Origin of the sequence: Micromonospora sp. NPDC001898, assembly GCF_042891255.1 — a bacterium.
Lineage (GTDB): Bacteria > Actinomycetota > Actinomycetes > Mycobacteriales > Micromonosporaceae > Micromonospora.
Map to the genome: position 1 here is coordinate 502957 of NZ_JBIATC010000003.1, position 54249 is coordinate 557205.

General features: G+C 72.4%; 60 protein-coding genes, 1 pseudogene and 1 CRISPR repeat array (2 of these 62 cut by a window edge). Of the genes and pseudogenes, 23 read left to right on the plus strand and 38 right to left on the minus strand.

Translation table 11 applies throughout. From position 1 onward, the window contains the following. Positions 1–84 carry the 5' portion of a PLP-dependent aminotransferase family protein gene (locus ACFYZF_RS10065; protein WP_387017824.1) on the minus strand. The gene continues 1329 nt to the left of window position 1, outside the view, so only the first 84 of its 1413 coding nucleotides appear in the window; its start codon is at positions 82–84; its stop codon lies off the left edge, out of view. Between ACFYZF_RS10065 and ACFYZF_RS10070 the strand changes: the two genes are divergently transcribed. Beyond that, a complete protein-coding gene (locus tag ACFYZF_RS10070) occupies positions 83–1015 on the plus strand; it encodes a DMT family transporter (protein WP_387017827.1) in 933 nt (310 codons plus the stop codon). The genes ACFYZF_RS10065 and ACFYZF_RS10070 overlap by 2 nt on opposite strands. A gap of 76 nt (positions 1016–1091) precedes the next feature. Here the strand turns inward: ACFYZF_RS10070 and ACFYZF_RS10075 are convergent, their stop codons facing one another. Then, the gene (locus ACFYZF_RS10075) at positions 1092–1817 is read right to left on the minus strand and encodes a TetR/AcrR family transcriptional regulator (RefSeq protein WP_387017829.1); all 726 of its coding nucleotides are present in this window, start codon (positions 1815–1817) and stop codon (positions 1092–1094) included. A gap of 28 nt (positions 1818–1845) precedes the next feature. On the opposite strand from ACFYZF_RS10075, the gene ACFYZF_RS10080 reads away from it, so the two are divergent. Beyond that, positions 1846–2970 (plus strand): FAD-dependent oxidoreductase, encoded by a 1125-nt coding sequence (locus tag ACFYZF_RS10080; RefSeq protein WP_387017831.1) that lies wholly within the window; start codon positions 1846–1848, stop codon positions 2968–2970. Positions 2971–3140: 170 nt separating this feature from the next. On the opposite strand, the gene ACFYZF_RS10085 is transcribed toward ACFYZF_RS10080, so the two are convergent. Together ACFYZF_RS10085 and ACFYZF_RS10090 are read right to left on the minus strand one after the other, a co-directional pair. Next, positions 3141–3923 carry a maleylpyruvate isomerase family mycothiol-dependent enzyme gene (locus ACFYZF_RS10085; protein WP_387017834.1) on the minus strand — a complete coding sequence of 261 codons (783 nt, stop codon included), beginning with the start codon at positions 3921–3923 and terminating at the stop codon, positions 3141–3143. A 127-nt stretch (positions 3924–4050) separates the two neighbouring features. Beyond that, a complete protein-coding gene (locus ACFYZF_RS10090; RefSeq protein WP_387017835.1) occupies positions 4051–4485 on the minus strand; it encodes a VOC family protein in 435 nt (144 codons plus the stop codon). Positions 4486–4638: 153 nt separating this feature from the next. Between ACFYZF_RS10090 and ACFYZF_RS10095 the strand changes: the two genes are divergently transcribed. The 3 genes from ACFYZF_RS10095 to ACFYZF_RS10105 all read left to right on the plus strand — a co-directional run bounded on the left by ACFYZF_RS10095 (position 4639) and on the right by ACFYZF_RS10105 (position 7057). Next, positions 4639–5238 (plus strand): GNAT family N-acetyltransferase, encoded by a 600-nt coding sequence (locus ACFYZF_RS10095; RefSeq protein ID WP_387017838.1) that lies wholly within the window; start codon positions 4639–4641, stop codon positions 5236–5238. A gap of 9 nt (positions 5239–5247) precedes the next feature. Further along, positions 5248–5730: a hypothetical protein gene (locus ACFYZF_RS10100; protein WP_387017841.1), complete on the plus strand. Its 483-nt coding sequence runs from the start codon at positions 5248–5250 to the stop codon at positions 5728–5730. Between the two features lie 76 nt (positions 5731–5806). After that, entirely contained in the window at positions 5807–7057 is a 1251-nt protein-coding gene (locus ACFYZF_RS10105) for an MFS transporter (protein ID WP_387017844.1), read from the plus strand. A 139-nt stretch (positions 7058–7196) separates the two neighbouring features. Next, positions 7197–7971: direct repeats of the CRISPR family, unit length 36 nt; unit sequence TTGCGATCCTCGCCCGGCACCAGGGCCGGGCGCAGC. A gap of 126 nt (positions 7972–8097) precedes the next feature. Here ACFYZF_RS10105 and cas2 read toward each other — a convergent pair. Then, positions 8098–8328 carry a CRISPR-associated endonuclease Cas2 gene (gene cas2, locus ACFYZF_RS10110; protein ID WP_387017847.1) on the minus strand — a complete coding sequence of 77 codons (231 nt, stop codon included), beginning with the start codon at positions 8326–8328 and terminating at the stop codon, positions 8098–8100. Between the two features lie 18 nt (positions 8329–8346). Next, positions 8347–8574 carry a GntR family transcriptional regulator gene (locus ACFYZF_RS10115; RefSeq protein ID WP_387017850.1) on the minus strand — a complete coding sequence of 76 codons (228 nt, stop codon included), beginning with the start codon at positions 8572–8574 and terminating at the stop codon, positions 8347–8349. A gap of 90 nt (positions 8575–8664) precedes the next feature. Between ACFYZF_RS10115 and ACFYZF_RS10120 the strand changes: the two genes are divergently transcribed. Genes ACFYZF_RS10120 through ACFYZF_RS10135 form a run of 4 tightly spaced genes read left to right on the plus strand, consistent with a single transcriptional unit; the run spans position 8665 to position 10905 of the window. Next, positions 8665–9228 carry a DivIVA domain-containing protein gene (locus ACFYZF_RS10120; RefSeq protein ID WP_387017853.1) on the plus strand — a complete coding sequence of 188 codons (564 nt, stop codon included), beginning with the start codon at positions 8665–8667 and terminating at the stop codon, positions 9226–9228. Continuing rightward, positions 9221–9562: a hypothetical protein gene (locus ACFYZF_RS10125; protein WP_387017856.1), complete on the plus strand. Its 342-nt coding sequence runs from the start codon at positions 9221–9223 to the stop codon at positions 9560–9562. Before ACFYZF_RS10120 ends, ACFYZF_RS10125 begins: the two co-directional genes overlap by 8 nt. Then, entirely contained in the window at positions 9546–9716 is a 171-nt protein-coding gene (locus ACFYZF_RS10130) for a hypothetical protein (protein WP_350889851.1), read from the plus strand. The genes ACFYZF_RS10125 and ACFYZF_RS10130 overlap by 17 nt, the downstream gene beginning before the upstream one ends. Next, positions 9703–10905 carry a helix-turn-helix domain-containing protein gene (locus tag ACFYZF_RS10135; RefSeq protein ID WP_387017858.1) on the plus strand — a complete coding sequence of 401 codons (1203 nt, stop codon included), beginning with the start codon at positions 9703–9705 and terminating at the stop codon, positions 10903–10905. Before ACFYZF_RS10130 ends, ACFYZF_RS10135 begins: the two co-directional genes overlap by 14 nt. Positions 10906–11017: 112 nt before the next feature. On the opposite strand, the gene ACFYZF_RS10140 is transcribed toward ACFYZF_RS10135, so the two are convergent. The 5 genes from ACFYZF_RS10140 to ACFYZF_RS10160 form a co-directional block, all read right to left on the minus strand. Continuing rightward, positions 11018–11449: a hypothetical protein gene (locus tag ACFYZF_RS10140; protein WP_387017861.1), complete on the minus strand. Its 432-nt coding sequence runs from the start codon at positions 11447–11449 to the stop codon at positions 11018–11020. A 22-nt stretch (positions 11450–11471) separates the two neighbouring features. Next, positions 11472–11732, minus strand: a complete 261-nt coding sequence (locus ACFYZF_RS10145; RefSeq protein ID WP_387017863.1) for a hypothetical protein — start codon at positions 11730–11732, stop codon at positions 11472–11474. Continuing rightward, positions 11729–12091 (minus strand): DUF2089 domain-containing protein, encoded by a 363-nt coding sequence (locus ACFYZF_RS10150; protein WP_387017866.1) that lies wholly within the window; start codon positions 12089–12091, stop codon positions 11729–11731. The genes ACFYZF_RS10145 and ACFYZF_RS10150 overlap by 4 nt, the downstream gene beginning before the upstream one ends. Positions 12092–12478: 387 nt before the next feature. After that, a complete protein-coding gene (locus ACFYZF_RS10155; RefSeq protein ID WP_387017868.1) occupies positions 12479–13093 on the minus strand; it encodes a hypothetical protein in 615 nt (204 codons plus the stop codon). A 76-nt stretch (positions 13094–13169) separates the two neighbouring features. Beyond that, positions 13170–13715, minus strand: a complete 546-nt coding sequence (locus tag ACFYZF_RS10160) for an HAD family hydrolase (RefSeq protein ID WP_387018411.1) — start codon at positions 13713–13715, stop codon at positions 13170–13172. A gap of 286 nt (positions 13716–14001) precedes the next feature. On the opposite strand from ACFYZF_RS10160, the gene ACFYZF_RS10165 reads away from it, so the two are divergent. Then, a complete protein-coding gene (locus tag ACFYZF_RS10165) occupies positions 14002–14175 on the plus strand; it encodes a hypothetical protein (RefSeq protein ID WP_387018413.1) in 174 nt (57 codons plus the stop codon). 118 nt (positions 14176–14293) lie between these two features. Here the strand turns inward: ACFYZF_RS10165 and ACFYZF_RS10170 are convergent, their stop codons facing one another. Then, positions 14294–15391 (minus strand): serine hydrolase domain-containing protein, encoded by a 1098-nt coding sequence (locus tag ACFYZF_RS10170; protein ID WP_387017871.1) that lies wholly within the window; start codon positions 15389–15391, stop codon positions 14294–14296. A 388-nt stretch (positions 15392–15779) separates the two neighbouring features. Here ACFYZF_RS10170 and ACFYZF_RS10175 point away from each other — a divergent pair, with 388 nt between their 5' ends. Together ACFYZF_RS10175 and ACFYZF_RS10180 are read left to right on the plus strand one after the other, a co-directional pair. Beyond that, on the plus strand, positions 15780–17921 hold the full coding sequence (locus tag ACFYZF_RS10175) for a copper-translocating P-type ATPase (RefSeq protein WP_387017874.1): 2142 nt from the start codon (positions 15780–15782) through the stop codon (positions 17919–17921). Positions 17922–18187: 266 nt separating this feature from the next. Next, complete coding sequence (locus ACFYZF_RS10180) at positions 18188–19039, plus strand: TioE family transcriptional regulator (protein WP_387017876.1); 852 nt, start codon at positions 18188–18190, stop codon at positions 19037–19039. A 160-nt stretch (positions 19040–19199) separates the two neighbouring features. Here the strand turns inward: ACFYZF_RS10180 and ACFYZF_RS10185 are convergent, their stop codons facing one another. Together ACFYZF_RS10185 and ACFYZF_RS10190 are read right to left on the minus strand one after the other, a co-directional pair. Next, positions 19200–19814, minus strand: coding sequence for a lipoprotein (locus ACFYZF_RS10185; protein WP_387017879.1), 615 nt, complete (start codon positions 19812–19814; stop codon positions 19200–19202). A gap of 4 nt (positions 19815–19818) precedes the next feature. Beyond that, positions 19819–20055, minus strand: a pseudogene (locus ACFYZF_RS10190) (HTH domain-containing protein); the annotation flags it as partial. 113 nt (positions 20056–20168) lie between these two features. On the opposite strand from ACFYZF_RS10190, the gene ACFYZF_RS10195 reads away from it, so the two are divergent. Beyond that, positions 20169–21311: a winged helix DNA-binding domain-containing protein gene (locus tag ACFYZF_RS10195; RefSeq protein ID WP_387017881.1), complete on the plus strand. Its 1143-nt coding sequence runs from the start codon at positions 20169–20171 to the stop codon at positions 21309–21311. Positions 21312–21385: 74 nt separating this feature from the next. Here the strand turns inward: ACFYZF_RS10195 and ACFYZF_RS10200 are convergent, their stop codons facing one another. Further along, entirely contained in the window at positions 21386–21694 is a 309-nt protein-coding gene (locus tag ACFYZF_RS10200; protein WP_387017883.1) for a hypothetical protein, read from the minus strand. A 280-nt stretch (positions 21695–21974) separates the two neighbouring features. Here ACFYZF_RS10200 and ACFYZF_RS10205 point away from each other — a divergent pair, with 280 nt between their 5' ends. The 4 genes from ACFYZF_RS10205 to ACFYZF_RS10220 are packed head-to-tail and all read left to right on the plus strand — an operon-like array spanning position 21975 to position 25474. Then, positions 21975–23216, plus strand: coding sequence for an aromatic acid exporter family protein (locus ACFYZF_RS10205; RefSeq protein WP_387017885.1), 1242 nt, complete (start codon positions 21975–21977; stop codon positions 23214–23216). A gap of 49 nt (positions 23217–23265) precedes the next feature. Then, positions 23266–23982, plus strand: coding sequence for a FadR/GntR family transcriptional regulator (locus ACFYZF_RS10210; protein ID WP_387017887.1), 717 nt, complete (start codon positions 23266–23268; stop codon positions 23980–23982). Next, complete coding sequence (locus ACFYZF_RS10215) at positions 23979–24806, plus strand: sterol desaturase family protein (protein WP_387017888.1); 828 nt, start codon at positions 23979–23981, stop codon at positions 24804–24806. The genes ACFYZF_RS10210 and ACFYZF_RS10215 overlap by 4 nt, the downstream gene beginning before the upstream one ends. Beyond that, positions 24803–25474, plus strand: coding sequence for a lysoplasmalogenase family protein (locus ACFYZF_RS10220; protein WP_387017891.1), 672 nt, complete (start codon positions 24803–24805; stop codon positions 25472–25474). Before ACFYZF_RS10215 ends, ACFYZF_RS10220 begins: the two co-directional genes overlap by 4 nt. Positions 25475–25565: 91 nt before the next feature. On the opposite strand, the gene ACFYZF_RS10225 is transcribed toward ACFYZF_RS10220, so the two are convergent. From ACFYZF_RS10225 to ACFYZF_RS10255, 7 genes are all read right to left on the minus strand, one after another. Next, a complete protein-coding gene (locus ACFYZF_RS10225) occupies positions 25566–25835 on the minus strand; it encodes a GlsB/YeaQ/YmgE family stress response membrane protein (protein WP_387017894.1) in 270 nt (89 codons plus the stop codon). Positions 25836–25989: 154 nt separating this feature from the next. Next, positions 25990–27570 carry a hypothetical protein gene (locus ACFYZF_RS10230; protein ID WP_387017896.1) on the minus strand — a complete coding sequence of 527 codons (1581 nt, stop codon included), beginning with the start codon at positions 27568–27570 and terminating at the stop codon, positions 25990–25992. After that, the gene (locus ACFYZF_RS10235) at positions 27570–27869 is read right to left on the minus strand and encodes a YciI family protein (RefSeq protein ID WP_387017899.1); all 300 of its coding nucleotides are present in this window, start codon (positions 27867–27869) and stop codon (positions 27570–27572) included. The genes ACFYZF_RS10230 and ACFYZF_RS10235 overlap by 1 nt, the downstream gene beginning before the upstream one ends. A 100-nt stretch (positions 27870–27969) precedes the next feature. Next, entirely contained in the window at positions 27970–29292 is a 1323-nt protein-coding gene (locus tag ACFYZF_RS10240) for a hypothetical protein (RefSeq protein ID WP_387017901.1), read from the minus strand. Positions 29293–29338: 46 nt separating this feature from the next. Then, positions 29339–30163 (minus strand): SDR family NAD(P)-dependent oxidoreductase, encoded by an 825-nt coding sequence (locus tag ACFYZF_RS10245; protein ID WP_387017904.1) that lies wholly within the window; start codon positions 30161–30163, stop codon positions 29339–29341. Continuing rightward, positions 30160–31140 carry an alpha-ketoacid dehydrogenase subunit beta gene (locus ACFYZF_RS10250; protein ID WP_387017906.1) on the minus strand — a complete coding sequence of 327 codons (981 nt, stop codon included), beginning with the start codon at positions 31138–31140 and terminating at the stop codon, positions 30160–30162. Before ACFYZF_RS10250 ends, ACFYZF_RS10245 begins: the two co-directional genes overlap by 4 nt. Continuing rightward, positions 31133–32068, minus strand: a complete 936-nt coding sequence (locus ACFYZF_RS10255) for a thiamine pyrophosphate-dependent dehydrogenase E1 component subunit alpha (RefSeq protein ID WP_387017908.1) — start codon at positions 32066–32068, stop codon at positions 31133–31135. The genes ACFYZF_RS10250 and ACFYZF_RS10255 overlap by 8 nt, the downstream gene beginning before the upstream one ends. 130 nt (positions 32069–32198) lie before the next feature. Between ACFYZF_RS10255 and ACFYZF_RS10260 the strand changes: the two genes are divergently transcribed. Further along, a complete protein-coding gene (locus ACFYZF_RS10260) occupies positions 32199–33329 on the plus strand; it encodes a mandelate racemase/muconate lactonizing enzyme family protein (RefSeq protein ID WP_387017911.1) in 1131 nt (376 codons plus the stop codon). Between the two features lie 130 nt (positions 33330–33459). Here ACFYZF_RS10260 and ACFYZF_RS10265 read toward each other — a convergent pair whose 3' ends face one another. The 7 genes from ACFYZF_RS10265 to ACFYZF_RS10295 form a co-directional block, all read right to left on the minus strand. Next, on the minus strand, positions 33460–34206 hold the full coding sequence (locus ACFYZF_RS10265) for a metallophosphoesterase (protein ID WP_387017914.1): 747 nt from the start codon (positions 34204–34206) through the stop codon (positions 33460–33462). Between the two features lie 85 nt (positions 34207–34291). After that, entirely contained in the window at positions 34292–34645 is a 354-nt protein-coding gene (locus ACFYZF_RS10270) for an L-rhamnose mutarotase (protein WP_387017916.1), read from the minus strand. 79 nt (positions 34646–34724) lie between these two features. Next, entirely contained in the window at positions 34725–35558 is an 834-nt protein-coding gene (locus ACFYZF_RS10275) for a carbohydrate ABC transporter permease (RefSeq protein ID WP_387017919.1), read from the minus strand. Continuing rightward, positions 35555–36514 (minus strand): carbohydrate ABC transporter permease, encoded by a 960-nt coding sequence (locus ACFYZF_RS10280; RefSeq protein ID WP_387017921.1) that lies wholly within the window; start codon positions 36512–36514, stop codon positions 35555–35557. The genes ACFYZF_RS10275 and ACFYZF_RS10280 overlap by 4 nt, the downstream gene beginning before the upstream one ends. A gap of 63 nt (positions 36515–36577) precedes the next feature. Next, the gene (locus ACFYZF_RS10285; protein ID WP_387017923.1) at positions 36578–37873 is read right to left on the minus strand and encodes an ABC transporter substrate-binding protein; all 1296 of its coding nucleotides are present in this window, start codon (positions 37871–37873) and stop codon (positions 36578–36580) included. Positions 37874–37886: 13 nt separating this feature from the next. Continuing rightward, a complete protein-coding gene (locus ACFYZF_RS10290) occupies positions 37887–38888 on the minus strand; it encodes a Gfo/Idh/MocA family protein (RefSeq protein WP_387017925.1) in 1002 nt (333 codons plus the stop codon). Then, the gene (locus ACFYZF_RS10295; RefSeq protein ID WP_387017928.1) at positions 38885–40132 is read right to left on the minus strand and encodes a M20 family metallopeptidase; all 1248 of its coding nucleotides are present in this window, start codon (positions 40130–40132) and stop codon (positions 38885–38887) included. Before ACFYZF_RS10295 ends, ACFYZF_RS10290 begins: the two co-directional genes overlap by 4 nt. Before the next feature lie 110 nt (positions 40133–40242). Between ACFYZF_RS10295 and ACFYZF_RS10300 the strand changes: the two genes are divergently transcribed. Both ACFYZF_RS10300 and ACFYZF_RS10305 read left to right on the plus strand, forming a co-directional pair. Next, positions 40243–41070: an amidohydrolase family protein gene (locus ACFYZF_RS10300; RefSeq protein ID WP_387017930.1), complete on the plus strand. Its 828-nt coding sequence runs from the start codon at positions 40243–40245 to the stop codon at positions 41068–41070. A gap of 86 nt (positions 41071–41156) precedes the next feature. Continuing rightward, complete coding sequence (locus ACFYZF_RS10305; protein ID WP_387017932.1) at positions 41157–42086, plus strand: diacylglycerol/lipid kinase family protein; 930 nt, start codon at positions 41157–41159, stop codon at positions 42084–42086. A gap of 165 nt (positions 42087–42251) precedes the next feature. On the opposite strand, the gene ACFYZF_RS10310 is transcribed toward ACFYZF_RS10305, so the two are convergent. Together ACFYZF_RS10310 and ACFYZF_RS10315 are read right to left on the minus strand one after the other, a co-directional pair. Next, positions 42252–42617: a snapalysin family zinc-dependent metalloprotease gene (locus ACFYZF_RS10310; RefSeq protein WP_387017934.1), complete on the minus strand. Its 366-nt coding sequence runs from the start codon at positions 42615–42617 to the stop codon at positions 42252–42254. 15 nt (positions 42618–42632) lie between these two features. Beyond that, positions 42633–42818 (minus strand): hypothetical protein, encoded by a 186-nt coding sequence (locus tag ACFYZF_RS10315; protein WP_387017937.1) that lies wholly within the window; start codon positions 42816–42818, stop codon positions 42633–42635. 135 nt (positions 42819–42953) lie between these two features. Here ACFYZF_RS10315 and ACFYZF_RS10320 point away from each other — a divergent pair, with 135 nt between their 5' ends. Next, positions 42954–44318: a carbohydrate-binding protein gene (locus ACFYZF_RS10320; RefSeq protein WP_387017939.1), complete on the plus strand. Its 1365-nt coding sequence runs from the start codon at positions 42954–42956 to the stop codon at positions 44316–44318. A 51-nt stretch (positions 44319–44369) separates the two neighbouring features. On the opposite strand, the gene ACFYZF_RS10325 is transcribed toward ACFYZF_RS10320, so the two are convergent. The 7 genes from ACFYZF_RS10325 to ACFYZF_RS10355 form a co-directional block, all read right to left on the minus strand. After that, a complete protein-coding gene (locus ACFYZF_RS10325) occupies positions 44370–44492 on the minus strand; it encodes a hypothetical protein (RefSeq protein ID WP_387017942.1) in 123 nt (40 codons plus the stop codon). A gap of 84 nt (positions 44493–44576) precedes the next feature. Then, positions 44577–45449: an LLM class flavin-dependent oxidoreductase gene (locus ACFYZF_RS10330; RefSeq protein ID WP_387017945.1), complete on the minus strand. Its 873-nt coding sequence runs from the start codon at positions 45447–45449 to the stop codon at positions 44577–44579. A 115-nt stretch (positions 45450–45564) separates the two neighbouring features. Continuing rightward, the gene (locus ACFYZF_RS10335) at positions 45565–46320 is read right to left on the minus strand and encodes a dienelactone hydrolase family protein (protein WP_387017948.1); all 756 of its coding nucleotides are present in this window, start codon (positions 46318–46320) and stop codon (positions 45565–45567) included. 1 nt (position 46321) lies between these two features. Further along, positions 46322–47329, minus strand: coding sequence for an ion transporter (locus ACFYZF_RS10340; RefSeq protein WP_387017951.1), 1008 nt, complete (start codon positions 47327–47329; stop codon positions 46322–46324). Positions 47330–47474: 145 nt separating this feature from the next. Beyond that, positions 47475–48110, minus strand: a complete 636-nt coding sequence (locus ACFYZF_RS10345; RefSeq protein ID WP_387017953.1) for an RICIN domain-containing protein — start codon at positions 48108–48110, stop codon at positions 47475–47477. A 246-nt stretch (positions 48111–48356) separates the two neighbouring features. After that, positions 48357–50024 (minus strand): ribulokinase, encoded by a 1668-nt coding sequence (gene araB, locus ACFYZF_RS10350; RefSeq protein WP_387017956.1) that lies wholly within the window; start codon positions 50022–50024, stop codon positions 48357–48359. A gap of 68 nt (positions 50025–50092) precedes the next feature. Next, on the minus strand, positions 50093–51271 hold the full coding sequence (locus tag ACFYZF_RS10355; protein ID WP_387018415.1) for a Cmx/CmrA family chloramphenicol efflux MFS transporter: 1179 nt from the start codon (positions 51269–51271) through the stop codon (positions 50093–50095). A 470-nt stretch (positions 51272–51741) separates the two neighbouring features. Here ACFYZF_RS10355 and ACFYZF_RS10360 point away from each other — a divergent pair, with 470 nt between their 5' ends. Continuing rightward, entirely contained in the window at positions 51742–52755 is a 1014-nt protein-coding gene (locus tag ACFYZF_RS10360) for a LacI family DNA-binding transcriptional regulator (protein ID WP_387017959.1), read from the plus strand. Positions 52756–53047: 292 nt separating this feature from the next. Continuing rightward, positions 53048–54249, plus strand: the 5' portion of a protein-coding gene (locus ACFYZF_RS10365) for a cellulase family glycosylhydrolase (RefSeq protein WP_387017960.1). The gene runs 256 nt beyond the window's last position; the window shows 1202 of its 1458 coding nt (coding positions 1–1202); it begins with the start codon at positions 53048–53050; its stop codon lies beyond the right edge, outside the window.

Sequence of the window (54249 nt, forward strand, 5' to 3'; positions counted from 1 at the left end):
CGAGGGCAGCCGCGCCCCGGCGGGAGCCGCCGCCACCCAGCTGTGCAGTTCATCCAGGATCCGCTGACTGCTACCGTTGAACATGAAGACTGACGATAGCGCTACTCTAGTTTTGTCGCCACCGCTACCGAAGGCTCACACCGGTCTGTGGTGGGGTCTGCTCGGTGTCGCGGCGTTCTCGTTCACGGTGCCGTTCACCCGCGTCGCAGTCGAAGGCGGGCGCATGTCACCGTTGTTCGTCGGCTCCGGGCGCGCCGTCGTCGCGGCGCTCCTCGCCGCAGCCGCGCTGTGGCTGACCCGGCAGCGGATGCCGCGCGGCACCCAGTGGGTCCGGGTAGCGGTCGTGGCCGGTGGCGCGGTCGTCGGGTTTCCGTTGCTGACCTCGTACGCGCTCACCACCGCACCCGCGAGCCACGGGGCGGTCGTCATCGCGCTCCTGCCGGCCGCGACGGCCGTGATGGCCGTGATCCGGGGTCGCGAGCGGCCTCGGACCCCGTTCTGGGTCGCCGCAGGGATCGGCGCGATCGCGGCCGTGGTGTTCGCCGCGATCCAGGGCGGTGGCCTCGCCGGGCTGCACCGGTCGGACCTGCTGCTGTTCGCTGCCGTCATCGTGTGCGCGATCGGCTACGCCGAGGGCGGGCTCCTGTCCCGCGAGTTGGGTTCGTGGCAGACCATCTCCTGGGCCCTCGTGCTGGCCTCCCCGCTGATGATCGCGCTCACCGGCGTCTCGCTCGTCCAGCAGCCGCCGACGGGCTCGGTGATCGAGTGGGGCGCGTTCGCCTATCTCGCCGTGGTGAGCATGTTCCTCGGGTTCTTCGCCTGGTACCGGGGCCTGGCCATTGGACCGATGGCGCAGGTCAGCCAGGTGCAGTTGACCCAGCCGGTGATGAGCATCTGCTGGGCCGCTCTCCTCCTGCACGAGCACCTGGCCTGGCCCACGGTCCTCGGCGGCATCGCCGTTATCGGCTGTGCGCTCCTCGCCGTTCGAGCCAGGAATCGCGGGAACCGACCCTGACTGGGTTTCCACGCTCGGGAAGTCGATCCAGCCACCGCACGCCCGGTCCCACGCCCGCTGGCCTCGGAGCAGTTGGTCAGGTGCGGGGATGGTCGGTGATGCCGTCCAGGACGGTGGTCAGGTTGTGGTTGAAGGTTTCCTCGGCGTTGAGGTGGGTGCCGTCGATGACGAGCCGGGCGATGGTGGGGTACCGGCCGGATTCGAACACGCGGGTGAGGTACGGACCGAGACTGGCCTGAAAGGCGGGCTCGTCGGTGCCGGTGGAACGGGCGGTGCGTCGCTCGGTGACCTCCCTGCGGAGCGCGCCGATGATGAAAGCGTTGAGGGCGCCCAGAGTCCGCTGAAGATCGTCGATGTCGCATACGCCGGGGGCCCGGCTGAGCGCCGCCGCGGTCGATTCGCCCACGGCAAGCGCGTGAGGCCCCAAGTGCGGCCTTCCGCCGAGCAGGTCGGAAAACCACTCGTGATCAAGGGCGGCGTTACGGGTCGCGCGGGCGATGGCCAGCACCGTGGCTCGCCACTCGGAGTGCCGGCCCGCCTCGGCGATCTGGGCATAGACGGCGTCGACCATCAGATCGAGCAGTTCGGATCTGTTGGTCACGTAGTCGTAGAGCCGCATCGGGCCGACTCCGAGCTCTTTGGCGATCTTGCGAAACGACAGTCCGTCGAGGCCGTGCGCGTCGGCAAGCCGGATCGCCGTGGCGGCGATCTTCGCGCGGCTCAACGGCACCGGCGCCGCCCGCGGCTGGGGCTCGGGCCGTTCCCAGATGGGGATCGGCGCGCTACCGTACGGCGTATCCATGAATACAGCGTACGCTAAGGGGGCGAAGATGAGAATCGCGATCGCCGGTGGCGGCCTAGGCGGGCTGACGCTGGCACGGATCCTGCATCGGCACGGCATCGATGCGGTGGTGTACGAACGTGAGGCGAGCCGATCCGCGCGATCGCAAGGCGGCACGCTCGACCTGCACCCGGAGTCCGGGCAACAGGCCCTGGCCGAGGCGGGTCTCACCGGCCGGTTCCGGTCGGAGGCACGGCCCGAGGGCGAGGAACATCGCATCGTCGACCCGGCCGGACGGACCCTGGTACACCATGAGCCGCAACCCGGCTCGTTCTCCGGACGTCCCGAGATCGACCGGAGCGCACTGCGTGATCTGCTGCTCGGTTCCCTCCCCGGTGACACGGTTGTCTGGCGGCACCGGCTTGTCGCGGCGACCCCGCGACCTGACGCGGGCTGGGAACTGACGTTCCAGGGCGGCCACCGAACCGGCTGCGACATCCTCGTCGGCGCGGACGGTGCGCGCTCAATCGTCCGGTCGCTGCTGACCGACGTCCAACTGTCCTATGTGGCAACCCTCGTAGAGCTGAACATCGAAGACGTCGATCGGCGCCACCCCGATCTCGCCGAGCTGGTCGGCCCCGGGAACCTGTGGTGCGTCGGCGTGAACCAGATCCTGGCAGCGCAACGCCTCGGCGACGGCAGCCTACGTGTCGGGATCTCGCTGCGCGCAGACGATCGCCCTATCGACACGTATCGCAGTAAGCGCGCCCTGCTGGACATGTTCGGTGGCTGGGCCCCACGCCTCACCGCACTCATCGAGGCCGGCGACAGCGCGCCGACGTCGCGCAGGATCGAAGCGATGCCCATCGGTACGCGCTGGTCCAGCCGGCCGGGTGTCACCCTCATCGGCGACGCCGCGCACCTCATGCCGCCGGTCGGCGAGGGCGCCAACCAGGCGATGCTCGACGCCGCCGAACTCGCCCGCGAACTCGCCGCCAACCCCACCGACCCGGACTCGGCGATCCGGACGTACGAGGAGGTGATGTTCACCAGGATTCACCCGATCGCCGAGATGTCCGCCCGAGCCCAGGCAATGATGCTGTCCCCGACCGCGGCGGAAGACATCATCCGCTTCTTCGCGGCCCGGCCCGCCGAACCCGCGTCCGCAGGCTGAGAACGCGCAGGAGCAGGAGAGGTGGTCACACCCAGGCATCTCGCAGATTGTCGGCGCGCACGATCAGCGGCAGATGAGTGCGTTCGAGCGGCTCTGTCGGCGACGGATCAGTGCCACACTTCGGGAATGGACCCGCCCTCGGGGCGCGCGAGGTGCCGCGTCGTCACGCCCTACTCGTCCGGGTTCCAGGCCCTGAGCAGGTCGAACAGACGTCGGTCACCGTCGAGCTGTAGGGAGTCGATCGGGATACGGTCGTACAGCACGAGAACCACCTCGCCAGCCGTGCCCCGGGCGGAGGCGGCGGCCGGGTCCGGGCCCTCGCCGGCGGCGGTTGCGATGGGGTGACGGGTGGCCCGTGCGCCGTTGGCGGCGAGCGACAGGCGCCAGGAGCGGCCCTCGGTGGCGTGGAAGTCGACGGCAGCGGGCTTGTGCGGCCAGGCGCTCGTCGTCGCGCAGCAGGTGGACAGGAACTCGTCGACGCCGTCGAGTGCCACCTCGTCCGGCAGCGGCTGCGGTGCGCCCAGGGTGAGCTGGGCGTCGTACGTGTGCACCGCGATCTCCTGGAGCTGGTGCCGGGCGACGGCACCGCAGGTCTGCGGCGACTGCGACGTGCCCCACCACGTCCAGCAACCGCGATCCGGGCCGGCCTCGCGCAGTGCGTCCAGTAGCTCCTGCGTCGATGCGGCCGACCAGGCCAGCAGGGCCTCGCGCTCCCGGGGCGCAGCCGGGCCCTCCGATGCGGACTTGGCCGCGGCGGCAGGGCCTGCGGCGATGGTGGCGGCCCAGGAGCGGCGCCCCTCGCCCAGGTGCCGCGTCAGATCGAACAGCGTCCACTCGGGGCAGGTCGGCACCCGCACGTCGAGGCTGGGCGCGGAGGCGACCGCGGCACGGAAGGCGGTCGATCGTTCGTCGATCAGCCGCAGCAGATCGGGAAACTCCAGAGTCTCTTCCACCCCGGCTGTCTATCACCGTGCTCCGACAACCGGACAGCGATTTTCACAGCCGACGCGGCAAGCGCGGCACGGGCCGCGCGCCCTCGGACGACGCGGCGTCCTAGTCGGATGCCATGTTCGCGGCCACTCAGTCGAGACAGAACTCGTTGCCTTCGATGTCCTGCATCACGAGGCACGACTCGTTGTATCCATCGGCCCGCAGTAGTCGCACGCGTACCGCGCCGAGCGCGACCAGTCGTGCGCATTCGGCCTCAAGTGCGGCCACGCGCTCTTCACCCACGAGCCCGGTGCCGGCCCGCACGTCAAGATGCAGTCGATTCTTGACGACCTTGCCTTCGGGAACGCGCTGGAAGAACAGTCGCGGGCCCACGCCCGAGGGATCGTTGCATGCGAACGCCGAGCCCTGACGCTCAGGCGGCAGCGCGCGGTCGAAATCGTCCCAGGTAGCAAACCCCTCCGGTGGCGGCGGCACGACGTACCCCAACACCTCGCACCAGAAACGAGCGACGCGCTCGGGTTCTGCGCAATCGAAGGTGACTTGGATCTGCTTGACCGACGCCATCGGTCCACCATAGAGACGGGGTCTTTCGTCGTCCACACGGATTCGCCCCTGGTCCCCGGCATCGTCTTGACGGCAACCACCGCCCAGGCCCGCCCCACGCGATCGGTGAAAATCGAGGGGCCATCCGGCCGCCGGCTCCCCTACGATCGCGTGATGTTTCGGCCGACGTACCCGATTCGCACCGCGCGACTCACCCTGCGCCCGGTCACGGTGGACGACCTCGACGACGTGTACGCCTATCAGAGCCGGCCCGACGTCGTGCGCTGGATGCTCGGCGCGGAGCCGCGTACCCGTGAGCAGTCGCGGTCGTCGGTGCTCGATATGGCGGGCGAGGACGCGCTGCGCGCGGAGGGCGACTGCCTGACTCTCGCCGTGGCCACCGACGCCGGGGTGATCGGGACCGTGGAGCTGGTCTGGCGCAGCCGGCTCGACCGCACGGCCGAACTCGGGTACGTCATCCACCCCGACCACGGCGGACGGGGGCTGGCGACGGAAGCCGTGACGGCGCTCCTGGACTGGGGGTTCGACGAGTTCGGGTTGCACCGGATCTACGCCCGGTGTCACGGCCGCAACGACGCGTCCGCCCGGCTGATGACCCGGATCGGCATGCGCCAGGAGGCACACCATGTCGAGAGCTACCTGTTCCGGGGAGAGTGGGCCGACCGACTCGTCTTCGCCATCCTGGCCCACGAGTGGCGGTCACGCGCCGCGACGGCGGCGAGCTACGCAGGGCAGGACCGGCTGTCAATGTAACGTTGACACATGACACCCGAGTTGATCGAGCTGACCGATGTCGCCGTCGACCGGGCACGGCTGGACGAGCGCGAGCTGGAGCTGATCGACCGCGCGCGGCACGCGGGTGTGACCTGGGGACAGATCGCCGCCGCGCTCGGCCTCGGCAGCCGGCAGGCCGCGGAGCAGCGCCGGCAACGCCTGGCGGCCGTACGCCGGTCGCGGCGGCACGAACGGGATCTCGGGTACTCGACGCGGATCGCGGCGATACGGGGTGCGGTCCTCGACCTCCAGCGGTGGATCGACGCGGACCGGCGGTGGGACGCTCGGTTCGGGCGTGCGGCTCTCGCACGCAAGACCGCGGAGGCGGCCCTCGACGCCGATCCGGGCTCGCTGTACGCGTTGGCATCGCTTCTCGTGCTCGACCTGACAGAAGCAGGACGCGAGCGGTTGCCGGGGCCGGTGCAGGCTGTCGCGGCACGATTCGACGATCTTCTGTCAACGAAACCTTGACAGGCCGAGAAAATCTTGCCTGAGTCCGGCTCAACATCAAGGATCTGAGTCGTCCCGACTCGACCTTGGAGGGCTCATGCGCCGGAACGCCGGCCTGTTCGTGGCGATCTCGCTGCTGTCCGGCTTCGGCAGCAGCGCCATGTCGCTGGTGGCCGGGATCTGGATCCTGGACCTCACCGGTTCCACCGGCCTCGCCGCCCTCGCCGGGCTCTGCGTGTACGCCCCGGTCCTCGCCGGCCCGTGGCTGGGCGGCCTGCTCGACCGAGCGTCACGGCGATCGCTGGTCATGGCGGTCAACCTCGCTCTGGCCGCTGCTCTGCTCAGTCTCCTCACGGTTCGCGGACCAGGTCAGACGTGGCTCATCTTCCTGGTCTCCTGCGCGTACGGCGTCAGCTACGTGCTGATCGACGCGGGCGAGACGGCGCTGCTGCCGTCCGCGCTGTCGCCTGCGGAACTCGGAGACGTCAACGGCTGGCGTTCCAGCGCCCAGGAGGGCATGAAGCTCGTGGCGCCCCTGGCCGGAGCGGGCCTCTACGCGTGGCGCGGGGGTCACGCGGTCGTCCTGCTCAGCGCGGCGATGCCGGTTCTGGTCGCCCTCCTGTACGCGGCCGTACGACTGAAGCAGACGCCACCCGACCTGCCGACCGAGCGGCAACGTGGCCTCCGCGCGGGCCTCGCCGTCCTGCTAGCGCAGCGGGCCACACGCGTCACGGTCGCGCTCGCCGCCGTGTCCATCGCCATGTCCGGCTTCACGACCGCCGCCAACTACGCGATGGTCACCGGGACGCTGGGCCTACCGACGACGTTCATCGGAGTGCTGTTCAGCGCGCAGGGCGCCGGTTCCATCGTCGGCGGTCTCATCGTGGGCCGGCTCATCGCCCGATGGAGCCCGGTCACCGTGGGCGTCGCCGGCACGACGCTGTTCGCCGTCGGCTGCCTGGTGCGCTGCCTACCCTGGTGGCCCGGCACGGTGGCCGCCTCGGTGATGGCCGGCATCGGCCTGCCCTGGGCCCTGGTCGCCGCAGTGACGGCGGTGCAGACGCACACGCCGACAGCGGTACTCGGCCGAGTGGCCGGGACCGCGAACACCGCGATGTTCGGTCCTATCGTGCTGGCAATTCCCCTCGGCTCCGCCGCCGTCCAGCTCGGCGACCGCCCGACGCTTGTCGTGGCCGCCGCGATCTGCCTGGCTTCCGCATTCGGCGTGGCCTACCGCCCTACCCGGCGGGAAGAGGAACGTACGTCGGCAGCGGCGCTGTCCATCAGCGAGATGGTGCCAGCTACGGCGGCTCAGAGCGCCCAGACGAAGAGCGGGAAGGCTCGATGACCGACGGCCTCCCGACGACGCCCTGCTCTGACGGCTTCTGCACTCCCCCGGTGACCCCGACCACCTCAAGTTCCCCGCGAACTACCGCCACCCCTGCGACAGGGCACGGCACGAGGCCGGACAAAGCACGGTCTGCATCAGCTCGTCCTCGCCTGGCACGGGGGTCGGGCGCAGCCCCGTGACCACGATCGCCCGGTACAAGGGTTGTGGCACCTTGCGACCCGTGCCCGGCACGAGGGCCGGGCGCAGCTATCGGTGCCGCCCTGCGTCCGGTACGCCTTGATGTTTGCGATCCTCGCCCGGCACCAGGGCCGGGCGCAGCCAAGCACACCGGCATGGTCTCCGTGCAGATGCACGACCCGTTGCGATCTTCGCCCGGCACCAGGGCCGGGCGCAGCGACCATCGGACGGATTCGGCGAGGCCAAGGCCAAGTTGCGATCCTCGCCCGGCACCAGGGCCAGGCGCAGCTGAGCCTCGGTCCGGGCCAGCCGGCCCGAGACGCAGTTGCGATCCTCGCCCGGCACCAGGGCCGGGCGCAGCATCCCGTCCGAGATCCGACGGCGCGGCACCGTCGCCAGGTTGCGATCCTCGCCCGGCACCAGGGCCGGGCGCAGCCTCATCGCCAGGTCCGTGCACGAGGACCGGATCAAGGAGTTGCGATCCTCGCCCGGCACCAGGGCCGGGCGCAGCAGCGCAGGGTCGCCGGAGACGCACCACTGTTGTCGCCTGTTGCGATCCTCGCCCGGCACCAGGGCCGGGCGCAGCACGATGATGTCCGACGCGCGCCGCGCCGGATCGGACGGTTGCGATCCTCGCCCGGCACCAGGGCCGGGCGCAGCGCTAGTACAAGGTGTGTCTGGTGTGGACGGTTTTCGCGTTGCGATCCTCGCCCGGCACGAGGGCCGGGCGCAGCGGCTCCCGAACAGCGAAAATAGCGATCTATTGATGCCTTTTCGATCCACCCGCAGTCCGATTTGCTCAACTAATCCACATTCTTCGCCTCGGAACCCCCTCACGTATCCGTGGTCACTTGGGGTTCCTAGATCACCAACGCTCCCCGTGGGTCAATCAGCCGCGGCTTGCCGAGATGCTCGACATCGTCAAGCGCGTAAGCCGGCAGCCGATAGATCCGGACGCTGTCCTGGGTCGGGTCGATGACCTCCTGGAGCGCGGCAACGAAACGCACCTTGTCCGCCTCACGGCAAACCACCTCGAACACCGACTTCTGCACGCGATGCCCGTACGCCTCACAGATCCTGGCAACCTTCACAGTCGACTACTCGGCCTCCTAAGCTGGAGGCTCATCCACGACGTACACCCCGCTGCCGGCGCGGCCCACGGTGAGCCCTCGATCACGGGTCAGCTCCAAGGCGCGTTGGATAGTTGACACGCTGACCGAGTACAGATCGGACAGCTCTCGCAGCGACGGCAGCTTGGTGCCGGGCTTGTACTCGCGGGCAGTGATGCGGGCGGTCAGGTCGTCTGCGATCTGCCTCGACGACATTGGTATGGGCATGCGGTCTCTCCCTGGCTGGCCCGGCGATTAGATCACGACTCGCCGGAAGACTCCGCCCAGTGATTGACCTAGGTCACACAGTGACTTAGGTTGACCGAGACACCCCGCCCTGGCTGGCGTCTGACGCGGGGATCGAGACAGCACATCCACTACCAGCAACCGCAGTGCCCGCACGAGCGCCAAGGCGTCGACAGCGCAGGACGGAGGCACATGGAACCAGGGGCAGAACTGCCCGAACGGGCCGGAGGGAAACGACTCTCCACCAGTGACCATCGGACCCGCGAGGCGGCCGGCGAGGGCGGCGCGGTCTACCAGTCCAGGCGGAATCTGCTGACGCCGGCCGATATCCGATGGCACGACTTCCCGATGACCAAGTTCGGTCGGCGTGGCCTCGACCCGGAGGCAGTCGGCAGGTTCCTGCGTCGGGTCGAGGCCGATCTGGACGCCCTGTACCAGGAGATCGTCACCGCCCGGGATGAGGCGCGCTACCACCGGGACACCGTGACGGAGCTGCGAGCGGAGCGCCGGCGCCCACGTGAGCCGTGGGCACAGCGGCCATACGGTGAGTACAGGCGCCCGCCCATGTGGCCGACCTACTCCCCCCGCCGGCAGGGCTGCCACCGTCAGCCGGAAGACGAATCGGACGATGGCTGACTACCCGGCGCTCCACGGCCCGTCGAGGCCCGACTGGAACTGCCTCGCCTGCGGCGAACCCTGGCCGTGCCTGGCCCGCAAGCGCCAGCTCAAGGAACTGTGCCAGTGCAACGTCCGGACCCTCGTCCGCTACATGACCGCGTACCTGCCGGACGCCCACGCGGAAATCACCGGCATGAGCACCGCCGAGATCACCGAGCGCATCGTCGGATGGTGCGGCAGACCGTTGGAGATGTGGGTGGTCCAGGAGCACCCGGCCGAGGCGAAAGATCAAGACCGGCAACAACGCTATCTACCCAACCAGAAGGCAGGGAGATATGGACGGCACGAATAGCGACCCGGGGCAGCGCCGGAGCGAGCAGGCCGAGGCCGCCGAGCGGGAGGCGGCGAGGCGACGGCTGCTGGAGCAGGCCGAGGCGGACCGGGTTCCGGTGGACGACACCACGAGGGCGGTGCCCGACCGGCGGTGGCGTCGTGACCACCCATGACCTACCGATAGGCCGCCGCGTCGCGCAGTTGCGGGCCCGGCGGCGGATGACCCAGCAGATGCTCGCCGACCGGCTCGGCAAGTCGAAGAGCTGGGTGGACAAGGTCGAGCGGGGTGCCCGCGCCCTCGACAGGTTCACCGTCATCCGGGAACTCGCCGCCGCGCTCCGCGTCGACCCGGTGGCGCTGCTCGGCCGGGACGCCCGGCCGCCGTCGGTTGGTGCCGCCGTGGACGGCGTCGACGGGGTGCGGGCCGCCCTGGCGCGCTACGACACCGTCCTGACCGGGCCGGGCGGCCGGGCGGCACCGCCGGCCGGCGAGCTGGCCCGGCGGGTGGGGCACGCCTGGCTGACGTACCAGCATGCCGACTATCCGCAGTTGCTGCGGATGCTGCCGGCACTGCTCGGCGACGCCCAACGCGCCCACTCGGGCGGCGGCGGGGACGGCGGGGCGGAGCTGCTGGTGCAGGCGTACCGGATCACGTCGTCCGTGCTGGTCAAGCTCGGCGAGGGCGACCTCGGCTGGCTGGCCGCCGACCGGGCCATGTCCGTGTCCACGGGCGACCCGCTGCTGGTGGCGGCGGCCACCGTGCCGCTGGGGCAGGCGCTGCGCGACCTCGGCCGCGCCCGGCCGGCCCTGGCCGTCACGATCGCCGCCGCGCACCGCATCGCCCCCACGGTGCCGCGCGACGGCCCGCCGCAGCACCTGGCGTTGTGCGGGACGCTGCTGGTCCAGGCCGCCCTGGCCGCCGCCGCGTGCGGCGATGCCCCGGGCGTACGGGAGCTGGTCGACCAGGCGGCCGGGATCGCCGAGCGGCTGGGCGACGACGGCCCTGACCTGCACTGGACGGGATTCGGGCCGACGGCCGTGGAGCTGGCCCGGGTGGCGACCGCCGTCGACCTGGGTTCCGGCGGCGAGGCGGTCACCCGGCACGAGAAGGTCATCGGCGGCGACGCCTGGCGGCGGTTGCCGGCCGAGCACCGGGCGGCGTACCTGATCGACGCTTCCCGCGCGTACCTCCAGGTGGGTGACCCGTTCGCGGCCGGGCGCGTGCTGGTCGAGGCCGACCGGACCGCGCCGGCCGAGGTCCGGTTACGGCCGGTGGCCCGTACGGTGATCGTCGCCCTGATGCGCGGCGGGCCGGTCCCGGCGGACGTCGCTCGGCTGGCCACGGCCGTCGGCCTCGGGTGACGACCGCTTGCGCGGCTCCGTCGCGTGACGGGTTGGACGCCCATGCCCGCCGGCCGGCCGGACGGCCGCCCCGACCCCGTGGTCCGGGCGGGCGTCCGGCGACGTGGCGGTGTTACTCGCAGAACACCTGCACCTTGGCGTCGGGCTGGTCGACGTCGACGGTGAGATCGTCGAGGTGCTCGACGAGTTCCTCGATGTGCTGCGGCTTGAGCTGGGTGAGGTCGATCGGCACGCCGGACCTGGTCAGCTCGTCGTTGACCTTGGTGAGCGCCTGCGGGGGGATGAGGCTGGTGAGTCGGACCCCGGCGCGCAGCAGTTGCAGCGGGACCCGGATGTTGACCCGGCTCGGCCCGTCGCCGCCGGGATCGTCCTCCGAGTTCACCACGACGCGCAGGTACTTGGGGCGGGGCTTCGGGCGGGGCACGGCCCCCGGCGGCGACTCGGGCTGCTCTCGTCCGAGGGCGTCGATCAGCCGCTCGGCCTCGTCCGCGGTGATCTTGCCCTCGGCCAGCATCTGCAGGACCTGGCGGCGCTGCTCGTTCATTTGTTGCTCCTCCCTCTCTGACTCATCTGACGCTGACCAGCACGGCCGTTCGGCCATCGTCGATTTCGAACCGGGTGCCGGGCAGCGCGCATAGCAGTTGCCCGATGCCGCGCAGCGCGCCCACCGGGCTCACCCGGGTGGCGAGGCAGGCGACCAGCCCGACCAGCACGGCGATCAGCAGGAGCGGTGACAGCACCAGCAGCACCGGCAGGACAGGGACGTACAGCCGCAGCCAGCGGCCGTCGCTACGACGTTGGCGGTACGTCACCAGCTGCGGGATCATCGGGACCGCTCCAGCTCGGCCAGCGCCTCCTGGACGCTGATCTCCCCCCGCCGCAGGCGGTCGACGACGTCGGCGCCGGTGGGCGCCGGGTCGGTGTCGACGAAGTCGAGGCGCGCGGCGATCCGGTTCAGCCGGGACTTGATCGTCGGGTAGCTCACCCCGAAGATCCGCTCCATCTCCTTGATCGAACCGTGTGACCGTACGAACGCGGCAACGAACACCTGGTCGTCGACGCTGAGCTGAGCCAACTGCGGCGGCTCGAACTGCCCCTCGACCACGATGCCGCTGCCGGCGAGGCGGACCCGCTCGACCACGAACGGCTGTCCGTGCGTCAGGTCCGTCAGTTCCTGCCAGTCCACCCTCGGCTCCCCTACTCTCGACGACGCGCCCGCCATTCATTTCTACCTTGACTTTCTAAAGGCGTCAACGCGCTAATCTTAATTTTCTTAATTTTATCTTCAATGTCCTGGCCCGCCGGCTCCCGTCGTCCGCGATCCGCCGTGTCCCCATGGCGGCCACGACCGCCGCCGCGCGCAGCACCGACCCCACGGGCCGCGCGACGGCACGCCGGAGCACCCGGCGTTGCGCGGGATGCTGCTGGCCGAGGCCGCCCGTGCCGCCACGACCGGCGGCGGTTGCCGGCCGAGCACCGGGCGGCGCACCTGACCGATGCCGCCCGCGCGTACCTCCAGATCGGCGACCCGCTCACGGCCGGGCGCGTGCCGGATCCGCGCGACCGACCGCAGTCAGTCCAGGTGCGGCAGGATGTGCCCGAGGTTCTCCTTCTTCGCCTTCAGATAGGCGCGGCACGCCTCGTTGGGCGGGTCGACCAGCAGCGGCACGCGCTCGGAGATGTTGATCCCGCCGGCCGTGAGCCCGTCGACCTTCTTCGGGTTGTTGGTCATCAGGCGGATCGCTCGGTCGCCGTTGAGATCCCGGATCATCTCGCTCGCCGTCCGGTACTCGCGGATGTCCAGCGGGAGGCCGAGAATGTCGAACGCCTCCATCATGCCGACGTTCCGGTTGGCCTCGACCTCGATGAGCTTGACCTTCTGGAACAGGCCCAGGCCGCGCCCCTCCTGGTTGGACAGGTAGACCAGGAGGAAGTGGGGCTGCTGCGCGCCGATCCGTAGCGCCTCGGTCAACTGTGCGCCGCAGTCGCAGGAGTTCACGCCGAACGACTCGCCGAACAGGCACGGCGACTGCACACGCACCAGAAGGTCGTCGGCCGGAAGGTCGCCCCGGGTGATGGCGAAAAGGAAACTGCCGTCCTTGTTGTAGACCGTCACCTCGAACTGCCCGAAAACGGTCGGCCGGGAGAATCGAGCAATCCGTTGAATCGCGACTACTTCCTCATTCATGGACACCCCTGGTGAATCGATCGCCTGGTCCGTCGGGCACGACGAACAGCACCACCCCGGGCCACGCCGGAGAACGTCATCCGTCCGGCACCTGTCGCAGCGTCGACCCCGGGGACGCTGCGCGCGGCCGGGGCACCAGGGCCCCGGTGCTGATGTTGTAGGCGGCCATGCCCGCCGCCTGGGCGCTGGCGACGCCCTCCTCGGCGTCCTCGTACACCAGGCAGTCGCCCGCGTCCACGCCGAGCCGGCGCGCGGCCAGCGCGTAGATCTCCGGCGCGGGCTTGCCGCGCGTGACGTCGCTCCTGGTGACGACGACGGGGAACAGCGGGCTGAGCCCGGTCGCCGCGAGACCGACGGTGATGGAGGCGGTCGACGCGTTGGATCCGATCGCCAGCTTCTGCCCCCGGGCGGCGGCGGCACGGGCGACGGCGGCGACGGGGGCGTTGACCACGAGGCTCGGCGCGGCCCCGATCACGTACGCCCGGAACCGGTCGGTGATCACGGCGACCGGCGCCGACAGCGGCCCGAACTGCCGCTCCCACAGCACCAGCAGGTCCGGCACCGAGATGGCCTGGCGCAGCCAGTACCACCCGGGGTCGAGCGTCGCGCCGTGCTCACGCATCGCGGCGGACAACGCCCGGAAGTTGAGCTCTCGGCTGTGGACGAGCAGCGGAGAAACCGCGAGAAGGCCGCGTCGCCCGTGGGGCCGACGGGCGGCGGCCCGCGGCGGCCGTGGATGGCGCCCCCGCTGGACAGGATGGTCGAGCGGCCCGAACTCGGCGGTCGCCTGGTGCGGGTGCTGACCGCCGACACCCCCGCCGAGGTGGGGCTGACCACCGGCCTTCAGCGTCCTCGTCGGCCACCACAGTTGGGCCGACCGGTGCGCCTTCTCCCCGGACGGCACCCTGCTGGCCACCGCCAGCAACGACCAGACCGTACGGCTGTGGGACGTCGCCACCGGCGACTGCCGGTGCGCGCTCCGGGTGGCGGGGCCGGTGGTCTGGGTCGCGTGGCACCCGAGCGGGTCGCTGCTCTGCACCGTGGGGGCCGCCGGCGTCTACCTCCTGCACTACCGGGACTGACCGCACCGCCGCCGCTACGGCAGCACCTGGCCTGTCTCGGTGCTGCCGCACTCATCCGCCGGGAGCGGCGGGCCACCCACACCAGGCCGGTGAGCGCCCGGAGAAACGTGATCGGCTGTCAGTCCTCCCCGACCACGGCCAGGTTGTCGTCGAGGGCCGCGGCGATGGCTGCGGCGCGCGAGTGGTCGTCCAGTCTGCGGGTGAGGTACGCGCAGGCGTGGCGGTGGGTGAGCGACCACCAGGCGGCGGAGCCTCCGATGCCACCTTTCGCGATCTTGCCCCGGTCGCGGACGAACCCGAGTGTCCAGGTGAGCCTGGTGCCGAAGACCTCGTCGTGCCCGGTGACCTGGGATCTCAGCAACTCCGCGTGCAGGTGGGTACCGAGTAGCTGACGCAGGGGCCCGTCGTCGCTCGTGAGGTGGGCGAAGAAGCCGGCCATGGCGGTGGCGGTGGTGTGCAGGTTGACCGCCGCGAAGACCGATTGACGCCAGATCCTGGAGTTCGCCCGCGCAATGTCGAGCACGCCTGCGGGGATCCGCAGCCACGGGGCCGCGTGGAGCCGACGTGGCCAATCTGGGCTCGCGTACTCCAGGTCGGCGACGCGGTCCAGGGCGCCGTCCGGTACGCCGAACCACGCGTCCAGCCCGAGTGCGGGGCGCACGACGCCGTCGTACACCTCTTGAAGTGTGCTGCCGGTGGCGGCGCGCAGGATGCCGTCGATGAGGTGGCCATAGGTGAGCGCGTGCTCTCCCAGCGATGTGCCGGGCACGTACTCGGGCGCCGCCTCGGCCAGGCTCGCCCGCAGGGCGGTGTCATCGAGCAGGTCGAGTGCGGCGGCCTCGGCCGGGAACCGGGGTTGACCCGCCTGGTGGGTGAGCACCTGACGTAGCGTGGTCCGCTCCTTGCCTCTGACGCCGTATTGCTTCCAGTAGGTGGCGATCGGCTCATCCAGGGACAGCGCCCCGTCGCGGACGGCGATCAGGGCGGCGAGCGTGGCGAAGGTCTTGGACAGCGAGTACGGCTGCACCAGGGTGTCGTCGCGCCAGGGACGCCGCCGTTCGGGGTCGGCCCAGCCGCCGCTGAGCCGGACGACCTCCCGGCCGTCGCGCCAGACCGACACTCCCGCCCCGGTCTCCCGACCGTCGTCCAGTAGCTGCTGGAAGACCTGGCGCACCGCGTCGTACCCGTCCTCGGCGAACCCTTCGACCTGAACCACTTCCGCCTCCCCGCTTCGCGGCAACTGAGTGCTGCGAGGGCCCCGGGGCAAGCGATGGTCGTTCCGGCGGCACCGCAGACAGCCTCTGACGTCACAGCCACACCTCGGACAGATCGAGGCGCGCCATCGCAAGATACCCTCCGGGGGTATGTGAGGCAATGGGCGATGCGGCACCGGAGCGCCGGGGCGTGGTCAGGCGCTGACGGGCGCTGCCGCCACCCCGCGATGGCCAGCTTTTCGCACTCGATGACATTGCCCGGACCAGGCGGGGTACGCCTCCGCGTCCGGAGAACCAGACCCAGAGGGAGAAAGCTCGCTCCACATCCCCTGCACCTATACCCCCCGGGGGTATGAGGTACGCTGGCCACCAGGATAAGGAGGCGATGAGATGCGCCACGACGTTGCAGGCGATGATCCGGTTCCGCACGGTGGGAGCGGTCCGACCACTGGGCAGGCGGCACACGGAGGCAGTGAGCAGCACGCAGGACATCGCAGACATGATCAGCACGCCGGCCACGGTGGGCATCAGGGGCACGACAAGCACGCCGGGCACGACCCCGAGGTGTTTCGCCGCAAGTTCTGGCTGACTTTCGCGCTGACGGTGCCGATCGTGGTCACCAGCCACATGGTGATGGACTGGTTCGGGTACTCGCTCGACTTCCCCGGCATGTCATGGGTCGGGCCGGTGCTCGGCACGGTCGTGTTCCTCTACGGCGGCTGGCCGTTCCTGGTCGGCGCGGTCCGCGAGCTGCGCGACCGCGCGCCCGGGATGATGCTGCTGGTCTCGATGGCGATCACCGTCGCCTACGTCGCGTCGCTGGCCACCACCGCCGGAGCGTTCGACCTCGACTTCTGGTGGGAGCTGGCCGCGCTGGTCAGCATCATGCTGCTCGGGCACTGGCAGGAGATGAAGGCCATCGGCCAGGCCCGGGGCGCGCTCGCCGCGCTCGCCGCGCTGCTTCCCGACGACGCCGAACGCGTCACCGAAGACGGCGTCCAGCGGCTTCCCGTGGATCAGCTACGCGTCGGCGACGTGGTGCTCGTCCGCCCCGGCGCCCGGGTGCCGGCCGACGGGCAGATCGTGGACGGCAGGGCCGAACTCGACGAATCGATGATCACCGGCGAGTCGCGGCCGGTGCCGCGAGGTGCCGGCGACCGGGCGGTCGCGGGCACGATCGCCACCGACTCCGCGATCCGGGTACGCGTCGACGCGATCGGCGAGAACACCGCCCTGGCCGGCATCCAACGCCTCGTCACCGAGGCGCAACAGTCACAGGGGCGGGCCCAACTGCTCGCCGACCGGTTCGCCGCCTGGCTGGTCTACATCGCCACCGGCGCCGCCATCCTCACGTTCGTCGTGTGGTCCGCGCTCGGCGACGTCAACGAGGCGGTGATCCGTACCGTGACGGTCCTGGTCATCGCCTGCCCCCACGCCCTCGGCCTGGCCATCCCCCTCGTCATCGCCCTGTCCACCGCGCTGGCCGCGAAGTCCGGCATCCTGGTCAAGGACCGGCTCGCGCTGGAACGGATGCGCACCGTCGACGCGGTGCTGTTCGACAAAACCGGCACCCTGACCAAGGGCGAACATGCCGTCACCGCAGTCGCCGCGACCGCCGGCGGCAGCGAGGACGAGGTGCTCCGGCTGGCCGGGGCGGTCGAGGCGGACAGCGAGCACCCGCTCGCCCGCGCGATCGTGGCCGCCGCCGCCCGACACGGGCAACCGCTACGGGCGACCGGCTTCGAGTCGCTGACCGGCCGGGGGGTACGCGCCACCGTCAACGGCGCCCAGTACGCCGTGGGCGGCCCCGCGCTCCTGCGTGAGCTCGGCGCCGACGTCCCCGACGACATCACCCACGCGTCCGGGCAGTGGTCGGACCGGGGAGCGGCAGTGCTCTACCTCGCCCGACTCGACGCGACCGCGAAGATCGTAGGCGCCCTCGCCCTTGAGGACGAGGTACGCCCGGAGGCGCGGCAGGCGATCGACCAGCTCCGACGGCTGGGCGTCAAGAAACTGATGATGATCACTGGCGACGCCCGGCCGGTCGCCGAGGCTGTCGCCGCCGACCTCGGGTTCCGGCCCGGCGTCGACGAGGTGTTCGCCGAGGTCCTGCCGGCGGACAAGGACGACACCGTCACCGACCTGCAACGCCGCGGGCTGACCGTGGCGATGGTCGGCGACGGGGTGAACGACGCGCCCGCCCTGGCCCGCGCCGACGTCGGCATCGCCATCGGCGCCGGCACCGACGTCGCCATCGAGTCGGCCGGGGTCGTGCTCGCCTCCTCCGACCCCCGCGGCGTCACCGGGATCATCCGCTTGTCCCGCGCCTCGTACCGCAAGATGATCCAGAACCTGGCCTGGGCCGCCGGCTACAACGTCATCGCACTCCCGCTCGCCGCCGGGGTGCTGGCCTGGGCCGGCATCGCCCTGAACCCCGCCATCGCCGCCGTCCTGATGTCGGCGTCGACGATCGTCGTGGCACTCAACGCGCAACTGCTCCGGCGGGTACACCTCGCGCCGACCGAACAGTGAGATGGCCGCCTTCGTCTGGCTTCCCGGATGCGGGCGTGGGGACGTCGACCTCACGCCCGCATCTGCTGGTCAAGCGCTCGGCCGTGCGCGTGGGCGAGCAGCCGGTCGACGTCCCCGATCGACGCGTGCGGCTCCCCGAGCGGCGCGGCGACGGGGTCGGGGCCTGCCTGCGGCGTCGAACGACCGGCCGGCTGCGGGCAGGGACTCGGGTACAGAAGTCATGGCCTTCACCGTATCGTTGGACGCACCTGTGAAGGTTTGACTCGATGCGACGCGAGGAGCTGGCGTTGAAGTCTCAAACGGCAGTGCAGGGGCGTTCGTACCGTCCCGCAGACCTCGCCCGGGAGCACGGCATCTCCACCCAGGCTGTCCGCAACTACGAACGCGACGGGGTGCTGCCGCCGGCCCCGCGCACGCCGAGCGGCTACCGCGCCTACTCCATCCTGCACGCGAACGCGCTGCACGCCTATCTCGCGCTCGTCCCGGCCCACGGCTACGCGACCGCCGGCGAGATCATGCGCGCCGTCAACGCCGGCGACGTGGACACCGCACTACGGGCGATCGATCGCAGCCACGCCCAACTGCTCCGCGACCGGGAGACGCTCGACGTCGTCGAGGCGACCGTCGGGGTGTTGACGGTCACCGGCGTACCCGCCGGGGCCGCACTGCCGGATCAACCTGGAGACGGTCGGCCGGGGGCGGGGTCGCCGGCCACGGGCCGGCCCGACCGTCCGCTGACGATCGGCCACCTCGCCCACCGGATCGGCGTGACGCCGGCCACCCTGCGCAAGTGGGAGCGGGCCGGCGTCCTCGTGCCACAGCGCGGTCCCGACACCGGCCACCGGCTGTACCGGGTCGACGACGTCCGCGACGCCGAGCTGGCGCACCTGCTCCGGCGCGGCGGCTACCGGCTCGACCACATCGCCACGGTCCTGCGCCAGGTCCGGGCCGCCGCCGGCCCCGAGGCGTTGGCCGGCTCACTGGAGGGCTGGCGGCGACGGCTCACCGACCGGGGGCGGGCCATGCTCACCGCCGCCGCGCGGCTCGCGGACCACCTGTCCCCGCCGGACGGGCAGAGCGGACACGGCGGGGCCGATCTGCTGGGAGGTCGATCCTGATCACCGCACTGCCGACACCATCGGCCCCTGCCGGGTCGGCCTGTCGTGCGTTGGCCCCTATGGAGCTGCCCCGTTTGTGCTGTCGGTGGAGTGGGAGCGTGGACGGGGCAGCTCCATAGGGGCCGAAGGGCAGGTCCCCGACCGGGGGGCATTCGTGCGGTCACTTCGGCAGGTTCGCGCTCGCCTTGGCCAGCTGGTACGCCGGGAGCATCGCCTCGAACTCGTCGTCGTCCATGCCTCCGAGGGTGAGCATGAGCTGGCCGTCCAGGGTGGAGACCACGATCGCCCGCTTTCGGCTGCCCTCCTCGGTCCAGGTCGCCTCGTACGAGTCCAGCGGTCCGGCCTTGGTCCGGCGGTACTGCGGGCCCTCGGCCTTGCTGCTGTACTCGGCGAGGAACTTGTCCACCGTGACCTGCGGGTCCGACGGGGTGGCTCCCTCGATCTGCCAGACCCGGAGGAAACCGATGTGCCCGGCCGGCTTCGCGTCGATCTCGCAGAGCAGCAGGGCGGGGCCGGCCCGGTAGTCCGTCCCTGACTTGACCGCCTTCACCTTCCACTCCGGTGGCACCGAGAAGGTCATCGACAGCGGGCAGGCGCTGCCCTCGGGGCCGACCGTGGTGCCGGCCGCCGCCGGGGCGACCTCGTCGTACCAGGGCGGGCCGGCCGCGACCGGCGACGCGGTCGGGCTGGCCGACGGCGGGGGCGCCACCGTGGGCGTCGCCTTGTCGGCGCAGCCGACCGTCGCGGTGAGGGTGAGTGCGGCCAGTACGGCCACCCGCCGGAACATCTGTCGTTGCCCCCGTCGTGATTCGTGCCGCCGGTGTCGCGGCCGACGATGCTAACCCGGCCGCGACCCACGGCGCTGCCCGGCCGCGCAACCGCTCGGCGTCACGGCGCACGGTACGCGGGCTGACGTCCAGCCGCTCGGCCAGCAGCGCCCCCGGCCAGTCCCGGCGCGCCTGGAGCAGCGACAGCAGTCGCGCTGAGGTCTTCGGCGCAGATCCCGATGCTGCCATGAGAAGCGGCCACTATCTGACCGCTTCAGCTGCGACTCTCGTTCCGTGCCTGACAACGAGAACGACCCGAAGCACCCGGCCACCGTGACCGCCACGACCAGGGCGATGACCCGATGACCGTTTTCGGCCCCCGGGCGCTCAACCGCGCGACGCTCGCCCGGCAGTTGCTGCTCGATCGCGCCGACGTACCGGTCCTCGACGCCGTCGCGCACCTCGGCGGCCTGCAGGCGCAGGAGCCGCAGGAACCGTTCGTCGGGCTCTGGTCGCGACTGCGCGCGTTCGACCCGACGGTGCTCTCGGACCTGCTGGTCCGGCGAAGCCTGGTACGGACGCACCTCATGCGCCGCACCATTCACCTCGTCACCGCCGACGACGCCCTGGCCTGGCGGGCCCGGCACGACAGCATGCTGCGCCAGCGGTCGATCGGTACCTACCGCCGCGAGTTCGACGGAACAGACCTCGACGAGCTCGCCGAAGCAGGCCGGGCGGTGATGGCCGACGACCAGCCCCGCTCGATGACCGAACTCGCGCGGGCGCTCGCCGGGCGCTGGCCGACACCGAGCCCTCGGGCACTGGGCGAAGTGCTGATCGCCGCCCTCGTCCCGATGGCGCAACTGCCGCCGCGCGGGCTGTGGCGCACGAGGGCGGGAGTGCGCAACGTCCTGCTCTCCTCCTGGCTGGGTCGGGAGATCGACCCGCCGGCCCCGGAGGGCTCCGATCCGGTCGGCCGGGCGCTGGTACGGCGCTATCTGGCCGCGTTCGGCCCCGCAGCTACGGCCGACCTGCGCGCCTGGTGCGGCCTCGCCGGACTGCCGGCCGCGGTGACCGCGATGCGCGGGGAGTTGATCACCTTCCGTGACGGACGGGGCCGCGAGTTGATCGACCTACCCGACGCGCCGCGCCCCGACCCCGACACCCCCGCCCCGGTACGGTTCCTGCCGGCGTTCGACAACGCGATACTCGGCTATCACGACCGGAGCCGGATCATCGACGACGCCCACCGTGGCCTGTCGGTTGCCGGCGCGCGCGTTGTGTTGGTCGACGGGTGGGTCGCCGCGACCTGGAGCGTCGAGGCCGGCACCGTGACCGTCACTCCGCTGCGCCGGTTCTCCCGAGCCGAGCGCACCGCCGTCGCCGAACAGGGGCGGAGACTGGCGTCGTTCCTCTCCGACGGCGAGAGCCACCGGGCCCGGGTCGACGATGGTGATCCGGACCCCGTCGGGGTCACGGTCGCCCGTGGGGCCGGAGCCGGCTGAGACCGGTTCCAGGTCGAGGCGGGCAGGGCCGGGCAGGTCGGCGGACTTCGCGCCGCTCCCCCATCGCCGAGGTCTCAGGCGGCGTTCCGTTGGGCGCGGGTGCCCTGCGGCGGCAGGCCCGGCGTGGCGGGCCGGCTCCGGGGCCCAGGGTGCTGGGACTCGGCCGGGGCGGCTCCCCGGGCGAGCTGCATGGCGCGCTCCGCGTTCAGCATCGTCTCGCACGGCGCCTCCTGCCCGTCGCACAGGAGGCTGTGGCAGTGGCCGCTGTCGTCGGGTTGGTGCGCTTCGGCGACGTGGTACGCCAGGCGCCACAACAGCGGGTCGGTCACGTCGCTCGGCGCCACGGTGTCGTGACTGGACCGGTGGTGGGTTGTGCCGGACACGCGGAGCCCCTCTCGTCGTCGCTGGCCCCTAAACGTTCACCACTCCGGGCCTCGGCAAACCTCCCCGGGGCAGGGGCGTTGCTCACAGCCGCGGCGGCGTTCGGGTTGCCGCCCCGGCGGGTGCTGGTGTGCGGACTCCGCCGGTCCGGCCTGTGCGGGCGACCACTTCGAGCGTTACCCGCCCTCCTGCGGGGTACTGCGCTGCCCGAAACCGGTTGGCCGGGGCGACGGCGCGCCGTGCCCCGGTCCACCGTGGCGACAGGCGGGCGGGAGGCGCGGGATGCGGGGCTGGGAACAGGGCGTGGTGGGCCGGTCACCGGATCGGGTCCGAGCCGCGGCGAACCGGGCGCGGGACCGGGCTCGGGAATGGGTCCGAGCCGCGGCGAACCGGGCGCGGGACTGGGCGCGGGCGGCGGTGGGCCGGTTGCGGCGGGACTGGGTGGACGTGGTCGAGGCGGCCCTCGCGGCGACGGTGGCGTGGTTCGTGGCCTCCCGGCTCATCGGCCACCCGGACCCGTTCTTCGCGCCGACCGCGGCCCTGGTGGTCCTCGGCGAGGCGCGCGGGCAGCGGCTCCGCCAGACGATCGAGATCGTCCTCGGCGTCGCGGCGGGGGTGCTGGTCGCCGAGCTGGTGGTGCAGGCCCTCGGCCCGGGCAGCGGAACGCTGCTGGCGGTCCTGGTGCTGACCATCGGTCTCATGGTGACGATCGGGGCGAGCAGAACCCTCGTCGTCCAGGCGGCGATCTCCGCGCTGTACCTGGTCGCGGTGGCCGCGCCGAAGGGCGACCTGGCGCCGTTCCGCTTCGTCGACGCGCTGGTCGGCGGCGCGGTGGCGCTCGCCGCCAGCCAGCTCACCGTGGGCCGCAACCCGCTCGCGCCGCTGGTCGCCGAGGCGCGCCGGACGTTCGCCGACCTCGCCGAGGTGCTCACCTGCATCGACGAGGCGCTGGCGCGCTGCGACGAAGTGGCGGCCCGGGCGGCGCTGGAGCGGGCCCGCGAGGTCGACGGTTGCGTGGAGCGGCTGCGGACGGCGGTGCAGGCCTGCGGCGAGACGCTGCGGCTCGGCGTGCGCCGCCGCCGGCACCTGGGCCGGGTCGGGGACGTCGAGGCCACCGCCCGGCAGCTCGACTACGCGGCCCGCAACATCCGGGTGCTGGCCCGCGCCGGGGTCACGCTGACCCGGCTGCACGAGGCCACCCCGCCCGAGGTGGGTGCCGCGATCCGCGCGCTGGCCGAGGCGGTACGGGCCGCCGGGGCGGCGCTGGCCACCGACCTCGCCGGCCGGCAGGAGGCGGCCCGGCACGCCGAGCAGGCGGAGGCGACGGCACTCGAAGCGGTCCGAACCGCCGCCCAGCTGCTCAGGTCCAACCCCCCGCTACCGGTGGTAATGATCATCGGACAGATCCGCGCCACCGCCATCGACCTGCTACGGGGTGTCGACGGAGAAGACAACTCGGTACTGACCCGAGTAGACCAGGCCCTCTCCCCGCCCACCTCCACCCAGGGGGTGGGGGTGGGGTAATGGTCCAACCAGTTGACGGGTTGATGTGGTGGGGGACACACTGCTCGGCGTGGTGTTTGTGCCTGTGCCCCGGGGGTCCGTATCCGATCACGTCTTCGGGCAGCTCCGCGACGCGGTGGTCAGCGGCGCGTACCGGCCCGGCGACACGCTGCCCGGCGAGCGGGAGCTGGCCGCCGCCTTCGCGGTGAACCGGCACGCCGTCCGGGAGGCGCTGCGGCGGCTGCAACAGCTCGGCCTGGTCCGGGTCAGCCAGGGCGGCGCGACCCTGGTGCTGGACTGGCGGGTGCACGCGGGGCTCGACCTCGCGCTGTCCCTGATCCGCTCCGGTGACGTCCTGCCCGTCGACACGCTGGTGCGGGACATGTTGGAGATGCGGGCCTGCATCGGCGTCGACGCGGCCCGGCTCTGCGCCGAACGGGCCGACGCGGCGACGCGCGAGACCGTCACCCGCGCCGCGCAGGAGTACGCCGGGCTCGCCCCCGACCTGCCCCGGATGGCCGAGGCCAACATCACGCTGTGGCGGCACGTGGTGCGCGGCTCGGGCAACACGGCGTACCTGCTGAGCTTCAACAGCCTCGTGGCCGGCGCGCTCGCCGTCGGCGAGGTGCCGCCCGAGCGGCACGCCGCCGAACTGCTCGACGTGGCGGGGCACCACCGGCTCGCCGAGGCGGTCGCCGCCGGCCGGGGCGACGCCGCCGCCGAGCAGGCCCGGGCCCTGCTCACCGCCGCCCTCGCCACCCCACCCGGAAGGGAATGCCGAGCATGATCCCCGCCGTGCTCTACGCCGTACCCGCGTTCCTGCTGCTCATCGTCGTGGAGGCGCTGTCCTACCGGTTCGCCCCCGACGACGACGAACGCGGCTACGAGCTGCGCGACACCACCACGAGCCTCACCATGGGCGCCGGCAGCCAGGTGATCGGCTTCCCCTGGAAGCTGCTCACCGTCGGCCTGTACGCCGCGGTGTGGACGGTCGCGCCGGTCCAGCTCTCCCCCACCAGCGTCTGGACCTGGGTGCTGCTGTTCTTCGCCGACGACCTGGCCTACTACTGGTTCCACCGCACCCACCACGAGGTACGGCTGTTCTGGGCCGGTCACGTCGTGCACCACTCCAGCACGTTCTACAACCTGTCCACCGCGCTGCGGCAGAGCTGGACGCCGATGACCACACTGCCGTTCTGGCTGGCCCTGGCCCTGCTCGGCGTCCCGCCGTGGATGATCTTCCTCCAGCAGTCGGTGAGCCTGTCGTACCAGTTCTTCCTGCACACCGAGCGGGTCCGGGTGCTGCCCCGGCCGATCGAGTGGCTCTTCAACACGCCGTCGCACCACCGGGTCCACCACGGCGTCAACGCCGAGTACCTGGACCGCAACTACGGCGGGATCCTCATCGTCTGGGACCGGCTGTTCGGCACCTTCGAGCCGGAGCGCGCCGCCGTCCGGTACGGGCTGACCACGAACATCGGCACCTACCACCCGCTGCGGGTGGCCACCCACGAGTACGGGGCGATCTGGGCCGACGTGCGGGCCTCCGGATCCTGGCGGCACCGGCTCGGCCACGTGTTCGGCCGTCCCGGCTGGCAGCCCGCCCGATGAGGCGCCTCATTCCCTTCGGCGTGGCCGCCGCCGTCGAGCTCGTCGGCGTCGCCACGGACAGCACCGTGCTCCAGTGGCTGGCCAAGCCGCTGCTCGCCCCGCTGCTGCTGCTCTGGCTGCTGCGCTCCGGCCGACGCTTCGACGGGTTCGCGCTGGGGCTGGTCTTCGCCACCGGCGGGGACGTGGCGCTGCTGCTGCCCGACGGGCCCGCGTTCCTGGTCGGGATGGGATTCTTCCTCGGCGCCCAGGTCAGCTTCATCGTGACGTTCACCCGGCACCGACGGCCCCCCGTGCCGGTGGTGGCCGGCTACCTCGTGCTGTGGGCGCTGGCCAACGTCGTGCTGTGGGGCCCGCTCGGGGAGCTACGGCTGCCCGTGCTCGGCTACAGCCTCGCCCTGTGCCTGATGGCCGCCGCGGCGGCCGGCGTGTCGGCCCGCGCGGCGGTCGGCGGGGCGTTCTTCCTCGTCTCCGACCTCCTGATCGGCCTGGACGCGGCCGGCACCACCCTGCCCGGCCACGGCCTGCTCGTGATGAGCACCTACATCACGGCGCTGCTGCTGCTGACCACGGCGTGGGCGGCGGCCGGTGGGCCCGACGCCGCGCGCCGGCCGGACCGGCGTACCGACGGGGGCCCGGCCGCCCGGGCGGACGAACCGGCCACCCCCTGACGCCGGCCGCCGGCCCACCCTGGTTCGGGCGGGCCGGCGGCCGGAGGGGCGAGCGCTCGACGGCGGCGCGGCGGCCGTCGGGCGCGGCGGGTCAGTGTCGGCGGCGGCCGTAGGCGCCGGCGGCGAGCGACACGCCGACCGCGGCGAAGATGACCTGGATCAGCAGCTCGATCCAGTCGATGCCGGAGGTGTCGTCCACCCCGAAAGCGCCGGCCACGAGGGTGCCGAGGATCGCGGCGACCACGCCGATCAGCAGGGTGAGCCAGATCGGGATGGTCTGCTTGCCCGGTACGACCAGCCGGCCCAGCGCGCCGACGATCAGGCCGATGATGATGGCGGTGAAGAACCCGGTTACTTCCACGGTGGGCCGTTCCTTTCAAAAGGTTGTCGCCTGCGTCCACCACGGTGCCCCCGAAGACCGGCCGGCCAAACCGCCAACGCCCCGACCAGCGGATTCTTCACAGAACTGTCATGGTCCCGCGTGGCAACCGTCACAGCCCGCGGCCGACCCCGGGTCAGCCGGCGCAGTGGGCGTACCTGGCGGCCCGCTCGGCCAGCCACAGCCAGCGGCGCTGCGTCTCCCCGGCGGTGGCGGCGACCATGGCGAGGGCGTCGCCGCGCACGGCGGTGAGGGCCGCGCCGGTGGCCGCCGGGTCGTCGAGCAGGGCAGCGCCGTCGCGGAACGCCTCGGCCTCGGCCGAGCCGCCGAACCGGGGGGCCACCTCGTCGCGCCAGAAGTCCGCCCAGGCCAGCTCCGGATCCCAGGAGAACCGGGCGTACGCCAGGTAGCTGATCTCGTTGGTCGGGTGGTACGCGGACGGCTCGGCGAAGATGGTCAGCCCCCGCATCCCGGCGGCCCCGGAGCGGGTGGCCATGTCGGCGTACATCTCGGGAACCCAGGAGTGACGCTGCCGGTTCCACTGCGACCCGGCGTGGGTGCGCAGCACGCTGGTCGTGTGTGGCAGGCGGTCGACGTGCTCGGCGGTCAGCCGGTCCCGCTGGTCGTACCAGAACCCGCGGTTGACGCAGTACTGGTACGCCACGTCGTCGGGCAGGTCGGCCAGTGGCTTCTGGGCGTCGAGGTCGAAGATGTTGTCCCAGTACACCTCGACGAGGTGACGCAGCGGCACCCCGGCCGGACCGGTGCGGCGGGCGGTCTCCAGCAGGGTCGGGTAGACCGACCGCATCGCCTCGTACGACCAGGAGGTGCGCTCGCCGCCGGCGCGGGCGGCGCACCGGGCGCAGGCGCAGCTTCCGTAGTCGCCGGTCTCGAAGTTGATCCCGCCGACGGGCAGGGTGTCCAGCAGCCAGTCGATGGCGTCGCGGTGCCAGGCCAGGTTGTCCGGCTGGGACGGGCAGGCGGCCATCATGTACTCGCTGGCCGGGAAGTGCAGGTCGCCGAACTCGTCGATGTCGAAGCCGACCTTCTTCGGCAGCTCGGCGGCGAGGTCGGGGCGCCGGCGCAGCCAGGTGGCCAGGTTGTACCGGTGCCGGCCGTCGAAGTAGATGCCGCCGTAGGCGTTGATCCCGACCCCGGCGATGATCCGCACGCCCCGGGCGTTGGCGTACTCGCACAGCTCGCGGGCCGCCTCGACGCCGCCGTGGGCGTCGCGCAGCAGCCCGTACACGACGATCCCGCCGATCCGTTCGCGGCTGCAGAAGTCGACCAGCCGGCGGTAGTCGGCGCCGAACGCGTCGGCGGACTTCGCGTACGGGTTGAGCGCGCCGATCTCCTGCTGGCCGAGCTGGCGGGTGTCCCAGTTGGTGGAGTGGTCCCAGGTCCACAGGGTGCGCAGCGGCAACCCGGGGGCGGCGGCGGACGCGCCGACGGGCAGGCCGGCCGGGGTGGCCGAGGTGACCAGGGCGCGGGCGGCGTACACCAGGCCGGCGAACGGGTCACCGGTGAGCCGGATCTCGCCCCGCTCGGGCACGTCGGTCCGGTGGCCGCCCTCGGCCAGCGCCGGGTCGACGGCGAGGCGGACCGGCACGGCGTCCGGCCCTCCCTCGCCGAAAGCCTCGCGCAGCAGCCCGGCGGCGAAGGGCGCGTGCTCGGCCCCGAGCACCCGCACGCCGGAGACCTGGCGGTACGACGACATCATGTCCTCCCGATGGTGTGGGCGGTGGCGGCGAGGTAGTCGACCACGTCGATCGCGGTCCACACGCCGTGCCGCCAGTAGGGGTCCTGTTCGACGAGGGTGCGGGCGGCGGGCGCGTCTGCGGCCCGCAGCACCAGCACGGAGGCGCTCAGGTCGGCACGCGCCCCGACGATCAGGGCGGTGCCGTCGGCGAGCAGGGCGCGCACGTGCGCCAGGTGCGCGGCCCGGTGGGGTTCGCGCCGGACGACGACGTCGGCGGCGAAGGTGGCGGTGACCAGGTAGGTCGGTTCGAACTTCACGGGTGGATTCCTCCTGCGGTGACGGCCCGCGCGGTCCCGGCCGGTCCGGCTCGGCCGCACCGGGGGCCGGCCGTCACGCCTCGGCCCCGATCGCGCAAACTCATGCCTCGGCCCCGATCGCGCCGAGCAGTCGCCGCATGGCGACCCGGTAGACGGTCTGCGGGCGGCCCGCTCCGGTGCTGACGTGCACCCCGACCTCCTCGGCGAAGCCGGCCGCGCGCAGCGCCTTGAGCAGCCGGCGGGCCGAGCGCGCCTCCACGCCGTACGCGTCGGCCAGCCCCCGGGCGGTGACCTCGTCGGGGTCCATCTGGTGCAGGGCCTCCAGCAGCCGCCGGGTGGACAGCGGACCGATGCCGAGCTGCTCGGAGACCCGCAGCACGCCCGGGGCGGTCTCCCGCAGCCGGGGCCGCACGGCGGTCTCCCGGCTGGAGTAGACCTCCCCGTCGGGGAACACCACGTGGGTGTCGCCGCTGTGCCGGCCCAGCGCGAGGGCCTTGCGGGCGTTGTCCTCGGCGGCGGCGATGGTGGTGCCTGCGCCGAAGCCGACGGCGTGCTCGACGTCGACGCCGCGCAGGGCGAGCAGGGAGGCGTGGCCGTCCCGGTGCCGGGCGATGGCGCTCTCCACGGTGCCCCGGGTGGTGGTGATCACCAACGTCCGGTCGTCGACGGCGGCCAGCCGTCCGCGCATCCGTTCGGCGTGCTCCAGCAGCGCCTCACGTACCCGCAGCCGTTGCCGTTCCGCCTGGTACGGGTCCTGCGCCCGGGTCGTCGGCACACCCAGGTCGACCATCATCACGGCGATCTGGGTGGCCCGGGACTGGCGGATCTCGGCGGCGAGCCAGGCCCGGCGCAGCGCGTCGCGCACCGACGCGCGGGTGTGCTCGACGCGCCACACCGGAACCCCGCTGTCGACGAGGTCCCGGTGCACCGCGCCGAGGCAGGTCAGGCACGCCTCGACCGCGCCGGAGGCGTACCGCTCCCGGTGGTACGCGGTGATCTCGTCCAGGCCGGTGAAGAGCAGCCCGGAGGAGTCGGCGATCGGCAGGATCTCCGTGGGCGGGGCGACCTCGATGTCGTGGTACGTCTCGCGGACGGTCTCCGCCTCTATGGTGTCCACGCTGACCCGGGGCAGCTTCCCGCCGGTGGCCAGCAGCATCCGCGACAGCGTCCGGTACAGGTCGATGCCGGCGTGCGGGACGTAGTCGATCTCCGCCCGCAGCTCGCCGGCGGCGTTGGCGAACGCGTACGGGATGCGCCCGGTGAACAGCAGCACCTGGCACACCTCGTCCAGCTCGCGGGCCAGTTCGGGGGCCTGTTCGGGGCGGGCGTACACGCGTGTGGTCACCGCCTCCGCGCGGCCTTCCCCCGCCGCCACCTCCTGCACGAGCCGGATCGAGTCCTCCGGGCCGATGATCCCGATCACGATGCTGCCTCCACGTGGTGTCCCGCTGGCCTAGAGGGTGGGGTGCTCAGCCCGTGCAGACCGTGCCGGCCAGGCCGGCGCTGACCGGCGACGCCAGCAGCACCAGCACCGAGGCGACATCCTCGGGGCGGCCCAGCGCGGCCTCGATCGCGGCGACCCGCCCGCCGTCGGTGCCGTTGACCCGCGCCTCGTCCAGCGACCGCCGCATCAGCGGTGTGTCGATGTCTCCCGGGCAGAGCGCGTGCACGCGGATCCCCTGTGGACCGAGCTGTCGGGCCAGTGTGAGCGCCAGGCCGTGCAACCCTCCCTTACTCGCGCCGTAGGGTACCGAGCCGGAGCCGGTCTGGACGCCCGCCTTCGACCCGACCAGCACGAGCACCCCGTCGCCGGGGCTCAGGTGCCGGGCGGCGTGCTTGGCGACCAGGAACGGGCCGGTGAGGTTGACGGCGATGATCCGCGCCCACAGTTCGACCGGCACGTCCCGCACGTCCAGGCCCTGGCCGCCCATGATCCCGGCGACGTGCAGCACGGCGTCGACGCCGCCCAGTTCGGCGGCGACGGCGTCGAGCGCCCCGGCGACCTCGGCCTCGACGGTGACGTCGACGCCCCGGGCGCAGGCGCTCGCCCCGGCGGACCGGGCCTCGGCGGCGGCGTCGGCCGCCCCGGTGGCGTCGGCGTCCAGCACGGCGACGGCCGCGCCGGCCGCGCCGGCGGCCAGCACGGTGGCCCGGCCGATGCCGGACGCCCCGCCGACGACGACCACCCGCCGCCCGGCCAGCAGGCCGACCGACGCGGTTCCGCCGCCCACGCCCGGCCCGGGCGGCTGGGTGCCACCGCCGCCCGGACCGGCCGCCGGGGCGACGCCGCTCACGCGCGGACCGTGCGGCGCACCGCGTCGGCCACGGTCGCCGCCTCGGGCACCACGGCCGCCTGGAGGGCGGGCGCGGCGGGCATCGGCACGTCCGGGGCGGCCACCCGGGCGATCGGGGCGCGCAGGTCGGCGAAGCACTCGGCGGCGGCCCGGGCGGCGATCTCCGCGCCGAAGCCGCCGGTCAGGTTCGCCTCGTGGGCGACGACCAGCCGGCCGGTGCGGGCCACCGACGCGGCAACCGTGTCGAAGTCCAGCGGGTTGAGCCAGCGCAGGTCGACCACCTCGACGTCGACGCCCTCCTCGGCGAGGGTCGCGGCGGCGTCCAGGGCCGCGGACACCATCCGCGACCAGGCGACGACGGTGACGTCGGCGCCGGGCCGGACCACCCGGGCCCCGCCGATCTCCTCGACCGGGGCGTCGGTGCGCACCGGGCCCCGCATCGGGTAGAGCATCCGAGCCTCGGCGACCACCACCGGGTCGTCGCTGACGACCGCGGTGCGCAGCATCTGGTACGCGTCGTCCGGCGTGGCCGGCAGCGCCACCCGCAGGCCGGGGGTGTGCGCGAAGTACGCCTCCGTCGAGTGCGAGTGCTGGGCGCACGCCCCGGGCGAGTAGCCCTGCTGCATCCGGATCACCAGCGGGGCCTTCCACCGGCCCGCGCTGGAGTAGTGGATGTTGGCGATCTGGTTGACGATCTGGTCCATCGCCACGAACGAGAAGTCGGCGTACATGATCTCGGCGATCGGCCGCAGGCCGGTCATGGCCGCGCCGAGGGCCATGCCGAGGAAGCCGGTCTCGGAGATCGGGGTGTCGAAGATCCGGTCGGAGCCGAACCGCTTGTGCAGCCCCTTGGTGGCGCCGAACGGCCCGCCGGGCAGCGCGACGTCCTCACCGAAGTAGACGGTGTCGGTCCGGCTGTCCAGGGCCCAGGTGAGCGCCGCGTTGACGGCCTGGATGTAGCGCAACGACTCAGACATAGACGTGCTCCTTGGCGGTCGCCGGGTCCGGGGTGGGCACGGCGCGGGCGGCGGTGACGGCGGCCTCGATCTCGTCGGCCACCTCGGCGTCGATGGCGTCGAGCCGGGCGGCCAGGTCGGCGTCGGCGGCCCGGCGGATGCGGGCCAGGGGCTCGCGTTCCCGGGCGGCGGCGATCTCACCGGCCGGGCGGTAGTGCTGCACGTCGCCGCTGTAGTGGCCGACGAGGCGCTCGGTCATCGCCTCCACGATGGACGGACCGGAGCCCTCCCGGGCCCGGTCCACGGCCTCGGCCATGGCCTCGGCGACGGCGTCGGGGTCGTTGCCGTCGACCACCCGGCCGGGCAGGCCGTAGCCGGCGGCCCGCTCGGCGAGCTGCCGGACCCGCACCATGTCCTCGATCCGGGACATCTCGGAGTAGACGTTGTTCTCCACCACCAGCACCAGCGGCAGGTCGAGCACGGCTGCGAGGTTGAGCGCCTCGTGCACGTTGCCCTGGTTCATCGCGCCGTCGCCGATGCTGACCACCGACACGGCCCCGCTGCCGGTGCGCTGGGCGGTGAGCGCCGCGCCGGTCGCGATCGGCACCCCGGCGCCCACGATGGAGTTCTCGCCGACGAACCAGCGCCCCGGGTCCGACAGGTACGGCGACGCGGCCCGCCCGCCGCAGAGCGCGGAGTCGCGGCCCATCATCTCGGCGAACAGGCCGGTGAGGTCGACGCCCCGGGCGATCGCCCAGCCGTGTCCCCGGTAGGTCGCGGTGACGTGGTCCCCGTCGCGCAGCGCCCGGCAGGCGCCGACCGGGACGGCCTCCTGGCCGTTGCACAGGTGGATCGAGCCCGGGATCTCGCCGGCGTCCTTGAGGGCGGCCAGCCGCTCCTCGAACCGGCGGATCCGGGCCATCAGCCGATAGTCGTCGGGCAGGCCCATCACACCCCCTGAGATAATTGAGCCTTATTCCGGCTCGTTGGTTGAGGAGCCTAGACCAGCAGTCCAAGGCTATGGAAGAGTGCACAAGCAAGTTTGTGGCCGTTATTGGTCTCTAATTTGGGGAGCGGGCATGGAGATCGCCGAGGTGGAGTCCGTGGTGCGCGGCGACGCGCACTTCGTCCAGCTGCGCACGTCGGACGGGCTGACCGGTGTCGGCCAGTCCGCCTGCTGGGGATACCCGACGGCGGTGCACGCCGTGGTGGAGACGTTCCGGCCGTACCTGCTCGGGGCGGACCCCAACCGGATCGAGCACCACTGGCACCACCTCTACCGGATGGGACCGTTCCGCGGCTCGGTGCTCACCGCCGCCGTCTCGGCCGTCGACCTGGCCCTGTGGGACCTGCTGGGCAAGCGGCTCGGTGTGCCGGTGTGGCAGCTGCTCGGCGGCCGGGTGCGCGACCGGATCCGGCTGCACCTGCTGCTGGGCGGCACCGGGGCGGAGGCCCTCGCGGCCCAGGCCGCCGCAGCCGTCGCCGACGGCTTCACCGCCGTGAAGTTCGACCCGCTGCCCGCCGACTACGGCGACGTGTCGCTGGCCCGCCTCGTCGCCGAGACCGAGGCCACCACGGCGGCGGTGCGCGACACCGTCGGCCCGGACGTCGACCTGCTCATCGAGCTGCACCGCAAGCTCACCCCGTTGCAGGCCACGGCCGTGGTGCCGGCGCTGGCCCGGCACCACCCGCTGCTGGTGGAGGACCCGATCCAGATCGACAGCGTGAGCAGCCAGGCCGAGGTGGCCCGCCGGGCGCTCGGCGTGCCGATGGCCAACGGGGAACGGCTGCACACCATCTGGGAGTTCAAGGAGTTGCTCGCCCAGGGCGGCGCCCAGTACGTCCGGCCCGATGTCGGGCTCGCCGGCGGGCTCAGCCACGGCCGGAAGATCGCCGCGCTCGCCGAGGCGTACCACGCGGCCGTGGTCACCCACAACTGCCTCGGCCCGCTGCTGACCATGGCCTCGGTGCAGCTCGACACGGTCATCCCGAACTTCGTCACCCAGGAGTACTCCCCGATCGACGACCGGCTCGCCGACGGGCCGGCCCGGGCCTGCGTCCGCCGCGAGGGCGGGTTCCTGCCGGTGCCGCAGGCCCCCGGGCTGGGCGTGACGCTCGACCTGACCGACGAGCGACCGCTGGACCTGACCGGCCGGCCGCTGACCCGCATCCCGCTGCGCGCCGACGGTTCGGTCGCGTACGCGGTGTAGGGAAGGGCATCTGCTACCCGCCGCCGTCCGCGGCGACCCCGCGATACGACCAGGGTCAGGCTGGTCCCCGCCGTCATGGTGATCGGCGCGAGGGCGACCAGGAAGCCGAGTACGGAGATTCCCCGAATCCTCAGACCACCACCCGGTAGTGGGTGGTCAGCAGCCCCGCATCGTCGTAGACGTGAAACGCCACCCCGGGCGGCTGCCGCAGATCGACCAGCGGCCCGTCACCCTCCCAGGGCAGCCGGAGCGTGGAGACGACGCCGGGCGCGATCCGCAGTGGCCGCCCGGCGAAGGTGCTCGCTGCGGCGGTGTGGAAGTGCCCGGTCAGTACCGCGACGACCTGCGGATGAGCGGCCAGCAGTTCGGCCAGCGGCTCGGCGGGGAACAGCCGGATCGAATCGATGACGGGGTGGTGCAGTTCGACCGGCGGGTGGTGGAAGGAGACGAAGACCGGTGTCCCGGCCGGCACCGAGCCGAGGTGGTCGGCGAGCCAGTCCATGGTCTCCGCGTCGAGGTGGCCGTCGTCCTCGCCCGGAATCGACGAGTCGGCGAGCAGGAAGACCGCGCCGGCGACGTCGTACCGGGTGTTGATCGGGCCGTTGCCGCCGCCCTCGTCACCGAGCAGACCCTTGCGGTACGCGGCACGGACATCGTGGTTACCGGGGCAGAGCATGACAGGCAGCGGGGACGCGAAGAGCTTCGCGGCGATCCGGTACTCGGCCACCTCGCCGTGGTCAGCGATGTCCCCGCTGATCAGGATCGCGTCGACCGGTCGGGGCAGGGCGTGCAGGTGGTCCATCACCCGGGCGGTCCGTTCGGCCGACCGAGGATGGCTGTCGAGGTGCGTGTCGCTGAGATGCGCGATGACGAGCATGCTTCCCCTAATGGCTGTTCTCATCCTGGGCATTAGGGGAAGCATGCTCGCTGATCATGCCCGCGTCAGGTAGCGGCGCGACAGTTCAGCGGGTCGGCGGGCGGCCGGGGTGGTGGAAGACCGGGTGCGCCCACAGCGGCTCGCCGTCGGCGTCGGCGATCTCGGCGAACAGGTGGGCCAGCGACGCCGTCCAGCGGGCCTGCACGTCCGAGGCGCCGGTGACCGCGCCCGCGCGGGTGAAGCCCCACCGGGTGCGCAGCACGCAGATCAGCAGCAGGTCTCGCCGGTAGATGGCGTAGTCGTAGATGCCCGCCTCGTCCAGCAGCGCGGACAGCTCCGGCCATATCTCGGCGTGGCGGCGCTCGTACTCGGCCTCCGCGCCGGGGCGCAACCGGTACAGGTGGCAGACCTGCTCCCCCGGCCCGGCGGTGGCGCTCACCGGACGCCCCGCCGGGCCGGGGGCAGGGCCGCCACCGGCCCGGGTGGACAGGGGGTCGCCCCGGGGCGACCGGAAACCGTCACTTGCCGGAGCCGGCGAGCGCGCCGGAGACGAGCTGCCGCTGGAAGACCAGGTAGATGATCAGCACCGGCAGCAGGGCGACGATCAGCCCGGCGCTGACCAGCGGCACCGACACGTCGTACTGGCCGCTGAGCATGGAGACGCCGACCATCAGCGTCTTGCTGTCCGAGCCGCCCATGATGACCAGGGGCAGCAGCAGGTCGTTCCACATCCAGACGAAGTTGAAGATGGCCAGCGCCGCCAGGGCCGGGGTGGCGATCGGGGCGAGCAGCCGGAACAGGATGGTCAGGTGTCCCGCGCCGTCGACCCGGGCCGCCTCGATCAGCTCGTCGGGAATCTGCTGGAAGTACCCCGCGAGCTGGTACGTGCCCAGCGGCAGCCCGAACGCGGCGTACGCCAGGATCAGGCCCTGGTACTGGCCGGACATGCCCAGGTCCAGCACCGTCTGGTAGAGCGGGTAGATGATCGCCTGGCTGGGGATCGTCAGCGTCACGATGATCAGCAGGAAGACGATCTTCCCGCCGCGGAAGCGCATCTTCGTCACCGCGTACGCGACGAACAGCGCGGCGAGCACCGACAGCACCAGCCCGCCGAGCGTGGTGATCAGCGAGTTGAGCAGCAGCCGGGGCATGTCCATCCGGCGGAACGCCTCGAGGTAGTTGTCCAGGGTGATCCCGGCCGGCAGGCCCAGCGGGTCGTGGGCGAAGCCGGACTGCGTCTTCAGGGAGCTGACCACGGTGAACAGCAGCGGGTAGATCGCCGCGACGGCGACGACGACCAGCGCGAAGGTCAGCAGGTAGCGCCCGATCCGGGCGGAGTGGCGCGGGTTCATCGCGGCTTGCGGGTCCCCTCTGTGAACATGTGCCGCACGCTGAAGATCGACAGCACGGCGACGAAGACGAACAGGGCGATGCCGATGGCCGAGCCGTAGCCGCGGTCAAGGAACTGGAAGGTGGTGAGGAAGACCAGGTACTCGGGGAGCATGGTGGCGTCGCCCGGCCCGCCCTGGGTCAGCGCGTAGATCAGCGGGAACAGCCAGATCAGCACCCCGGAGGCGCAGACCACGCTCCAGTACGCCACGGTCGGGCGCAGCATCGGCACGACCACCGACCACAGCCGCCGGAAGAACCCGGCGCCGTCGAGGTACGCCGCCTCCAGCATCTCGTCGGGAATGGTGGACAGGCCGGCCAGGTAGGTCATCACGCCGAGCCCGAAGAAGCTCCACAGGGCGACCGCGACCAGCGAGAACAGCGCGCTGTACCGGCCGTTGAGCCACTCGATCGCCAGCGGCTCCAGGCCGACGCCGCGCAGCAGGGCGTTCAGCGGCCCGTCGGGGGAGAGGATCTGCCGGAACATGATGCCGACGACGATGGGCGCGATGGTGTACGGCACGAAGTAGACGGCCCGGAAGAACTTCCAGCCCGGCGAGCGCTGGTGGATCAGCAGCGCCAGCACCAGCGGGAGCACGATCCACACCGGCAGGGTGGCCACCACCAGCAGGGCGTTGCGGAAGCTGGTGAGGACCATCGAGTCGTCGAACATCCGGGTGTAGTTGTCCGCCCCGGCGAACTCGCTGCCGCCGAACCCGCTGGACGACTCGAAGCTGGTGAGCACGCCCCGCACGAGGGGCACCAGCTTGAACAGCACGGCCAGCACGAGGGCGGGCAGCACCAGCGCGGCGGCCAGCCACCACTCCCGGGCCCGCCCGGGTCGTGGCGGGCGGCGGGCCGGCGCGGGCGGGGTGTCGGCGGCCACCGGCTCCGACACCGGCGCGGTGGAGATCGTCATCAGGGTTCCTTCCCCCGGGCTGGCCGGGCGGGGCGACACGGCGTCGCCCCGCCCGGGGTGCTGCTACTTGGTCTGCTTCTTCGTCGGGCTACGCTCCAGCGCCTGCTGCATCTGGTCGGCCCACTTGTCGACGGTGAGTTGGCCGAGGGTGACCTGCTGCCAGCCACGGGCCAGGGCGTCGGCCTCGGGGCCGGAGAGCATCACCCCGGCGTGCAGGGTCGGCTGGGCAACCATTTCCTGGATCTTCTGGAAGGCCGGCGACGAGGGCAGCAGCGCCTTGTCGACGTTCTTGTTCAACGGCTGGCCCTTGCCGTGCTTGACCCACAGCTCGCCGTTCTCCTTGCCGGCCAGCCAGCTGATGAACTCCAGGCCGGCCTGCTTCTTCTCGCTCCACTGGGTCACGCCGTAGACGGCGCCCTCGATGCCGGAGAACTTCTGCGCCAGCGGCGCGGACGGGTCGACCGCCGGCCACCGGGTGACGCCGAGCTTGTCGTCGCCGAGGGCCTTGCCGAACGCCTCCCAGTTCACCGCGTCGGAGATGATGGTGCCGGCGAACGCGGCGTCGCCGCGCTGGAAGATGTCGGCGCCGTCGGGGAGCATGGTGATCGACGGGGCGTTCTTGTTGGCCCAGCCCTTGGTGGTGATCTCGGCGAGCTTCTCCAGCACGGCGACGAGCTTGGGGTCCTTCCAGGACAGCTTGCCGGCGAGCAGGGCGCGGATGTCGTCCTCGGTGAGGTAGTTGCGGGCGATCTCCGGGAAGTCCCAGTACGCCGGGAAGGTGCCGGACAGCCCGAGGGCCAGGCAGGTCTTGCCGGCCTTCTTCACCGCGTCGCAGGCGGCGCCGAACTCGTCCCAGGTCACCGGCGGCTTCTCCGGGTCGAGCCCGGCGGCGGTCAGGACGGCCTTGTTGTAGTAGAGGACGTTGCCCTGGTAGGAGAAGGGCACGCCGTAGCAGGCCTTGGCGGTGTCGAAGCCCTCGCAGGCGCCGCTGTAGGTGACCAGGTCCTTGGTGATCTCGGCAGCCTTGTCACCCAGCGGCACGTACGCGCCGCGCCGGTCGAACAGCTCCAGCCCGGCGTTGTTGGCCATCACGTCCGGCCCCGACTGCGAGGTGATGTACGGGCCCTGCACCTCGGGGTACTTGTCGAACGGTACGGACTGCATCTCCAGCTTGATGTCCGGGTGGCCGGCCTCGAAGCTGGTCTTGACCTGCTTCCAGTACTCGGTGCCACCCGGCTCCCAGGTCAGCACCTTGAGGGTGACCGGGCCGCCGGCGGCGTCGTCGCCGCCGCATGCGGTCAGCAGCGCGGCGGCTGCCATGCCGGCGGCGAGGACGCCGGCCAATCTCCGTCGAAACATCGGGTAGCTCCTGTCACAAGTGGGGGCTCGGGGGGATCCGGCGGACCGCGCCGCCGGCGGTGGCGCTGTCGGCCACGGCCTCGGCGACCCGCACGACGTGCAGGCCGTCGGCGAGCGGGACGACCGCCGTCGGTTCGGTGCCGTCGACCTGGCCGAGGAAGTGCCGCAGCTCGGCGGCGAGCGCTCCGCCGCCGTCGACCGGGGAGAGGAGCCAGTCGGGCGCCTCGGTCGACTCGCCCTGGACGAGCAGGGTGGGGTGGCCGAGGTCGACGTGCGCGACCCCGTCGGTGCCGTACACCTCGACCAGGTCCGAGGTGTGGTTCGGGGTGTGTTCGGGGAGCAGGTAGCTGTTGCGGATCGACGACACGACGTCGTTGGCGTGCCGCAGCTCCGCCCACACCAGGACCGGGGTGGCCGATCCGGGTCGGGTCCGGGCCGCCGCGCGGACCTCGACCACGGGCGCTCCGGCGTACCAGAGGGCCAGATCGATGTCGTGCACGGCGGTGAGCAGCGCGGGGTGTTCGCGCGGGAAGAGCCGGCTGAGCGTCCGGGGCCGGTCGCGGCGGGACGAGACGGCGAGCACGTCGCCGAGCCGGCCGGCGCGGACCGCGTCGTACAGGGCCCGGTGCGGGGGGCTGTAGCGCAGGATGTGCCCCGGCTGGCAGAGCACGCCGGTACGCCCGGCGGCGGCCACGATGGCGGCGGCGTCGGTGACGGTCGCGGCCAGCGGCTTCTCCACCAGCACGGGCACCCCGGCGGTGAGCAGGTCCACGGCCACCGGGCGGTGCGCCGGGCCGGGCACGCACACCGACGCCGCGTCGGGCGGGGCGGCGGCGAGCAGGTCCGCCACGGAGGCGTACGTCTGCGGCACCCCGTACTCTGCGGCGACCCGCTGCCGGGTCGCGGCGTCCGACTCGACCAGCGCCCGCACCGGCACGCCGAGCGACCGGTACGCGGCCAGGTGCCGGACGCCGAACGCCCCCGCGCCGACCACGGCGACCGACGGGCGGCTCATGCGCGGACCGCCTCGACGGCGGCGACGCGGTCGCCGGGGGCGGCCTCACCGGCTCCGTCGGGCTCGTCGGTGCCGGCCTTGGCGAGCCGGCCGGCGAGGACGGCCCGGGTGAGGCGCTCCAGGGCGGTCACCCCCACCCCGATGCACCGTTCGTCCACGTCGAACGCGCCGGAGTGCAGCGGCGCGCCGCCGCGTTCCCCGGTGACCCCGAGCTTGACGTACAGGCTGGGGCCGAGCGCGCCGAGCAGGGCGAAGTCGTCGGTGGTCAGCGGGGGCGCGGTCAGGTCGGCGACCTCGACCAGGCCGGGCAGCTCGGCGTGCGCGAGCGCCACCAGCGAGGCGGCGTTGCGCACCGGGGGCATCTCGTTGGCCCAGGTGAACCGCAGGCCGAGGTCGAGCGCGGCGGCCTGCTGCCGGGCGATCCGCTCGATGACCTCCTTGAGCCGGGCGCGGGTGGCCTCGTCGTGGGTGCGCAGCGTGCCGGTCGCCTCCGCCCGCTCGGCGACCTGGCTCTGGCTGGCCCCGCCGTCAATCGTGCCGATGTTGAACGCGACCAGCTCGTGTGGGTTGCGGGAGCGGGCCACTCCGGCGTGCAGCAGGGTGATCATGCCGGCCAGGCCGAGGATGGCGTCGCGGCCGAGCGCCGGGGTGGCGGCGTGCGCGGCCCGGCCGAGCACCTCGACCCGGAAGGCGTCCTTGGCCGCCATCGCGGTCATCCGGTCCACACCGACCGTCCCGACCGGCAGGTCGGGCCAGCAGTGCAGGCCGAGGACGGCGTCGAAGCGCCGGCCGCGCAGGGCGTCGTCGGCGAGCACCGCGGCGGCGCCGGAGTCCTCGCCGAACGGGATCTCCTCGGCCGGCTGGAACAGCACGGTCACCGAGCCCCGGGCGGGCGGGTCGGCCGCGAGCCGGGCCGCGACGCCGTGCACGACGGCCATGTGCACGTCGTGCCCGCAGGCGTGGCAGACCCCGGCGTTGCCGGACGCCCAGGGCACCTCCTTGGCGTCCTGGACCGGATAGGCGTCCATATCGGCCCGAAGCAGAACGGAGGGCCCCGACGCACGTCCTTCGATCTCGGCCACGAGGCCGGTCCCGGCGACTCCGGAGCGGACCCGGGCGATCGGGGCGAGCCGGTCGGCGAGAACCGCTGCGGTCTGCCGTTCCGTGAACCGCAGCTCCGGGTGCTGGTGAAGCTGCCGACGCAGCCGTACCAGATCGTCAACGTCCTCGTGCGCCTGCACCACGCGGTCCACCCCTCGCCTGCGGCCGATAATCCGGACCTAATTGAGACAAGAACCTAAAGGAGGGGTCCTCCCACGTCAATGGTGCTGCCGGAATCGGTTAGGGTCCGGCCATGCCACGCGCCGACGCACACCTGCACCTGTTCGCCGACGGTTACCCCGGCCGCTACGGACGGTCCCCGGCCGGGGGCGACGAATTCGCCGTCTACCAGACGTTGCGTCGCGAACACGACATCGACCGGGCGCTCGTGGTCGGCTACGAGGGCGCACCGGAGTTCGCCGGCAACAACGGCCATCTCGCGCGGCTCGCGGCCGAGCACGACTGGATCGCGCCGCTGGCGTACCTGCCGGCCACCGGCACGGACCGGCGCGGCCTGGACCGGATCCGGTCGGCGGGCTTCGCGGGCGTCGCCGCGTACCTGCCGGACCCGGCCTCGGCCGACGCGTTCGCCGACTGGGCCGCGACGGCCGCCGGGTCGCTCAACGACGCGGCGGCGGTGGTCAGCCTCAACGCCACCCCGGAGGCCGCCGGCCGGCTCGGCCGGGCGTCGGCCGCCCTCGACGGGTGCGCGGTGCTCCTCAGCCACCTCGGCCTGCCCGGCCGGCACCCGACGGTCCCGACCCCGGAGGCGGTCGCGGGCCGGCTCGCCCCGCTCACCGAGCTGGCCCGGCTGCCCCACGTCGGGGTCAAGGTCTCCGCCCTGTACGCCGTCAGCGACCCCGCCGACGCGTACCCGCACGCCGCGGCCCGGCCATTCGTCGACCTGCTGCTGGACCGATTCGGCCCGGCACGGCTGTACTGGGGCTCGGACTTCTCCCCCAGCCTGGACCACGTGTCGTTCGCGCAGACGCTGCACCCGGTCGGGCTGGACGGGCTCTCCGCCGCCGAGGCGGCCGACGTGTTCGGCGGCAACCTCCGCCGCGCCCTGGGCCGGTGCTGACGCACAGCCTTCACCGGCCGGCGTTCCCGAGGCCCACGGAGTTCCGGCGGGACTCCCGGGGCCGGGCGGAGATAGGGTCGGCACCCATGCGGACGAAGCAGGAGTTGGGCGCGGCCATCCGGCGGGAGCGGCGGGCGGCGCTGGTGGTCAACGCCCGCTCGCGCCAGGGCCGCCGGCTCTACGAGCACGCCCGTGCCCGGCTGGCGGAGGCCGGCTTCACCCTGCTCGGCTGCTACCCGGCCGACCGCCCCGGCGAGCTGGAACGGAGCCTGGACGACGCCCTCGCGCTCGGGCCGGACCTGCTCGTGGCGGGCGGCGGCGACGGCACGCAGAGCGCCGCCGCGCGGCTGCTCGCCCACCGCGACGTCGCGCTGGGGCTGCTGCCGCTGGGCACCACCAACAACTTCGCCCGCACCCTCGGCCTCCCGCTCGACCTCGACAGCGCCGTGGCCGTCCTGGCCGAGGGCAAGGTGATAGACGTCGACCTGGGGCTGGCCGGGGACGTGCCGTTCGCCAACCACGTCGGCGTCGGACTGTCGGCCGACATCATGCTCCGGACGCCCCCCGCCCTGAAGCGGGTCACCGGCCGGCTCGCGTACCCGGCCACCGCGCTGGCGCTGCTGGCCCGGCACCGGGCGCTGCGGGCCACCGTCCGGACCGGGGGAACGACGCACGAGTTCCACACCCACCAGATCTACGTGGCCAACGGCGGCTTCCACGCCGGGCGGCCGATCACGGTGGACGCCGACGCCGACGACCGGCTGCTGGTCGCGTACCCGGTCGGCGGGCCGACCCGGCGCGGGCTGCTGCGGGACACCGCCCGCAACGTGGCGACGGGTCACCGCCGCACGCTGGCCGAGACCCCGTTCCTCGCCGTCGGCGAGCTGTGGCTGGAGACCGACCGACCGGCGCGCGTCGAGGTCGACGGCGAGCTGTGCGGCCACACCCCGATCCGGATCGGCCTGGCCGCCAACGCGCTGCGGGTGATGGCCCCCGCCGACAGCAAGGACCGCTGACCGGCCGCCGCAGCGCCACTCCAGGCCGCACGTCCCGGAGCGGTGATCAAGAGGTTTGCGTGGGCTCGGCGCGAACCTGACGCAATACTCTTGATCACCGCGCAAGGGGTGGGCCGGGGTCGGCGCGGTGCGCCGGCCCCGGCCCGGGTGGTGGGCGGTCGAGGGTCAGTGCTGGGCGCCAACCGTTGCCGGGGCCGGCCAGCTGCCGGTGAAGACGCCGGCGCCGGTCGCGCTCCGGGGTGCGAAGCCGAAGAGCTGGTCGACCCTGGCGGCCTCGGCGGCGCTCGGGTACGGGTTGGTGCAGGAGGTGCCGGCGCTGCCGCCGGACATCAGGAGGGCGCAGTTGCCGTTGTAGTTGTCCGGCAGGCCGAGGATGTGCCCGATCTCGTGGGTCATGATCCGCAGCGGGCTGTACTGCTGGGCCTGGTAGTAGTCGATGACGACGCGACCGTTGCCGAGGCTCGTGCGCTGGGCGTACGAGCCGCCGCCGTAGGTGTAGGAGATCACCAGGTTCGAGCCGCACTGGGCCATGTTGATGTTGTTGGTTTAGTTGTTCCAGATCGTGGCGGCCTGGTTGGCGTAGCTGGCGAAGGGGCCAGCCTGGCTGGTGTTGTAGCAGACGTTGCTGACGGCGGCGGAGGCCGGCGCGGCCTGCACGGCGGTGAGGCCGAGCGTCGCCATCGTGACGGCGGCGAGGGTGGCGAGGATCCGGGACACCTTGGACAGACGCATGGGTCACGCTCCACTGGGTGACGGGACGAGCGGGGACCGGGTCAGCGTATTCATCGATATAGATCGATAGCAACGCCTCTTTTTATTTAACAATCTTTACTGATACGCTCCCGCCCATCGACGAGAGGAGATGTCATGAGACTTCGACGCAGGGCCACCGCCCTACTGGCGGGGGCGACGCTGGTCGTCGCCACCGGGGCCCTCACCGCCACGGGCGGTCTCGCCGCGGCGGCCACCGACCCGGCGCCGGCCGCCGCCGTGGCCTGCTCCGCCCCCGGCTGGGCCGAGGGCACCAGCTATCCGGCGGGCACCCGGGTCAGCTACGCCGGCCGGATCTACCAGGCCCTCGTGACGCACACCCCGCCGACCGGCGCGGGCTGGAACCCCGCGTCCACGCCCGCGCTGTGGAAGGACCTCGGGCCCTGCGACGGCACCCCCTCCCCCACGCCCACCGCGTCCTCGTCGCCCTCCCCCACCGTGTCGCCGACCGTGTCGCCCACGCCGACCGCGTCGCCCACGCCGACGCCGACCACGACGCCGGGCACGGAGACCTGCGCGGTCAAGACTAGGCCGGCCGGCAAGGTGCTCCAGGGATACTGGGAGAACTGGGACGGCGCGGCCAACGGCGTGCACCCGCCGCTGGGCTGGATCCCGATCACCGACTCCCGGATCACCGCCCACGGGTACAACGTGGTCACCGCCGCGTTCCCGGTGATCCGCGCCGACGGCACCGCGCTGTGGGAAGACGGCATGGACGTCACCGTGAAGGTGCCCACCCCGGCGGAGATGTGCCGGGCCAAGGCCGCCGGCCTGACCATCCTGATGTCCATCGGCGGCGCGGCTGCCGGCATCGACCTCGGCTCGGCGACCGTCGCCGACCGGTTCGTCGCCACCATCGTGCCGATCCTCAAGCGCTACAACTTCGACGGCATCGACATCGACATCGAGACCGGCCTCACCGGCAGCGGCAACATCAACCAACTCTCGGCGTCGCAGGCGAACCTGATCCGCATCATCGACGGCGTGCTCGCCCAGATGCCCGCCGGGTTCGGCCTCACCATGGCGCCGGAGACCGCGTACGTCACCGGCGGCAGCGTCACCTACGGCTCGATCTGGGGCGCGTACCTGCCGATCGTCAAGAAGTACGCCGACAACGGCCGGCTGTGGTGGCTGAACATGCAGTACTACAACGGCAGCATGTACGGCTGCGCCGGCGACTCCTACTCGGCCGGCACCGTGCAGGGCTTCACCGTGCAGACCCAGTGCCTCAACAACGGGCTGACGATCCAAGGCGTGACGATCAAGGTTCCGTACGACAAGCAGGTGCCCGGCCTTCCCGCGCAGCCCGGAGCGGGCGGTGGCTACATGACCCCGTCCCTGGTCTCACAGGCGTACAACAGCGTCAGCGGCCTCAAGGGCCTGATGACCTGGTCGATCAACTGGGACGGCTCCAAGAGCTGGACCTTCGGCGACAACGTGAAAGCCCTCCAGGGACGCTGACCGAGCAGTTCCGAATCACCGGCCCGGACCTTTCCGGGCCGGTGATTCCGTTCACCGCCCCGCGAGCTCCGAACGCACCAGCTCCAGCAGCCGCCACATGCACGGCTGCGCCGGCGACTCGTACCCCGCCGGCACCGTGCAGGGCTCCACCGTCCAGACCGACTGCCTCAACACCGGCCTGGTCGTGCGGGGAACCACCCCCGTGTGGCGTCCGGCCCGGCGCGGACCGGGCCGGACGCGCCCCGGCCGGCGCGTCGATCAGGCCAGCAGCGGGCGGACGTCCCGGGCGACGAAGCGCACGAAGCCCTCCGGATCGGGATCGTCCGGGGTCGGTTGCAGAACGATCGTGTCCGCCCCCGCCTCGGCCCACCGCCGCGCCCCGGCCGCCACCGCCTCGGCGTCGCCGGAGACCGCCCGGTCCGCCATCGTCGAGTAGCCCCAGCGTTCCCGCTCCCGCTCCAACCGCGCGTCGGCGTCCGGGCCGGTGGCCGCGTGCAGGTAGACGACGACCGGGTACGCGCCGACCCGCCCGGCCTCTTCCCGGCCCTCGGCGACGAGGGCGAGCGCATCGCGTACCCCCTGCGGGGTGGTGCCGCCGGTGAGCACCACGCCGTCGGCGGCGGCGCCGCACAGCCGCATGGACTTCGGCCCCGTCGCGCCGGCCAGCAACGGGACCGGGGCCTGCGGAGGCCAGTCCAGCGCCACCTCGGAGAGCCGCACGTACCGGCCCTCGGTCGTCACCCGATCCCCGGCCAGCAGCGCGCGCAGCGCCGTTAGGTACTCCCGCAGCAGGGTCAACGGCGACTCGACCCGGGCGCCCACCTGCCCCATCCAGTCCTGCACGCCGTGGCCCACGCCGACGCGGAACCGGCCAGGGAAGAGCCGTTCGAGGGTGGCGACCTCCATCGCGGTCAGCGCGACGTTGCGCAGCGGCACCGGCAGCAGGCCCACCCCGACGCGGACCCGCTCGGTCCAGGCCAGGGCGGCTGCGGCCGTGGCGATGCCGCCCTCCAGGAAGCAGTCCTCCCAGAGCCACAGCTCCTCAAGCCCGGCCTCGTCGGCGGCCAGGACGATGTCGCGCAGCCGCTCCGGCGGCGACTGCGGCAGGAACACCACACCGAGATCCGTCATGCCGGTATTGTCCCCCGGCGCGGCGGGGTGACTCAAACACCGGTGTTCGTCGCGGCGTCCGAAGGGCCGGCGGCTGCCACGGGACACCGACCCGATCCCACCTTCTCGAAGGCGCTCAGCCGCGGAAGGTGCGGTCCAGCAGGTCGAACAGGGCGACCCAGTGCCGTTCGGCGGCCCGCTCGTCGTAGGCGGCGGTGTCGGCCATGGTGAACCCGTGGGCGGCGCCGACGTACAGCTCGGACCGGTGCCGGACCCCGGCCGCGTCGAGCGCCGCCTCCAACGTCGCGATCTGCTCGGGCGTCATGGACCGGTCCTGGTCGGCGTGGGCGAAGTACAGCTCGCCGGTCACCGAGCCGACGCCCAGGTGGGGGCTGTCCGGCGCGTCGGTGACGACCCGCCCGGCGTGGAAGCTGGCCACCGCCGCGATCCGGTCGGGATGCGCCTCGATGGCGCGCAGGGCGTTCGTACCGCCCATGCAGTAGCCGGTGACCACCACCGGGCCGGGCGCGACGTCGTCCCGGGTGGCCAGGAAGTCCAGGTACGCCGCAGTGTCCCCGGCCACCACCTCAGGGGTCAGCGCGGCGACGAGCGGCATGATCCGCTCGAAGGCCCGGCCGCGCTCCTCCGGGTCGTTCAGGCGGGAGAGGTCGAACAGCGGGGCCCGGCCGGCCCGGTGGAACAGGTTGGGCGCCAGCACGACGTGCCCCCGCGAGGCGATCCGCCCGGCCATCTCGACCAGCCGGGGTCGCAGGCCGAACGCGTCCATGAAGAACAGCACGGCCGGGAACGGGCCGTCGCCGTCCGGCCGGGCCAGGATCGCGTCGGCGACGCCGTCGCCCACCGGCACGTCCACCGTCGTCGTGTGCGCCACGTCATCCTCCATCGGGTCGTCGTCCGGTCCGCACCCTATCCGCCCGGCTGGCGGCCCCGGTTTCGGTGGCCGGCTCCCCCGGGTCGCGACGGGGTCGGGGCGGCCGGTCGTCCCGGTCGATGCGCAGCTCCCGCTCCAGCTCGCCGATGACGGCCCGCAGGTCGTCCAGTCGCTGCGTGAGCGCGATCCGGTCCACCTCGTCGGGCACCCCGTCGCCGTCCTCGTCGTAGCCGGGCCCGAGCCGCTCGGTCATCTCCAGCCGACGGGCCTCCTCCATCGAGTTGACGATGACCGCGATCAGGATGTTGAGCAGCAGGTTCACGGTGATGATGACGTAGCTGACGTAGTAGACCAGGGTCCACGGGGACAGGGCCATGCCCTGCTCGACGAGGTCCGGCAGCGTCTCCAGGGACAGCAGCACGAACAGGGTCAGCAGCGACCGTCCGATGTCGCCGTACTGCTCCGGCTGGGCCTCGCCGAAGATGAGCCAGCCGGCCATCCCGTACACGTAGAGGGTCACCCCGGCCAGCGCGAGGAAACCGGCGACGCCCGGCAGGCTGCGCAACAGCGCCGCGACGATGGTGCGCAGCCCGGGCGAGAACCGCACCAACCGCAGCATCCGGGCGACCCGCACGACGCGCAGCAGCGCGGAGTCGCCGTGCAGGCCGGGCAGGAAGATCGCGACTGTCACGACGAAGTCGAAGACGTTCCATCCGTGCCGGAAGAAGTCCTGCGGCCGGCGACCGTAGGCCAGCACCCGGACGGTGATCTCGAAGACGAAGGCGGCCCGGAAGACCCACTCCAACCATTGCAGCACCGGCCGCGCCGGCCCCAGGTCGCGGTACGTCTCGACGCCGAGCACCACCCCGTTGGCCATGATGAGCACGACGATGGCGACCTCGAAGAGCCGCGACCGGACGACCCGTAGGCACCACCCGGCCAGCCCTGGCGGCCCGGCCCGGCGCCCCGGTCGGTCCTCGGTCGACGCCGGCCAGGGTACGTCGAGCATGGCCCCACCCTACCGAGGGCACCGACCGGCGACGTCACGCGCCGGGACGGGCGTAGGCGAGCCCCGTCGAGCGACGACCGGCACCGACGGGGTCAGGCCCCGCCACGAGCGCGGAGCCTGACCCACCACAGGAGCACCGTCGGGATCAGCCCCAGGTACCGGCGTACGCGAGCCGCCAGTGCTGGTTGGTCCCACCCCAACAGTCGCCCTGCACGACCCGGGCGGCGTGGGCGGTGCTGGCGTTCGCCACGTCCAGGCACTTGTCACTGTGTCGCGCCCGGATCTCGTAGAAGCCGTTGGAGAGCAGGACGAAACGCCAGTGCTGGTTCGTCCCGCCCCAGCAGTTGCCCTGCACGACCGGCGTGCCGTGGGCGGTGCTGGCGTTCGCCACGTCCAGGCACTTGTCACTGTGCTGCGCCCGGATCTCGTAGTAGCCGTTCCCGACCGCGATCCACCGCCAGTGCTGGTTCGTCCCGCCCCAGCAGTTGCCCTGCACGACCGGCGTGAGGTGGGCGGTGCTGGCGTTCGCCACGTCCAGGCACTTGTCACTGTGCCGCGCCCGGAACTCGTAGTAGTCGATCGCCTGGGTTCCCGGTGTCGCACTCCCCCGGGCCTGCGGCGTGCCGGCACCGGCCTGGGCTGCTCCGGCGCCGAGCAGCAGCAGGCTGCCGGCCAGGAACACACCGAGCAGCGACTCAAGCGCGACACGCAGGCCGCCCCGGCGATCGCGTGACCCGCCGGGCAGGCTTTCCGACCGTGTCCTTCCGCGTACTTCGATCACTACAGCTCCTCACCTGTTGTGGTAATCGGACGGTGACCAGGTCGGTCCAGCATCGCGGAGGCCGGTGCTGTCCGGTGGTTTCCCGGACGGCACCGGACAGGGTCGACTCGTCGCAGCGTCCCGGCCGGGAGCGTCGGCTCAGCTCCATAGGCGCCGCCCCACAGCGCCGCGCGATCCGAGCGGTGGGCCGCGCCGCCTCGGCGGGCAGCTTCCGGCTCATGCCACCACCCCGAGGGGGGCCGCGGCCTACCCGGCCGGGTCGTGGTCGGCCGCCCGCCGGGCCGCGTTGCGGATGGCGCGCAGGCGCAACAGCACGTCGTCGCCACCCCGGCCGAAGTGGTCGTGCAGCCGCCGGTACTCGGCGTACAGCGCGTCGTAGGCGCGGGCCCGCTCCGGGTCGGGCCGGTACACGTCGCGGTCGACCCGGCCCATCGCCGCCGAGGCGGCCGGCACGTCGGGGTACGCGCCGGCGGCGACCGCCGCGTGGATCGCCGAGCCCAGTGCCGGGCCCTGCGCGGAGCCGATGATGCCCAGCGGGCGCTTCGTGACGTCGGCGTAGATCTGCATCAACAGGGCGTTGGCGGTGAGCCCCCCGGCCGCGATCAGCTCGTCGACCGGCACGCCCGCCTCGGCGTACGCCTCGATGATCATGCGGGTGCCGTACGCGGTGGACTCCAGCAGGGCACGGTAGACGTCCGGCGGACGGGTGGCCAGGGTGAGCCCGACGATCAGCCCGCTGAGGTCGTGGTTGACCAACGGGGAGCGGTTGCCGTTCCACCAGTCCAGCGCCACCAGGCCGTGCGCGCCGACGGGCTGGGCGGTGGCGGCAGCGGTCAGCGCCTCGTGCGAGGCGTAGCCGGCGGGGGCGGCGTGCGCGACGTACCAGCCGAAGATGTCGCCGACGGCGCTCTGGCCGGCCTCGTAGCCCCAGGAGCCGGCGCTGATCCCGCCGTCCACGACGCCGCACATGCCGGCCACCTCGGCCAGCTCGGTGGCGTTGACCATGTGGCAGGTGGAGGTGCCCATGATGACGACCAGCCGGCCCGGGTCGAGGGCCCGCGCGGCGGCGGCGGTGACGTGGGCGTCGACGTTGCCGACCGCCACGGTGACGCCCTCGGGCAGGCCGGTCCACGCCGCGGCCTGCCCGGTCAGCCCGCCGGCCCGGGCGCCCAGCGGGGCGAGCGGACCGTCGATCTTGGCGACGAAGTCGGCGAAGCCGGGGTGCAGGGCGGCCAGGTAGTCCCGGGACGGGTACCGGCCGTCCTGGTGGAGGCCCTTGTAGCCGGCGGCGCACACGTTGCGGGTCTCGACGCCGCAGAGCTGCCAGACGATCCAGTCGGCGGCCTCGATCCACCGCTCGGCCCGGTGGTAGACCTCCGGGTCCTCCTCCAGCAGTTGCAGGCCCTTGGCGAACTGCCACTCGGCGGAGACCCTGCCGCCGTAGCGGCCGATCCACGGCTCGCCACGGGCGTGGGCCAGGGCGTTGATCCGGTCAGCCTGGGGCTGGGCGGCGTGGTGCTTCCACAGCTTGACCCAGGCGTGCGGGCGGGTGCGCAGCTCGGGCAGCTCGCACAGCGGGGTGCCGTCGGCCAGGGTGGGCAGCACCGTGCAGGCCGTGAAGTCGATGCCGACGCCCACGACGCGCCGCGGGTCGATGCCGCTGGCGGCCAGGGCGGCCGGGACCGCGTGCCGCAGCACGTCGCGGTAGTCCTGCGGGTCCTGCAGGGCCCAGTCCGCCGGCAACGCCCGCCCGTCGACGGCGAGCGCCGAGTCCATCACGCCGTGCCGGTACTCGTGCACCGCCGTGCCCAGCTCGGCGCCGTCGCCGACGCGCACCACCAGCGCCCGACCCGACAGCGTGCCGTAGTCGACACCGACGACGTACCGGTCCCCCGGCCCTGGCGCAACGCTCATGACACCCTCCGCTCACCCGCTGGCGACTCTGCTAGCTGTTCGGGCCGGACTGCGGGTCGAGGGCCGCATCAGATCGCCTGGCCGACGCGGGGTGCGATGAAGCGCCGCAGCGGCAGGCCGATGAGCAGTGCGACCGCGACCAGGAGGCCGCTGACCCACACCGGGCCGAGGTCGCCAGCATCGGCCCCGAGGGTCGCTGCCGCAACGACGGGGCCGCCAGCAGCACCGATGTTGAGCGCCGCGGTCGCATACGACCCTCCCATGGTGGGGGCGCCTGCCGCCTCGTAGAGCACCCTGGCGATCAGGGTGCCGCCCAACGCGAAGGAAAGCGTGCCCTGCACGAACACGAGGAGCAGAAGCGCCACCGGCCGGGCAGCCAGGGTCGCCAACGCGACCCAGCCGAGCAACAGCAACGGGCCACCGACAGCGATCACGATGCCGGGACGCTGATCGGAGAGCCGTCCCGCGAGGGTGACGCCGACGAAGGACCCGACACCGAAGAGCACCAGCACGACCGAGACCCACAGCTCGCCCAGGCCTGCGGTGTCGGTCACGATCGGTGTCAGGAAGGTGAACGTGGCGAAGGTGGCAGCGTTGACCAGGGCACCGAGCAGCATGACCAGGACCAGCCTGGGCATCGCGAGCTGGGCGATCTCGTGCCGAAGAGACAAGCCGGCCCGAGTGTCCCGAGGGGTTTTTCCGACCCGGGCCGGGATGCCCTTCACGACGCCGAGGGCAGCGGGAAGGCAGAGCAGTGCGATCGCCCAGAAGGTCGCCCGCCAGCTGAGCAACGTGCCGAGCACCGCACCGCCGGGAACACCAGCGATGGTGGCCACCGTCGTACCCGAGAGCAGCACCGCCAACGCGCGCCCTTTCTGATCAGGTGCGACCAGCGTGGCCGCCGTGCTCAGTGCCACAGCCAGGAAGCCCGCGTTGGCCAGGGCGGCGATCACCCGGGTGCCGAACAGAACCGCAAAACTCGTGGTGAGGGCGCCCGCGACGTGGGCCACGGCGAAAACCAGGACGAAGCCCAGCAGGCTGGCCCGGGCGGGCCACCAGCGCGCGAGCGCCGCCATCGTCGGTGCGCCGACGATCATCCCGACAGCGAACGCCGAGGTCAGAAGCCCGGCGGCCCCGACCGACACGTCGAGGCTCGTGGCGATGTCCGGCACCAGGCCGGCGAGCATGAACTCCGAGGTACCCATGGCGAAGACCGCCACGGCAAGCAGGTAGAGCGGCAGAGGCATCAAGAGCTCCGAGGTGAGAGGAACGAGAAGACGTCTCGTCACCGCGGCCAGCACCCCAGGGCGCGCGCGAATGTCCCGTGCAGCGAGGCTGCGGGGAAGCGGGCGATGAACTCAGTGGTTCAGGGGGCTGACGGCGTGACCGAAAGCCCCCACCTTGGATGCCTCAGGGCTCGACATGGCGCGAACACTACCCAAAACCACCGGTCGTCACGCAACCGGGTTTTGCCCGGGGCGCGGGTCGCCGACCTCGCGCCCCACGACAGCGCTCACATGCATCGTCGCCAAGATGCTGGCCATCGAGGTCCGCGAGCGGCCCCGAACGGCCGAAGGTTTCGGAGATGTTTCGGCTGTCGGGCAGTGGTGGAGGGGGAGACGGCCGCGACGACTGGAGCGGCACCGGTTCCGGGAGGGTCGACCGCCGAAAGTTTCGGGATATGCTGCGGCCGGGCCGACCTCGTGAGGGAGATGTCATGGAGCAGCGGCGGGCGACGCTGGCGGAGATCGCGCACGCCGCCGGCGTCTCGGTCCCCACCGTCTCGAAGGTGCTCAACGGCCGACCCGACGTCGCGCCGGGCACCCGCCTGCGAGTGCAGACTCTGCTCGACGAGCGTGGCTACACCGCGCGCGGGTCGAGCCGGCCGGCTGCCCGGGCCGGGCTGATCGACCTGGTGCTGCGGGACCTGGGCAGCCCGTGGGCGATGCAGATCATCGACGGGGTGGAGGAGTTCGCCTACCGGGCCGGGATCGGCGTGGTCGTCTCCGCGGTGCACGGCCGGCACCGCAGCCGCCCCGACCGCCGCTGGACCGAGCAGCTCGCCGCCCGGCGCTGCGACGGCGTGCTCCTCGTGCTGTCCGACATCTCGACCGGCCAGCGTGGGCAGCTCGACGAGCTGGGCATCCCGGTGGTGATCATCGACCCGGCCGGGCAGCCCGAGGCGGACATCCCCTCCGTCGGTGCCACGAACTGGGCGGGCGGGCGCGCCGCCACCGAGCACCTGCTCGGCCTCGGGCACCAGCGGATCGCCGCGATCGGCGGGCCGGCCGCCGTGCCGTGCAGCCGGGCCCGGGTCGACGGGTACCGCGCCGCCATGGACGCCGCCGGGCGGCGGATCCCCGCCGGCTACGTCCGCGCCGGGGACTTCACCTCACCGTCGGGCTACCGGGAGACGAACGCCCTGCTCGACCTGGCCCGGCCGCCCACCGCGATCTTCGCGTGCTCCGACGAGATGGCCTGGGGGGCGTACGAGGCGCTCTACGAGCGCGGGCTACGGGTGCCCGACGACCTGAGCGTCGTCGGCTTCGACGACCTGGACGCCGCGCGGTGGGTGGTGCCGCCGCTGACCACCGTCCGCCAGCCGCTGACCGAGATGGCGGCGATGGCTGCCCGGATGCTGCTCAACCTGATGGACGGCGAGGAACTGGGCAGCCACCGCATCGAGCTCGCCACCCCGCTGATCGTCCGGCACAGCACGCGCGCCCGCTGACCGCACGGCACCGCACCGCCGCACGGCACCGCACCGCCGCGCGACGCCGCACCGCCGCGCGACGCTGGCCGGGCGCCGCAGGTCGCCGAACCGGGCAGCGGGCTCCCGGACTTCGATGTATCGACATGTTGCACGAAGGTTACGGACGCCTCTAAGCTGCCGTGGGAGCGCTCCCGGGGACTCTGCCGATCGGGCGGATGCGCGCGTAGGCACGTCCCGCACCACACCCCACCGCCGGGGCGACCCCCGTCCCGGGCCCCGCCCCACCATTCCCGACGGAAGAGACGGTCCGATGAAGAGAGTCCCCCGCCCGTCCCGACGACACCTGGCCATGGCGGGCGCCGTCGGCGCGCTGACCCTGGGCGCGACGGCGGTCCTGCCGGCCACCAACGCCAGCGCGGCCACGGGCTGCGCCGTCACCTACACCACCAACAGTTGGGCCGGCGGGTTCACCGCCTCGGTCACCATCAAGAACCTCGGGGCCGCGGTCAACGGCTGGACCCTCGGCTTCGGCTTCCCCCACTCCGGGCAGCGGGTGGTGCAGGGCTGGTCGGCCACCTTCAACCAGACCGGCAGCGCCGTCACCGCGCAGAGCCTGAGCTACAACGGCTCGCTGGCCACCGGAGCGAGCACCAACGTCGGCTTCAACGGCTCCTGGACGAGCAGCAACCCGGCGCCGACGTCGTTCACGCTCAACGGCACGGTGTGCACGGGCGGGACGACGCCCACCACCGCGCCGCCGACCACTCCGCCGCCGACCAGCACTCCCCCGCCGACGACGCCCCCGCCCACCACGCCGCCGCCGGGGGGCACGACGCCCGTGGCGATCAACGGCCAGCTCCGGGTGTGCGGGGTCAACCTGTGCAACCAGTACGGCAAGCCGATCCAGCTACGGGGCATGAGCACCCACGGCCTCCAGTGGTTCTCCCAGTGCCACAACGACGCGTCCCTCGACGCGCTGTCCAAGGACTGGCTGGCCGACCTGCTGCGCGTCTCGATGTACGTGCAGGAGGACGGCTACGAGACCGACCCCGCCGGCTTCACCAACCGGGTCAACACGCTGGTCGACGAGGCCACCGAGCGCGGCATGTACGCGCTGATCGACTTCCACACGCTGACCCCCGGTGACCCGATGTTCAACCTGGCGCGGGCCAAGACGTTCTTCGCCGCCGTGTCAGCCCGGCACGCCAACAAGAACAACGTCATCTACGAGATCACCAACGAGCCCAACGGCGTGAGCTGGTCGACCATCAAGAACTACGCCGAGCAGGTCATCCCGGTCATCCGCGCCAACGACCCGGACGCGGTCGTCGTCGTCGGCACCCGTGGCTGGTCCTCGCTCGGGGTCTCCGAGGGCGGCAACTCCACCGAGGTCGTCAACAACCCGGTGAACGCCGGCAACATCATGTACGCGTTCCACTTCTACGCCGCCTCGCACAAGGACAGCTACCGCTCCGAACTGGAGCGCGCCGCCGCCCGGCTGCCCATGTTCGT

What these genes read in the sequence shown, in the direction of transcription:
- ACFYZF_RS10260 (WP_387017911.1), top strand. Translation starts at nt 32,199, where the DNA reads ATGGAGATCGCCGAGGTGGAGTCCGTGGTGCGCGGCGACGCGCACTTC.
- araB (WP_387017956.1), bottom strand. Translation starts at nt 50,024, where the DNA reads ATGAGCGTTGCGCCAGGGCCGGGGGACCGGTACGTCGTCGGTGTCGAC.
- ACFYZF_RS10330 (WP_387017945.1), bottom strand. Translation starts at nt 45,449, where the DNA reads ATGACGGATCTCGGTGTGGTGTTCCTGCCGCAGTCGCCGCCGGAGCGG.
- ACFYZF_RS10250 (WP_387017906.1), bottom strand. Translation starts at nt 31,140, where the DNA reads ATGTCTGAGTCGTTGCGCTACATCCAGGCCGTCAACGCGGCGCTCACC.
- ACFYZF_RS10230 (WP_387017896.1), bottom strand. Translation starts at nt 27,570, where the DNA reads ATGTCGTCGTACCGCCAGGTCTCCGGCGTGCGGGTGCTCGGGGCCGAG.
- ACFYZF_RS10290 (WP_387017925.1), bottom strand. Translation starts at nt 38,888, where the DNA reads ATGAGCCGCCCGTCGGTCGCCGTGGTCGGCGCGGGGGCGTTCGGCGTC.
- ACFYZF_RS10255 (WP_387017908.1), bottom strand. Translation starts at nt 32,068, where the DNA reads ATGGGCCTGCCCGACGACTATCGGCTGATGGCCCGGATCCGCCGGTTC.
- ACFYZF_RS10145 (WP_387017863.1), bottom strand. Translation starts at nt 11,732, where the DNA reads ATGATCCCGCAGCTGGTGACGTACCGCCAACGTCGTAGCGACGGCCGC.
- ACFYZF_RS10265 (WP_387017914.1), bottom strand. Translation starts at nt 34,206, where the DNA reads ATGCTCGTCATCGCGCATCTCAGCGACACGCACCTCGACAGCCATCCT.
- ACFYZF_RS10220 (WP_387017891.1), top strand. Translation starts at nt 24,803, where the DNA reads ATGAGGCGCCTCATTCCCTTCGGCGTGGCCGCCGCCGTCGAGCTCGTC.
- ACFYZF_RS10205 (WP_387017885.1), top strand. Translation starts at nt 21,975, where the DNA reads ATGCGGGGCTGGGAACAGGGCGTGGTGGGCCGGTCACCGGATCGGGTC.
- ACFYZF_RS10340 (WP_387017951.1), bottom strand. Translation starts at nt 47,329, where the DNA reads ATGCTCGACGTACCCTGGCCGGCGTCGACCGAGGACCGACCGGGGCGC.
- ACFYZF_RS10360 (WP_387017959.1), top strand. Translation starts at nt 51,742, where the DNA reads ATGGAGCAGCGGCGGGCGACGCTGGCGGAGATCGCGCACGCCGCCGGC.
- ACFYZF_RS10215 (WP_387017888.1), top strand. Translation starts at nt 23,979, where the DNA reads ATGATCCCCGCCGTGCTCTACGCCGTACCCGCGTTCCTGCTGCTCATC.
- ACFYZF_RS10125 (WP_387017856.1), top strand. Translation starts at nt 9,221, where the DNA reads ATGGCTGACTACCCGGCGCTCCACGGCCCGTCGAGGCCCGACTGGAAC.
- ACFYZF_RS10305 (WP_387017932.1), top strand. Translation starts at nt 41,157, where the DNA reads ATGCGGACGAAGCAGGAGTTGGGCGCGGCCATCCGGCGGGAGCGGCGG.
- ACFYZF_RS10180 (WP_387017876.1), top strand. Translation starts at nt 18,188, where the DNA reads ATGCGACGCGAGGAGCTGGCGTTGAAGTCTCAAACGGCAGTGCAGGGG.
- ACFYZF_RS10070 (WP_387017827.1), top strand. Translation starts at nt 83, where the DNA reads ATGAAGACTGACGATAGCGCTACTCTAGTTTTGTCGCCACCGCTACCG.
- ACFYZF_RS10100 (WP_387017841.1), top strand. Translation starts at nt 5,248, where the DNA reads ATGACACCCGAGTTGATCGAGCTGACCGATGTCGCCGTCGACCGGGCA.
- ACFYZF_RS10355 (WP_387018415.1), bottom strand. Translation starts at nt 51,271, where the DNA reads ATGCCTCTGCCGCTCTACCTGCTTGCCGTGGCGGTCTTCGCCATGGGT.
- ACFYZF_RS10095 (WP_387017838.1), top strand. Translation starts at nt 4,639, where the DNA reads ATGTTTCGGCCGACGTACCCGATTCGCACCGCGCGACTCACCCTGCGC.
- ACFYZF_RS10310 (WP_387017934.1), bottom strand. Translation starts at nt 42,617, where the DNA reads ATGGCCCAGTGCGGCTCGAACCTGGTGATCTCCTACACCTACGGCGGC.
- ACFYZF_RS10175 (WP_387017874.1), top strand. Translation starts at nt 15,780, where the DNA reads ATGCGCCACGACGTTGCAGGCGATGATCCGGTTCCGCACGGTGGGAGC.
- ACFYZF_RS10105 (WP_387017844.1), top strand. Translation starts at nt 5,807, where the DNA reads ATGCGCCGGAACGCCGGCCTGTTCGTGGCGATCTCGCTGCTGTCCGGC.
- ACFYZF_RS10155 (WP_387017868.1), bottom strand. Translation starts at nt 13,093, where the DNA reads ATGAATGAGGAAGTAGTCGCGATTCAACGGATTGCTCGATTCTCCCGG.
- ACFYZF_RS10280 (WP_387017921.1), bottom strand. Translation starts at nt 36,514, where the DNA reads ATGACGATCTCCACCGCGCCGGTGTCGGAGCCGGTGGCCGCCGACACC.
- ACFYZF_RS10130 (WP_350889851.1), top strand. Translation starts at nt 9,546, where the DNA reads ATGGACGGCACGAATAGCGACCCGGGGCAGCGCCGGAGCGAGCAGGCC.
- ACFYZF_RS10090 (WP_387017835.1), bottom strand. Translation starts at nt 4,485, where the DNA reads ATGGCGTCGGTCAAGCAGATCCAAGTCACCTTCGATTGCGCAGAACCC.
- ACFYZF_RS10285 (WP_387017923.1), bottom strand. Translation starts at nt 37,873, where the DNA reads ATGTTTCGACGGAGATTGGCCGGCGTCCTCGCCGCCGGCATGGCAGCC.
- ACFYZF_RS10320 (WP_387017939.1), top strand. Translation starts at nt 42,954, where the DNA reads ATGAGACTTCGACGCAGGGCCACCGCCCTACTGGCGGGGGCGACGCTG.
- ACFYZF_RS10195 (WP_387017881.1), top strand. Translation starts at nt 20,169, where the DNA reads ATGACCGTTTTCGGCCCCCGGGCGCTCAACCGCGCGACGCTCGCCCGG.
- ACFYZF_RS10080 (WP_387017831.1), top strand. Translation starts at nt 1,846, where the DNA reads ATGAGAATCGCGATCGCCGGTGGCGGCCTAGGCGGGCTGACGCTGGCA.
- ACFYZF_RS10075 (WP_387017829.1), bottom strand. Translation starts at nt 1,817, where the DNA reads ATGGATACGCCGTACGGTAGCGCGCCGATCCCCATCTGGGAACGGCCC.
- ACFYZF_RS10315 (WP_387017937.1), bottom strand. Translation starts at nt 42,818, where the DNA reads ATGCGTCTGTCCAAGGTGTCCCGGATCCTCGCCACCCTCGCCGCCGTC.
- ACFYZF_RS10275 (WP_387017919.1), bottom strand. Translation starts at nt 35,558, where the DNA reads ATGAACCCGCGCCACTCCGCCCGGATCGGGCGCTACCTGCTGACCTTC.
- ACFYZF_RS10160 (WP_387018411.1), bottom strand. Translation starts at nt 13,715, where the DNA reads ATGCGTGAGCACGGCGCGACGCTCGACCCCGGGTGGTACTGGCTGCGC.
- ACFYZF_RS10140 (WP_387017861.1), bottom strand. Translation starts at nt 11,449, where the DNA reads ATGAACGAGCAGCGCCGCCAGGTCCTGCAGATGCTGGCCGAGGGCAAG.
- ACFYZF_RS10115 (WP_387017850.1), bottom strand. Translation starts at nt 8,574, where the DNA reads ATGCCCATACCAATGTCGTCGAGGCAGATCGCAGACGACCTGACCGCC.
- ACFYZF_RS10300 (WP_387017930.1), top strand. Translation starts at nt 40,243, where the DNA reads ATGCCACGCGCCGACGCACACCTGCACCTGTTCGCCGACGGTTACCCC.